37 protein-coding genes (1 of these 37 cut by a window edge) are annotated in these 47,777 nt (G+C 65.3%); 22 read left to right on the forward strand and 15 right to left on the reverse strand.

Annotation, left to right across the window (positions count from 1 at the left end; translation table 11 throughout):
* Positions 1-198, reverse strand: partial view of an SDR family NAD(P)-dependent oxidoreductase gene (locus tag ABS361_22385; protein XBY44705.1) — the start only. The gene continues 576 nt to the left of window position 1, outside the view; the window shows 198 of its 774 coding nt (coding positions 1-198); the start codon lies at positions 196-198; the stop codon falls past the left edge of the window.
* A 189-nt stretch (positions 199-387) separates the two neighbouring features.
* Between ABS361_22385 and ABS361_22390 the strand changes: the two genes are divergently transcribed.
* The gene (locus ABS361_22390; GenBank protein XBY44706.1) at positions 388-1,734 is read left to right on the forward strand and encodes a capsular biosynthesis protein; all 1,347 of its coding nucleotides are present in this window, start codon (positions 388-390) and stop codon (positions 1,732-1,734) included.
* Here the strand turns inward: ABS361_22390 and ABS361_22395 are convergent.
* The 3 genes from ABS361_22395 to ABS361_22405 form a co-directional block, all read right to left on the reverse strand.
* A complete protein-coding gene (locus ABS361_22395) occupies positions 1,695-2,987 on the reverse strand; it encodes a glycosyltransferase family 1 protein (protein ID XBY44707.1) in 1,293 nt (430 codons plus the stop codon). The genes ABS361_22390 and ABS361_22395 overlap by 40 nt on opposite strands.
* Before the next feature lie 147 nt (positions 2,988-3,134).
* Positions 3,135-4,490: an aminotransferase class I/II-fold pyridoxal phosphate-dependent enzyme gene (locus tag ABS361_22400; protein ID XBY44708.1), complete on the reverse strand. Its 1,356-nt coding sequence runs from the start codon at positions 4,488-4,490 to the stop codon at positions 3,135-3,137.
* 14 nt (positions 4,491-4,504) lie between these two features.
* Positions 4,505-11,974, reverse strand: coding sequence for an SDR family NAD(P)-dependent oxidoreductase (locus ABS361_22405; protein XBY44709.1), 7,470 nt, complete (start codon positions 11,972-11,974; stop codon positions 4,505-4,507).
* 456 nt (positions 11,975-12,430) lie between these two features.
* Between ABS361_22405 and ABS361_22410 the strand changes: the two genes are divergently transcribed.
* The 9 genes from ABS361_22410 (at position 12,431) to ABS361_22450 (ending at position 24,216) form a co-directional block, all read left to right on the forward strand.
* Positions 12,431-13,585, forward strand: a complete 1,155-nt coding sequence (locus ABS361_22410; protein ID XBY44710.1) for a polysaccharide biosynthesis/export family protein — start codon at positions 12,431-12,433, stop codon at positions 13,583-13,585.
* Positions 13,586-13,962: 377 nt separating this feature from the next.
* The gene (locus ABS361_22415; GenBank protein ID XBY44711.1) at positions 13,963-15,309 is read left to right on the forward strand and encodes an HAD-IIIA family hydrolase; all 1,347 of its coding nucleotides are present in this window, start codon (positions 13,963-13,965) and stop codon (positions 15,307-15,309) included.
* 11 nt (positions 15,310-15,320) lie between these two features.
* Positions 15,321-16,319, forward strand: coding sequence for a hypothetical protein (locus ABS361_22420; protein ID XBY44712.1), 999 nt, complete (start codon positions 15,321-15,323; stop codon positions 16,317-16,319).
* A gap of 203 nt (positions 16,320-16,522) precedes the next feature.
* Positions 16,523-17,626, forward strand: coding sequence for an AGE family epimerase/isomerase (locus tag ABS361_22425; GenBank protein XBY44713.1), 1,104 nt, complete (start codon positions 16,523-16,525; stop codon positions 17,624-17,626).
* 166 nt (positions 17,627-17,792) lie between these two features.
* Positions 17,793-19,196: a DegT/DnrJ/EryC1/StrS family aminotransferase gene (locus ABS361_22430; GenBank protein ID XBY44714.1), complete on the forward strand. Its 1,404-nt coding sequence runs from the start codon at positions 17,793-17,795 to the stop codon at positions 19,194-19,196.
* Positions 19,197-19,239: 43 nt separating this feature from the next.
* Positions 19,240-20,178 (forward strand): NAD(P)-dependent oxidoreductase, encoded by a 939-nt coding sequence (locus ABS361_22435; protein ID XBY44715.1) that lies wholly within the window; start codon positions 19,240-19,242, stop codon positions 20,176-20,178.
* Between the two features lie 275 nt (positions 20,179-20,453).
* Positions 20,454-21,659, forward strand: coding sequence for a hypothetical protein (locus ABS361_22440; GenBank protein ID XBY44716.1), 1,206 nt, complete (start codon positions 20,454-20,456; stop codon positions 21,657-21,659).
* Positions 21,652-23,127 carry a hypothetical protein gene (locus tag ABS361_22445; GenBank protein XBY44717.1) on the forward strand — a complete coding sequence of 492 codons (1,476 nt, stop codon included), beginning with the start codon at positions 21,652-21,654 and terminating at the stop codon, positions 23,125-23,127. The genes ABS361_22440 and ABS361_22445 overlap by 8 nt, the downstream gene beginning before the upstream one ends.
* 129 nt (positions 23,128-23,256) lie before the next feature.
* On the forward strand, positions 23,257-24,216 hold the full coding sequence (locus ABS361_22450; protein XBY44718.1) for a hypothetical protein: 960 nt from the start codon (positions 23,257-23,259) through the stop codon (positions 24,214-24,216).
* A 350-nt stretch (positions 24,217-24,566) separates the two neighbouring features.
* Here ABS361_22450 and ABS361_22455 read toward each other — a convergent pair whose 3' ends face one another.
* Entirely contained in the window at positions 24,567-24,836 is a 270-nt protein-coding gene (locus ABS361_22455) for a transposase (GenBank protein XBY44719.1), read from the reverse strand.
* A 314-nt stretch (positions 24,837-25,150) separates the two neighbouring features.
* On the opposite strand from ABS361_22455, the gene ABS361_22460 reads away from it, so the two are divergent.
* Complete coding sequence (locus tag ABS361_22460; GenBank protein XBY44720.1) at positions 25,151-26,383, forward strand: FkbM family methyltransferase; 1,233 nt, start codon at positions 25,151-25,153, stop codon at positions 26,381-26,383.
* 122 nt (positions 26,384-26,505) lie between these two features.
* Here the strand turns inward: ABS361_22460 and ABS361_22465 are convergent, their stop codons facing one another.
* The 5 genes from ABS361_22465 to ABS361_22485 form a co-directional block, all read right to left on the reverse strand.
* Positions 26,506-27,072, reverse strand: a complete 567-nt coding sequence (locus ABS361_22465; GenBank protein ID XBY44721.1) for a hypothetical protein — start codon at positions 27,070-27,072, stop codon at positions 26,506-26,508.
* A gap of 133 nt (positions 27,073-27,205) precedes the next feature.
* Complete coding sequence (locus ABS361_22470) at positions 27,206-27,970, reverse strand: ABC transporter ATP-binding protein (GenBank protein ID XBY44722.1); 765 nt, start codon at positions 27,968-27,970, stop codon at positions 27,206-27,208.
* Complete coding sequence (locus ABS361_22475) at positions 27,967-29,163, reverse strand: hypothetical protein (protein ID XBY44723.1); 1,197 nt, start codon at positions 29,161-29,163, stop codon at positions 27,967-27,969. Before ABS361_22475 ends, ABS361_22470 begins: the two co-directional genes overlap by 4 nt.
* A 16-nt stretch (positions 29,164-29,179) precedes the next feature.
* Entirely contained in the window at positions 29,180-29,908 is a 729-nt protein-coding gene (locus ABS361_22480) for a sugar ABC transporter permease (protein XBY44724.1), read from the reverse strand.
* Between the two features lie 100 nt (positions 29,909-30,008).
* Entirely contained in the window at positions 30,009-31,187 is a 1,179-nt protein-coding gene (locus ABS361_22485) for a hypothetical protein (protein XBY44725.1), read from the reverse strand.
* A 350-nt stretch (positions 31,188-31,537) separates the two neighbouring features.
* Between ABS361_22485 and ABS361_22490 the strand changes: the two genes are divergently transcribed.
* From ABS361_22490 to ABS361_22505, 4 genes are all read left to right on the forward strand, one after another.
* Positions 31,538-32,827 carry a glycosyltransferase gene (locus tag ABS361_22490; protein XBY44726.1) on the forward strand — a complete coding sequence of 430 codons (1,290 nt, stop codon included), beginning with the start codon at positions 31,538-31,540 and terminating at the stop codon, positions 32,825-32,827.
* Between the two features lie 258 nt (positions 32,828-33,085).
* Positions 33,086-34,609 carry a glycosyltransferase family 1 protein gene (locus ABS361_22495; protein ID XBY44727.1) on the forward strand — a complete coding sequence of 508 codons (1,524 nt, stop codon included), beginning with the start codon at positions 33,086-33,088 and terminating at the stop codon, positions 34,607-34,609.
* Between the two features lie 79 nt (positions 34,610-34,688).
* The gene (locus ABS361_22500; GenBank protein ID XBY44728.1) at positions 34,689-35,726 is read left to right on the forward strand and encodes a hypothetical protein; all 1,038 of its coding nucleotides are present in this window, start codon (positions 34,689-34,691) and stop codon (positions 35,724-35,726) included.
* Positions 35,727-36,069: 343 nt separating this feature from the next.
* Positions 36,070-37,482, forward strand: coding sequence for a mannose-1-phosphate guanylyltransferase/mannose-6-phosphate isomerase (locus tag ABS361_22505; GenBank protein XBY46991.1), 1,413 nt, complete (start codon positions 36,070-36,072; stop codon positions 37,480-37,482).
* 148 nt (positions 37,483-37,630) lie between these two features.
* On the opposite strand, the gene ABS361_22510 is transcribed toward ABS361_22505, so the two are convergent.
* Entirely contained in the window at positions 37,631-38,242 is a 612-nt protein-coding gene (locus tag ABS361_22510; protein XBY44729.1) for a hypothetical protein, read from the reverse strand.
* A 186-nt stretch (positions 38,243-38,428) separates the two neighbouring features.
* Here ABS361_22510 and ykgO point away from each other — a divergent pair, with 186 nt between their 5' ends.
* From ykgO to ABS361_22530, 4 genes are all read left to right on the forward strand, one after another.
* On the forward strand, positions 38,429-38,554 hold the full coding sequence (gene ykgO / locus ABS361_22515; protein ID XBY44730.1) for a type B 50S ribosomal protein L36: 126 nt from the start codon (positions 38,429-38,431) through the stop codon (positions 38,552-38,554).
* A gap of 249 nt (positions 38,555-38,803) precedes the next feature.
* Positions 38,804-39,382 (forward strand): tetratricopeptide repeat protein, encoded by a 579-nt coding sequence (locus tag ABS361_22520; protein XBY44731.1) that lies wholly within the window; start codon positions 38,804-38,806, stop codon positions 39,380-39,382.
* A gap of 127 nt (positions 39,383-39,509) precedes the next feature.
* Positions 39,510-40,037 carry an alpha/beta fold hydrolase gene (locus tag ABS361_22525; GenBank protein XBY44732.1) on the forward strand — a complete coding sequence of 176 codons (528 nt, stop codon included), beginning with the start codon at positions 39,510-39,512 and terminating at the stop codon, positions 40,035-40,037.
* Positions 40,034-40,588: a hypothetical protein gene (locus ABS361_22530; GenBank protein XBY44733.1), complete on the forward strand. Its 555-nt coding sequence runs from the start codon at positions 40,034-40,036 to the stop codon at positions 40,586-40,588. The genes ABS361_22525 and ABS361_22530 overlap by 4 nt, the downstream gene beginning before the upstream one ends.
* A 7-nt stretch (positions 40,589-40,595) precedes the next feature.
* Here ABS361_22530 and pyk read toward each other — a convergent pair whose 3' ends face one another.
* The 3 genes from pyk to ABS361_22545 all read right to left on the reverse strand — a co-directional run bounded on the left by pyk (position 40,596) and on the right by ABS361_22545 (position 43,863).
* Positions 40,596-42,035, reverse strand: coding sequence for a pyruvate kinase (gene pyk, locus ABS361_22535; GenBank protein XBY44734.1), 1,440 nt, complete (start codon positions 42,033-42,035; stop codon positions 40,596-40,598).
* Positions 42,036-42,205: 170 nt separating this feature from the next.
* Positions 42,206-42,610, reverse strand: coding sequence for a DUF1036 domain-containing protein (locus tag ABS361_22540; protein ID XBY46992.1), 405 nt, complete (start codon positions 42,608-42,610; stop codon positions 42,206-42,208).
* A 317-nt stretch (positions 42,611-42,927) separates the two neighbouring features.
* A complete protein-coding gene (locus ABS361_22545) occupies positions 42,928-43,863 on the reverse strand; it encodes a DMT family transporter (GenBank protein XBY44735.1) in 936 nt (311 codons plus the stop codon).
* Between the two features lie 207 nt (positions 43,864-44,070).
* Between ABS361_22545 and ABS361_22550 the strand changes: the two genes are divergently transcribed.
* From ABS361_22550 to ABS361_22560, 3 genes are all read left to right on the forward strand, one after another.
* Complete coding sequence (locus ABS361_22550; GenBank protein ID XBY44736.1) at positions 44,071-44,889, forward strand: N-formylglutamate amidohydrolase; 819 nt, start codon at positions 44,071-44,073, stop codon at positions 44,887-44,889.
* Between the two features lie 91 nt (positions 44,890-44,980).
* Positions 44,981-45,289: a DUF1244 domain-containing protein gene (locus ABS361_22555; GenBank protein XBY44737.1), complete on the forward strand. Its 309-nt coding sequence runs from the start codon at positions 44,981-44,983 to the stop codon at positions 45,287-45,289.
* Positions 45,290-45,545: 256 nt separating this feature from the next.
* Positions 45,546-45,812 carry a DUF2312 domain-containing protein gene (locus ABS361_22560; protein ID XBY44738.1) on the forward strand — a complete coding sequence of 89 codons (267 nt, stop codon included), beginning with the start codon at positions 45,546-45,548 and terminating at the stop codon, positions 45,810-45,812.
* A gap of 150 nt (positions 45,813-45,962) precedes the next feature.
* Here ABS361_22560 and ABS361_22565 read toward each other — a convergent pair whose 3' ends face one another.
* Complete coding sequence (locus tag ABS361_22565; protein XBY44739.1) at positions 45,963-47,528, reverse strand: TniQ family protein; 1,566 nt, start codon at positions 47,526-47,528, stop codon at positions 45,963-45,965.
* Positions 47,529-47,777 lie beyond the last annotated feature (249 nt).

The following is a 47,777-nucleotide window of genomic DNA, read 5'->3' on the forward strand; positions in this document are numbered from 1 at the left end:
GGCCAGCGCCGCGCGGTCGCGGATGTCGAAGGCGCGCGTGATCGCGGTCGCGCCCTTGGCACGGACCGCCTCGGCCGTCGCCTCCAGCCGCTCGGCGTTGCGGCCGGCGAGCGCGAAGGTGACGCCGGGCGCCGCCCATGCGGCAGCGAGTGCAGCGCCGATGCCGCTGGAAGCTCCGGTCAGGACAATGTTAGTCATCGCGTTCCTCGGCACGGCACGGCTTCAGATGATGCAAGTCGGTCGCACGGGTGAAAAATTCGTGGATGCATATCTCGCCCTACCGCCCATGCGTGGTATAGGAGCGTCAGGCTTGTTGGGGCTCTCCATCGATACCCGTAAGCTCTTACCGGCAACACACCGGTCGGGCAATCCCGGACGAGGGCTGGAATGAAAATCAAGCGCAAAGTATTGTTTCTTCAGGGGCCGACGTCGACGTTCTGGCGCGAGTTGGGTCAAGCTCTGAAGGCCAATGGCCACGATGTGCACAAGATCAACTTCCACGTCGGTGACTGGCTGTACTGGCGCAGCTTCAATGCGTCTGCGTATTTTGGTTCGATCGATGAATGGGAAGAGTATCTCGACAACTACGTCGAGATGCATGGCATCACCGATATCCTCTACTACGCCGATCGCGTGCCGTATCACGTGGTGGCGGCCCGAGTCGGCAAGGTGCGCGGCATCCGTACCGTGGCGATCGAGAACGGCTATCTGCGACCCGACTGGCTGACGCTCGAACTGGGCGGCATGGCTGCTCATTCGCACTTTCCGAACGATCCGGAGGCGATCCGCCGGATCGCGGCGACGCTGCCCGAGCCCGACTTCGATGTTCGTCACAGCCACAAGTTCTCGGTCGAGGCCGTCCACGAGGTCACCTACAATCTGTCCTCGTACTTCGTGCGCTGGGCGTTCCCGCGCTATCACTCGGACAAATACTATAACCCGCTGGTCGATTACGTCAGTTTCCTGTTCCGGCTGATCCGCTCGGGCAAGGAGGAGCGGCGCGCGTCCTCGATCGTCGACGGCCTGCTCGCCGGGGATGCGCCGTTCTACGTGTTCCCGCTGCAGCTGCAGTCGGACTACCAGATCCGCGCCAACTCGACCTTCGTGCACATGAGCCAGATGATCGAGCAGGTCGTCGGCTCGTTCGTCGCCAAGGCGCCGCAGGACAGCAAGCTGATCTTCAAGCTGCATCCGCACGACAACGGCTATGAGAACTGGCCGAAGGTGGTTCGCCGGGTCGCGCGGCGGTTCGGCGTCGATGATCGCGTGACGTTGATCGACGGCGGCGACCTCAATGCCATGCTCGGCAAGGCCAAGGGCTGCATCCTGGTCAATTCGACCGCCGGCCTGCACGCGCTGCGGAAGCACTGCCCGACCAAGGTGCTCGGCATCGCGGTGTTCGACATCCCCGGCCTGACGCATCAGGGCGATCTCGACTCGTTCTGGAACGCGCCGGAGCCGGTCGACCAGGACCTGCTCGACAGTTTCCTGCGTGCCATGGCCGCGTCGATCCAGGTCAAGGGGTCGTTCTACGAGCCGGAGGGCCGCAAGGCCGCGATCGCGGAAATCATCGACCGGATGGAGCGCAATCGCATCAACATGCCGGGCTGCTATGTCGATCCGCCGCCGCGCCTTGCGCGCGCCCGCGCGATGGGCGTGCCCTGCGCCAAGCCGGAGCCGGCGCGGCCGGCGGTTCAGACGCCGGCGAGTGTCGTGCCGATCTCGCGCATGTAAGACGGCCAGTCGTGGGCGCGGAAGCTCGCAACGCGGGCTTTCGCGGCCGCGAAGCCGGTATCATCGACCAGCCCCGACAGCGCTTCGAGCCAACCCGGTCCGTCGGTCGGGTCGATGAACACGCCGTGTGCGCCTGCCGCATCGCGATGCGCGCCGATATCCGACAGCACCGCCGGCGTGCCGAGCACCATGCCCTCGACCGGCGGCAGGCCGAACCCTTCGGTGAACGACGGCATCACCACCGCCCGCGCATTGGCCATCAGCGCGGCGAGCGCCGGGCTCGACATGCCCGTGGCGAAATGGACGTGCCGGCGCAGCACGTCCGATTTCTCGATCATGTAGAAGACCTGGTCCGACATGAAGCCGCGCGAGCCGGCGATGACCAGCTTCGGCTCGCGGCCGGGATGGCGGCGGACCAGATCCGGCCAGATGTTGAGCAGGAGCAGGTGGTTCTTGCGCGATTCCACCGCGCCGCAGATCACGAAATAGGGGTGCGCGGACAGGACCGGGTCGGGCGCGACCGGGCGGCGGAAGATGTCGTCGATCGGCAGCGGCACGGCGGCGATCGGGATGTCGCGCGCGCCGCGGCGGGCGAGCTCGGCGCGCAGGGTCTCGCCGGCGGCGGGCGTCGGCACGATCAACTGGTCGGCATGGCGGGCGGTCGCCTCCATGAGCCGGTGATGTGCCTGTGTGGTGCTCGGCTGGCAGAGATCCGGCCGGTCGAGCGGGATCGTGTCGTGGATCATGAACACCGACTTCACGTCGGGGCGGCGATCGAGCCAGCGCAGGAAGATCGGATAGCCGAGGCCGAAGTGGCCGATGTTCAGATAGATCGCACCCTGCGGCATGGTCGAGAGCGGACGCCCGAACGACCACTTGTCGCCGATCAGCATGCGCGCGGTCTGGCCGTATGCCGAGAGCAGGTCGCGCCGGCGGGTCTTGCGCTTGGCCGGCGGCACCAGGACGGGCTCGGTGCCCGGGATCTCGCGGCGGAGCCGGGCGAGCACCGGATCGCCCTCGGCCGATCCGGTCTCGCGCCAGATTCGCTTGAAGAAGGCGACGCCCTCGACGATCCGCTCGCGCGGATACCAGCGCATGCCCCAGGGGGTCGGGATGAGGCCGAAGACATCGGCCGGCCAGTCGGCAAGCAGGCTCTCGAAGTAACCGAGCTCGATCCTGTCGATGCCGCGCGGGGTCGTCTGCATGGACGACATGATGCTGCGGACGAGATCGAGGGCGACGGGGCGATGCATGGCGCGGACTGGTCCCGATTTCGGCGGTCGTGGACGAAGGCGCCTCGTCCGCGCGGGATCAGGCCGGTCGTCCCCCCAAAAGGAAAGCGCCTCGGGGATACCCGAGGCGCGGTGTCATCGCAACAGAGTGCAGGTCCGGACCTGCGATCAGCCGTTCATCAGCTTGGCGGCGGTGGCGATCGAGACGCCGTCGCGGTTGAGCTTGTCGAGCTCCTCGGCCGTCGCGTCGACGGCCTCGGCGATCTGCTCCGGCGTGTGCGCGGCGGAGATGAAGAAGCGCAGGCGCGCCGACTTCTCCGGCACGCCCGGCGGGATGATCGGGAAGGCGTTGATGCCGCGCTCGAGCAGCTTCTCGGCCAGCACGACCGTCTTCAGGCTGTCACCGACGACGACGGGCGTCACCGCGAAGCCCCAGCTCGAGCCGACGTCGAGGTCCTTCGCCCGGGCGCGCTCGATGAAGGCGCGGCCGTTCGCCTGCAGGCGCGCGACGCGCTCCGGCTCGCGGGCCATCAGTTCCAGCGCCTTGGTCGAGGCGACGGCGTTGGCGGCCGGCATGCCGACCGAATAGACCATGCCCGGCGCCATGAACTTCAGATATTCGACCAGCGCCTTGGAGCCGGCGATGTAGCCGCCGCAGGAGACCAGCGACTTCGACAGCGTGCCGAGCCAGATGTCGACCCGCTTCGGATCGACGCCGGCTTCCTCGAAGATGCCGCGACCGGTCTTGCCGAGCACGCCGATCGAGTGGGCCTCGTCGACCATCAGCCAGGCGCCCCAGCGCTCCTTGATGTCGACGATGCGGGCGAGATCCGGCCCGTCGCCGTCCATCGAATAGAGGCCCTCGACGACGATCAGCACGCGCTCGTAGGACGCGCGTGTCGAGGCGAGGATCGCCTCGAGCTGGTCGAGATCGTTGTGCTGGAAGATGCGCCGCGCCGCGCCGGAGAGCTGGGCGCCGACGACCACGCAATTGTGCATGAGCACGTCGTGGACGATCAGATCCTTCGGGCCGACCAGCGCCGCAATCGTGGAGACGGCCGTCGCGTGGCCGCTGACGAAGGCGATCGCGTCCTCGGTCTCGTAGCAGGCGGCGAGCGCGCCTTCGAGCTCGCGATGGAAATGCCGCTCGCCGGCGGTGATGCGGCTCGCCGAGACGCTGGTGCCCCATTCGGCCGCGGCCCTGGCGACGGCTTCGGTGATCTCGGGATGACCGTTGAGGCCGAGATAGTCGTAGGACGCGAAGTTCACGACCGGGCGGTTGCCGATGACGCTGGTCGCGCCGGCCCGGGCCGCGTGCTCGCGGTAGAACGGGTTCGACAGGCCGAGCACGTCGGCGGCGGCGCGCTGGGTCTTCAGCTGGGCATAGCCCGGCAGCGTGTCGAAGCCGGTGTTCCAGCGCTTCGCCTGGGCCACCGGGGCCGCCGGGGCGGTCTCGGCCTTGGGCGTGCCCTTGCGCATCTTGTCGAGCAGGGCGCCACGCTCCGCGCTCGACAGACGGTTCATTCCCGCATCGCGACTCATAGCAGTCCTTTGGTCACCTGCCGGCGTGCCTCGATGGCCTCGGCCACCGGCGCCAGATGCTGCAGCTCGACGCTGTCGTCCTCGGTGTGGGTGGCGAGCAGGCCCTTCTGCGTCGCCTCGACCGAAGCGCCGTCACCCTCGGCCTTGTCGTCGGCCTTGATGTTGGCGATCAGCTTGGCGGCGAGGTCGGAGAGATTGCGCACCGAGGTGATGGCGACGAGCGGCAGTTCGACGCCGAACTTCTTCTCGACGTTCATCCGAAGCTCGAGCGCCATCAGCGAGTCCATGCCGAGCTCGCCGAGCGGCCGGAACAGGTCGATCTCCTCGGCGGCCAGACGCAGGATGCGCGCGACCTCCGCGGCGATCAGCTCGCCGACGATGCGGCGGGCATCCGCCTCGTTGTTCTCGTGCACGATCGCCGCGAGATCGATGCCGCCGCCGGCCTCGGCCGCATCGCCACCCTGGAACAGGTCGCGGAACGTCGGGGTCTGCAGGAGCTTGAGGTCGCGGGTCGCGGCGCCGGCGCGGATGTCGGCGCAGTAGACGGTCGGGGCGTGTGGCCCGGCCAGGATCTGGCCGAGGTGACGCAGCGCGTCCTTGACCGGCAGGCCGACCACGCCGGTGACGCGTTCGAGCTTCTTGGCGGTCTCGACGTCGCGGGCGAGCACGCCGGCGTCGGCGATGGCGCCCCAGGCGACCGCGAGGCCGGGAAGCCCCTCGGCGCGGCGGGCGCGCATGACGCCCTGGATGTAGGCGTTGGCCGCCACATAGGCCGCCTGACCCGGGTTACCGATCAGCGTCGTCGCCGACGAGAAGCCGACGAAATACTGCAGGTCGTGGCCGCGGGTCGCGCGGTCGAGGTGGCCGATGCCGTCGATCTTCGGCGCCAGCACGGCGGTGAGCCGGTCGGCGTCGAGATTGGCGATGAAACCGTCGTCGAGCACCATGGCGGTGTGCATGACGCCGGCGAGCGGGCCATGCTGGGCGGTCACGCGGGCGATCAGCGCTTCCACATCGGCGGCGTTGGTCGCGTCGACCTTCTCGACCGCGAGCGTCACGCCCTTGCGGCCGAGCGCGGTGACGCGCTTTTCGAGCGCGGCATCGGCGAGTTCGCCGCGGCGCGACGCCACGACGATGGTCTTTGCGCCCTGATCGGCGAGCCAGGCGGCGGTTTCGAAGCCGAAGCCGCCGGTGCCGCCGACCACGAGGTGTACGCCCTCGGCCTTGGCGCGGAAGCGGCGGTCGGGATCGACCGCCGGGACCGGCTCGGCCGGCGGACGCACCACGATCTTGCCGACATGGGCGGCCGACTGCATGGTCCGGAACGCCGCGCCGATCTCGCTCGCGTCGAAGGCGCGATAGGGGAGCGGCGCGAGGTCGCCGCGCGCGAAGGCACGGCCGAGGTCGCGCATCGTGCGGTTGGCGATCGACTTCGAGCCGGCCAGGAGCTGGTCGACGTCGACGCCGTAGTAGGTGATGTTGCGCCGGAAGGGCCGCAGGCCCATCGCGGTGTTGGCGACGTAGTCGCGCTTGCCGAGCTCGATGAAGCGGCCGAACGGATTGACGAGCTTGATGCTCGCCAGCATCGCGTCGCCGAACAGCGAGTTCAGCACCACATCGACGCCGCCGATGTCGGCACGGATCTCGTCCGCGAAGGAGAGATTGCGCGAGTTGTAGATCTTCTCGGCGCCGAGCAGCTTCACCAAGGCCCGCTTATCGGCCGAGCCGACGGTCGCGGCGACGCGGGCACCGCGCATGCGGGCGATCTGGATCGCCGCGAGGCCGACGCCGCCGGCCGCGCCGTGGATCAGCACCCACTCGCCCTTCTTGAGCTTGGCGAGCTCGATCAGCGCGTACCAGGCGGTCAGGAACGCCACCGGGATCGTCGCCGCGGCGACCGTGTCGACGCCCTCCGGCACCGGCACGAACACCGTCTGGTCGGCGGTCACATGGGTCGCGAAAGCTTCGGCCGCGAAGCCCATCACCCGGTCGCCCGGCTTGAAGGCCTTGACGCGGTTGCCGACCGAGACCACCCGGCCGGCGCATTCGAAGCCGAACACGGCGCCGGCGAGGCCCTCGTCGAGCACGTCGTCGTCGAGCAGGCCCATCGCCAGCATCACGTCACGGAAATTGAGGCCGGTCGCGTCGACCTCGACCTCGATCTCGTTGCCCTTCGGCGCGCGGCGGGTGGTGCCGGACCAGACGAACTGCGAGAGAGCGCCCTTCTGCGGCAGCTCGAGCCGCGCGGCCGGCGCGGTCTCGACGGTGCCTTCGGTCGAGAGGCCGCGACCGGCGCGCAGCGCCGACAGGCCACGGGCGTCGAGGAGCACTTCGCTCTCGGCGCCGGGGGCGTCCATCAGCGCGGTCAGGCGCGAGGCCGCCTCGGCGGACGACAGCTCGGCCGCGAGGTCGACCAACCTCAGATCGACGGCCGGGTACTCGTTGAGCGCGACACGGGCGAAGCACCAGACCGCCTCGGCGACCGGATCGATCGAGGCGCCGGGACGCGAGACCGCGCCGGAGGTGATCACCCAGAGCCGCGGCGAGACGCCGGCGGCAGCCGCGGCCTCGAGGATCGCGGCGACGGTGCCGACGGCCCGTTCGACGCGGGCGCGCTCCGAGCCGGTGGTATCGAGCGCGGAGAAGTCGACGATGTCGAGCGTGGCGCCGGCCGGGACGGCGGCGAGGGCCGTGGCCCAGGCCGCCTTGTCGGCACCGGCGCGGCTCGCGTCGGCCGGGACCGAGCGGGCGGCGCGGAGCGTGAGGTCGATCGCCTCGGCCACATCGCCATGAGCCGCGCCGATCAGCGCAGTGCCGGTCGCAGGTGCGGAACCGGCGACTTCGGCCGGCGCGGAGGCCAGCGTCACGGTGCCGGTGCCGTCGCCGATCGGGTGATGGGCGATGGCGCCGAAGCCGGCATGCAGCAGGCGCTGCTCGCTCTCGCCCGGCAGCGGCACGCGGTCGACCGGCAGTTCCGGATCGATCGTGCGCGCGAACCAGCCGGGCGTGGCGCCGAACAGCACGTTGAGGATGTCGTTCGCCGGCGGATGCAGCACGGCGAGACGGGCGCCGGGCTCCAGACGCGCCGCGATGGCGCGGCCGAGCGCCTCGTCCTCGCCGAACAGCGGATCAACCGCGAAGGCGAGACCGATATCGAAGCGGCGATCGTCCGGCTTTCCGTCCGCGCCGACCTCGAGATAGTCGATGCCGGCGAGCGCGCCGACGCGGGCCTCGACGTGGTCGAGCCCCTTGCGGGTGGTGCCGGCGACGGTCAGCGCGATGCGACCGGCGCGGACCTCGGCGAGCAGCGCGAAGACGAGGCCGATGCAGTTCGGCTCGGCGATCAGCACACGGACCGGTTCGCCGGCGGTCTCGGCGAGCGAGACCGCGAGCTTGCGGCCAGCCTCGAAGGCCGGGGCGAACAGGAGCGAGTCGATCTCGAACTGCTCGATCAGCGGCGCGCGCGGCTGGATCGGCTCGCCGCGGGCGAGCGCCGTCTCCAGCGTGGCGAGCGCCTGCGAGGCGAGCACGATCTCGGCGCTGGCGCTCGGGGTCTCGACCGTGAAGGTCGACAGGATCGTCTCCGGATCCGGCAGGCCCGAATCCCGCTCGATCGTCCAGATGCCGTCGTTCTCGTGCGCGAGCCCGGCGTCGGCGAGCACCTTCAGGAGCGCCGCCGCGAGCGGCAGCATGGCGGCCGAGACGCGGTCCTTGGTGGCGAGTTCGGAGAAGGCGAAGGGGCCGACACCCATCAGATCGAGTACGATGCGATGGGCGAGCGAACGGGCGAAGGCGCCGAGCAGCAGCCAGCTGTCGGGGCGGTCCTGGCCGGTCGCAGCCGCGACCGAGGCATCGACGGCGGCCGCGAGCGCGGCGCCGCCCTCGGCGCGACGCACCAGCGTCGGCTCGAGGTTGAAGTAGAAGTCGTCGCCGTTGGCGCGCGACAGCACCACCTCGCGGAACAGGCCGCCGTTGAGCACCGCGACGATGCGATCGGCTTCGTCCATCAGCCAGATCGACACGGTCATCGAATGACCGGTCTCGCGCTCGAGCAGCAGCTTGGCGTGGTGGATCTCGGCGCCGTCGCGGAACACGGTCAGGCGGGCGAAGCGCACCGGCAGGTACGAGCGCTTGACGCCCTCGATCACCGTCATGGTGTGGAACAGCGGATGGAAGGCCGCATCGAGCGAGGCCGGATGCAGCACATGCGTCCGCTCGTAGAGACCGGTGCCGCCGGAGGCCGGGGCGAGCGCGATGTCCATCTCGGTCGCGTTGCGCTTCATGCCGCGCGCGAGCCGGAAATGCGGGCCGTAATCGAGACCGGCCTGCAGGGCGAGGTCGTAGATCTCGGCCTCGTTCGCCTTCATGCGCATCGGCTTCGACGAGAACTCCGGACCGCGCGGGCCGCTCGGCGTCACGCCGATGCGGCCGCGGGCGTGCAGCGTCCACTCGTCGCCGGCGAAGCGCGGGCGGCTCCAGACCTCGACGACGTCGGTATCGTCGTTGTGGCGGACGGAGACCTCGCGCATCGAGTCGGTCTGCAGGACCATCGCCTGCATGATGTCGAAGTCTTCGAGCGTCAGCGCGCCGTCGGGGAAGATTTCGCGCGCGGCGGCCAGCACCATCTCGGCGAGGCCGGCACCCGGCATCAGGATCTCGCCGTCGACCTTGTGGTCGGCGAGGTAGGGCACGGTCGCCGGGTCGACGAGGTTGCGCCACTCCGGCGTACCCTGGACGAGGCGGGCGCCGAGCAGCGGATGGCGCGGCGAGGCGCCGTAGATGTCGAGCGCCTCCGACGTCGTATGCATGACGAAGGATTTGCGCTGCCACTGGTAGGTCGGCAGCGACACGCGCCGGGTCGGGCGCGGGCCGAACAGGCGATCGTCGTCGAGCCGGGCGCCGCGGACGAGCGCGCGGGCGATGGTCGCGCGCACCGGATCGATCGCGTCCTGCTCTTCCTTCTCGACGAAGCTCGGCACGCAATCGGCGTTCGAGCCGATGGTGCGCAGCGTGTCGCGGATGTTGCCGAGCAGGATCGGCCGGGCGCCGACCTCGACGAACAGGCCGATGCCGCGTTCGGCCGCGGCCTCGATGCCGGCCTTGAAGCGGACCTGTTCGCGGATGTTGCGCCACCAGTAGCGGCCGTCGAGCTCGTGGCCGTCGAGGACCTTGCCCTCGACGGTCGACACGAAGGCGATGTCCGAATCGTGCGGCGCCAGCGTCTCCAGCGCCTTGTGCATCGAGCCTTCGATGCCGGCGAGGATCGAGGAGTGGAACGGATAGTCGAGATCGAGCACGCGCACGGCGATGCGCTTCGACTTCGAGGCCTTCGAGAAGGCCTCGATGCCGGCGACCGTGCCGGAAAGCGTGACCGCGTTCGGGCTGTTGACCGCGGCGACCTCGACATCCGGGATGCCGAATTCGGCGATGGCGGCGAGCGCGTCGGCCTCGCCGACATTGGCGACCGCCATCTTGCCGAGGCCGCGCACGGCCTCCTGCTGTTCCGAACGGCGATAGATCAGGCGCACGGCTTCAGCCAGCGACAGCGCGCCGGCGCATTCGGCCGCGGCGACCTCGCCGACCGAGTGGCCGAGCGTGACGGAGGGCTTCAGGCCGTAGTCGGCGAAGGCCGCGGCGGCGGCCGACTGCACGACGAACAGCATCGGCTGGGCGACGGCGGTCAGCTTCAGGCGCGCGGCCAGATTCGGATCGTGCATCGCCTCGATCAGCGACCAGCCGGCGAGCGGCTTGAACAGCGCGTCGATCTGCTGGCAGCGCTCGCGGAACACGGGGTTGCGGGCGTAGGCGGCGCGGCCCATGCCCGGCCACTGGCAGCCGTTGCCGGTGAAGACGAAGCCGATCTCCGGCGGGGTCGACGGCGCGGTGCCGTAGGTGATGCCGGGGCCGTCGCCGTTCTCGGCGAAGCCGCGCAGGCGCTCGATCGTGCGTTCGGACGAGGCGACCGGGATCGCGAGGCGATGCGAGAGGCGATCGCGCGTATGAGCGGCGGCCGAGGCGATCTCGGCGACGCCGAGCTTGTCCTCGGCGACGAGATCGGCGTAGCGGCGCGCGGTCTCGGCGAGCGCATCGCGGGTCTGCGCCGACAGGATCAGGAACTCGCCCGGCTTGCCGGCGAGCTTGGCGCCGTGACCGCGCTCCTCCTGCGTCGGCTCGCGCATCACCACGTGGGCGTTGGTGCCGCCGAAGCCGAAGGAGGAGATGCCGCAGTGCAGCAATTCGGCGCCGAGCGTGACCGGCTCGGTGGCGAGCTGCAGGTTCAGCTTGTCGAAGTCGATCAGCGGGTTCGGCTTCTCGACGTGGAGCGAGCGCGGCAGTTCGCGATGCTCCATCGCGAGCAGCGACTTCAGCATGCCGGCGAGGCCGGAGGCCGGCTCCAGGTGACCGATGTTCGACTTCACCGAGCCGATCGGCAGCGGCTTGGAGCGGCGCTGGCCGAGCGCCTCGCCGATGGCGGTCGCCTCGGCCGGGTCGCCGACGCGGGTGCCGGTGCCGTGGGCCTCGACGAAGGAGAGCTTCTCCGGGTCGATGCCGGCGCGGCCGTAGACGGTGTCGAGCAGGCGGCGCTGGCCCTCGGCCGAAGGCAGCGAGATGCCCGAGGTGCGGCCGTCCGAATTGAGCCCGGAGGCGAGCACCATGGCTCGCGGCAGCCAGCCCCGCGACTTGGCGGAATCGGCGCGACCGATCAGCATCGCGACAGCGCCCTCGGCGCGCACGTAGCCGTCGCCCTCGGCCGAGAACGACCGGCAGAGGCCGGTCGGCGACAGCATCGAGGCGCGCGAGAAGCCGATGAACGACGCCGGCGACAGGAGCAGGTTCACGCCCGCGACGACGGCGAAGTCGACGCGGCCGCTCTCGACCGCGGCCATGGCCTCGGCAAAGGCGACCAGCGACGACGAGCAGGCGGTGTCGACCGTGAAGCTCGGACCGTGCCAGTCGTAGACGTAGGAGATGCGGTTGGAGACGATCGACAGCGTGTTCCCGGTCATGAAGTGTGACTCGAGAGACGCCGGATCGGTGGCGTGGAGATTGCCGTAGTCGAGGCTCGATGCGCCGACATAGACGCCGACCTGTTCGCCGGCGAGGCTCGACGGCGCGATGCCGGCGTTCTCGAGCGCTTCCCAGACGACCTCGAGCAGCAGGCGCTGCTGCGGATCGATCTGCGCGGCCTCGCGTGGCGAGATGCCGAACACGCTCGGATCAAAGGAGAGGGGTTCGGCGAGATAACCGCCGCGGAACGTGTAGCTGAAGCCGGGTTCCTGCAGGCGCGGGTGCTGGAACCGCTCGGGCCGCCAGCGGCCTTCGGGCAGCGGACCGACCGCGCAACGGCCTTCGCTGAGAAGGCGCCAGAATTCATTCTGATCGGCGGCGCCCGGGAGGCGGCAGGCTGCGCCGAGGATGGCGACCGCGTGTTGATCTTTCGGGGTTCTGCTGAATGAAGAAGCCATTACGTCCGGAACTCGCAACGGGCCAAATCCCTGCCGGGACAATAGTCAAGCCGTATCCCATGGCGCGAACGCCACGGCATACCCCGGCTTGTCAGCTCAATTTCGGGAACGCATCAATCCTAGCCCCCAGGGGCGGCAATCTAGAGGAACCGGACTCGTTCGTCCAGCAGCGACGCCGCAGTGCACAGCGGCGCGGATGCGAAGCCTGCCGGATTTGATTCAAACTTTCCAATTATCGTACACAGGAGAAGGTGCCCGGGTGATGCGACTCGGTTCGCCGGTCCACCTGTGGGTAACCTCGGGCGGGTCTGTGGTCCGGTGGTCACACCGAGGTACTAATGCCCGTGTGGCGGACGCCAGTCCGGTCGGAGCCTTGGTCTCGGACCAATGGTGCGGTATGCGGGATGCGAAATTCGGAGATCGGGGTCCCCTATGTCGAATTTGAAGACGACGAGTGTGTTGGCTGTTCTCGTCGGTGCTCTTTGGCTGAATGGGTGTTCCTCCCTGCCGTCCCAGGGCCCCTCGGCCGCCAAGGTCGAAAGCGATGCGACCTCCCAGGCCGGTGAACGCAAGTACCTGATCACCGATCTCGACGACCGGACCGTGGCGGTCCTGGAACGTCGTGCTCCGCCGAGCTTCCGCAGCCGCTTCGGCGACTACCGCCCGGCGCCCAATCAGGTCATCGGCGTCGGCGACGCCGTCAACGTGACGATCTGGGAAGCCGCTTCCGGCGGGCTGTTCTCCTCGCAGGCGATCAACGGCATCACGACCGGCTCGCACTCGGCGGTGATCCCCGATCAGATCGTCGCCCGCGACGGTTCGATCACGGTGCCCTACGCCGGACGCATCCGGGTGTCCGGCCTGACGCCGCCGCAGGTCGAAGAAGCGATCGTCAAGAACCTGTCCGGTAAGGCGATCGAGCCGCAGGCGCTCGTGACCGTGTCGCGCAACATCTCGAACACCGTCACCGTCTCGGGCGAAGTGACCAACGGCGCGCGCATCTCGTTGACGCCGCGCGGCGATCGCCTGCTCGACGTCGTCGCGACCGCCGGCGGCATCAAGGCGCCGGTGCACGAGACCTTCATCTCGCTGACCCGCGACAACCAGACTGCGACCGTGCCGTATCAGGCGCTGCTCGCCCGGCCGCAGGAGAACATCTTTGCGCGACCCGGTGACATGCTGACGCTCGTGCGCGAGCCGCAGACCTTCTCGGCGTTCGGTTCGACCGGTCGAAACTCGGTCGTGCCGTTCGACGCGATCGGCATTTCGCTCGAGGAGGCCGTCGCCAAGGTCGGCGGTCTGATCGACAGCCAGGCCGATGCCCAGGGCGTGTTCGTGCTGCGCGCCGAGCCGGCCTCGATCGCGCGCGATCTCGATCCGAGCTACCCGATCGAGCCGGGACAGCAGATCGTCAACGTAGTCTATCGCGCCAACATGAAGGACACGAAGACCTACTTCCTCGCCCGCCGCTTCGCGCTGCGCAACAAGGACATCGTCTACGTCGCGGCCTCGCCGATCAACGAACTGCAGAAGGCGCTGTCGGTCGTCGGAGCGGCCTTCCAGCCGGCAGCCACGGTCGCGGGCTTCTGCTCCAACGTGAAGGGTTGCTGAGCGAGGCGCATGTCTAGCGCCGGATCGTTCGAATCGAGTGATCCGGCGTGACAGTCTTCGCCGCCGCGTTGGCGGGGACGGCCGCCCGGGTTTCGATATCCTAGAGATGTGCGTCGGACGGGTTCGGAACAGAGCGTCTTCGTCATTTGGTGGTCTGGCTACTCCACAGGACAGATGAATCGGACTTGCGGCCGCTCCGCCGGCCTCGGAAAGTCGCCGGAGCGGTGAGGGACGCCGGGCAACGGATTGCGCCAGATTGCTGTTGTCAATCCGTTGCCTTTTTGCCTATTTGTTCGCCGCGAACGCGGGCGTGAGGTCACAGTCCAGGCGTGGTCCTTGGGTTCCAGTGCTCGTGTGCAGTGTGGCTTGCGGAAAATTTGGTCACTTCCGGCGTTTGCTGGGCGTGGTTGTTTGATGGGTTTCTCGGGGCGGAGCTCTCGCCGGCAGCGGCGTTCGGCTCGCCGGTGCCGTTTGCCATTTTCCGTTCCGGGCTTCTGGGGATGTCCATGATCAGACAGGCGGTCATTTTGGTGGGCGGCTTCGGCACGAGGCTGCGCGCGCTCGGGCTCGATTGCCCGAAGCCGCTGGCCGAAATCGCTGGCCGTCCGTTTGTCGAACATGTCATTCGTCATCTCGCACGGTTCGGCGTCAGCGAGATCGTGCTGGTCGCCGGTTACAAGGGCGATATGGTTCGAGACCGCTATGACGGTCGCACACTGTTCGGAGCAAAGCTGCGGGTCGCGATCGAAGCCGTGCCGATGGGCACGGGTGGCGCGCTGACGGTGGTCGATGGCCTGGACGACGTCTTTCTCGTCTCGAACGGCGACTCGCTGTTCGATGCGGACTTGGTCGGGTTTCTGACCAAGCCTCTCGCCGACTGTTCGGCCGGTAGGGTTCTTTTGCGGGAGATCGAGGACGGCTCGCGATACGGCGCTGTGAGCGTCGGTCCGGACGGTCTCGTGGTTGCCTTCGACGAGAAGCGGGAAGGCAGCGGTCGGCAACTAATAAACGCCGGTGTCTATGTTCTGCGGCGAGACGCGGTCGCGGCGACCATCCGGAACGAGCCGACATCGATCGAACGGGACGTGTTTCCGACATGGGTCGCGGACCGGCGCTTGGAGGCCGTGCAGGCGCAAGGCTATTTCATCGATATCGGCCTGCCGGAGACCTTCGAGCAGGCCGGGCGCGAGTTGCTCTCGGTGGTGACAGCGCCGGCCGCGTTCCTGGACCGTGATGGCGTCATCAACGTCGATGCCGATGGCTATTCGCACCGCCCGGAACGCCTCGCGTTCACGCCGACCGCGGTCGAGGGAATCCGGCAGCTCAACAAGGCCGGCTTCTATGTGATCGTCGTCACCAATCAGGCCGGCATCGCCAAAGGGCATTATACCGAAGCCGACATGCACGATTTCCATGCCGAGATCCAGCGGCGGTTGATGTCACAAGACGCTCACATCGATGCGTTCTATCACTGCCCCTATCATCCCGAAGGCACGGTCGAGGTGTTCCGGGAGGATCACGCCGACCGCAAACCGCGTCCGGGCATGATTCTGCGAGCCCTGGCGGATTGGCCCATCCGGACTGAGGGTAGCTTCCTGATCGGCGACAGATCGAGCGATCTGGAAGCAGCGGCGGGGGCTGGCCTGCCGGGTGTACTGGTGACGTCTGATATCTGCGATCTGAAGGCTGTGGCCGAAAGTCAGATCTTGCTGCAACGTGGTTGAGGTTATTCTTAATGTTGACGGTATCGAAATCTCCGCTTCGCGTCAGTTTTTTTGGCGGTGGCACGGATTATCCCGATTATTTCAAACAATTTCCGGGTGCTGTTCTCGGAACGGCGATCGATAAATTCATCTATACGATCATGCTGCCGATGTCGGGGGCGTCGCAGACGAATTACCGGATCACCTACCGCAAGGTCGAGGAGGTGGATCGGATTTCCGATATTCAACATAACGTCATTCGATCGGTCCTGACCGAGTATAAGTACAATGATCCGATGAACATCGCGATCATTTCGGATCTTCCTGGCAATTCCGGCCTCGGGTCGTCTTCGTCGTTCACAGTCGGATTCATCAAGCTGATCTCGCATCTGCAAGGGCGCTCCATCACCAAGCTCGATCTGATGCGCGCCGCCGTTCATATCGAAGCCGACGTCCTGCAGGAGAACGTCGGCATTCAGGATCAGACCCATTCGGCGTTCGGCGGTCTCAATCTCTACCGATTCCAGGGCAACGATTTTTCGATTCAGCCGATCCGCATGACGACTGATAGCCGCGATGCCCTGAACGCGTCGCTATGCCTCGTCTACACGGGGATCGAGCGTTCGGCCTCGGCGACTGTCGAGGAGCAGGTCAAGAAGACCCGCGAGAAGAAGGTCCACAAAGAGCTGACGCATCTCTACGACCTCTGCGAACACGGCGTTCAAGTGCTCGAAGGCAATGATCCCGATCGTATGCTGACCGAACTCGGGCGCCTGCTCGACGACGGCTGGCAGACCAAGCGCAGCCTGTCGTCGGCGATCTCGACGCCGCGCATCGACGAGATCTACGACACGGCCAAGTCGCTCGGAGCCTTCGGCGGTAAATTGTGCGGGGCCGGAGGCGGCGGCTTCATGCTGTTCCTCGCTCCGAAGCATGCGCAGCAGAAGATGCTCGAGACATTCGGTCAGAAGCACTTCGTCAAGATCGCGACCGAGGACAGTGGCGCGGCGATCGTGCGCGATTTCGCCTGACCTGATATTCCGATGCCCGGACGCCCCGCGCAGGGGGCGGCCGGGAACTTGCGGCGGCTGCGCGGCGCGTCGGTAGCACCTGCGTCGACCACCGTGTCCGGAGCCGGCGACTTCGCCCAGAGCGGGCGCGATCAAGGAGAGACGACGTGACTTCGCCTTACTCGGTCGAACTCGAGGCCCACGCGGACCGCGCGCGCCGGTGGATGTTCGAGACCGCGGCGCCGCGGTGGTCGGCGCCGGTGCTCCAGGGGGCGGCGATGTTTCCGGAGCGCTACACGCGCGACGGCATTGCGGATCGGTGCGATCACCGCCTGTTCGTTCAGGCTCGCCACATCTACTCGTTCTGCGCGTTCGGAGAACTCGGTTGGGACGGCCCGTGGCGCGAGCGCTGCAATGCGGCGGTCGACCATCTGATTGCCGTCGGGCGACGTCCGGATGGCTTTTATATCCATAAGTTCTCGTGCGAAGGCGCGGTCGCCGATGCGCGCGCCGACTTTTATGATCAGGCTTTCACTCTGTTCATGTTCGCCCATGCGGGGCGAACATTGGAGCGCCCCGAGCTGTTCGACCATGCGCGTGCGCTGTTCGCGGCCATGGAGCGCGATTGGCGCGATCCGCGCGGCGGCTTTCGCGAAGGCGAGATCGCCGAGTGCCCGCCGCGCCGACAGAACCCTCACATGCATCTGTTCGAGGCGGCGCAGGCTCTTTACGACGCCACGAGAGACGATCGCTGGAACGGTCTCGCGACCGAAATGGCCGATCTTTGCGCGCGGCGCTTCATTGATCCGGAAACCGGGGCTCTGCTCGAATATTTCACCGAGACCCTCGACCGGTTGGACAGTCGTGAAGGCATGATCGTCGAGCCGGGGCATTGCTTCGAATGGGCTTGGCTGTTCGAGCGGCTCGAGGCTCGCGGCCTCGGCGGTGCGGCGACGTCGGACGGGCTGGTCGCCTTCGCACGGGCGAAGGGTATCGATTCCGCGCGCGGCGTCGCGATCAACGAGGTCTATACCGACGGCAACATCCGCTGGGCGAGCGCGCGGCTCTGGCCGCAGACGGAGCGGCTGAAGGCGGCGGTCGCCCGCTACCGGCGCACCGGCGAGGAGGTCGAACTCCGCGAGGCTTGCGCGGCGTTCAGTGGGTTGGCGCGCTATTTCGATCCGAGCGATCGCGGCATCTGGTTCGACAAGCTGCGGCCGGACGGTGGGTTCGAACCTGAGAACGCGCCGGGTAGCTCGCTCTATCATATCACCTGCTCCTATGTGGAGCTGCTGTCGCTGTTTCCGGGGCTCGGACGGGCGCGCTGAGCTAGCCGCAGGCATGGTGCGGGCAAAGGCGTTCGGCCGGGCTCGGACGCCGCCGAATCCGGCCGATTGGCCTGGGGTTCGGCCCCGAATTCGCCGTTCCGGTTATGGTTGCGCGCCCCAATTCGATCGGATAAGTGGGACGCCGTTAGATTTTGAGGTTTTGAACATGGTCATGGGTCTGTCGAGCCAGCCGGCTGCCGTTCCGCTTTCGTCCTACCTCGTTGCGACGGATGCGCCGTTTTCGGCGGTGCTCGAAACGGCGCTGGGCAACGGCCTGGGCGAGGTTCTGATCGTCGACCTCGCGGGGAAGCTTGTCGGCCGTGCCAATGTCGAGAACCTCCGCGCGTCGGTCAGAGACGGCCGCTATACCACGGCGACCGCTGCCGATGTCGCGTCGTCGACGCTGGTCGGCCGTTTGGAGGCCGAGGTCGACGGATCCGGGACGGTCACCGGCGTCCGTGTCGCTCCGACCGGTGCCTTCGTGCCGGTTGCCGAGCCTTGGCTCGGAACGGCCGAATATCGCAATGTGCTCGACGCGTTCCTGTCCGGCTGGATTTCCAGCCAGGGCGAGTACATCCGCACCTTCGAACGCCGGTTCGCCGACTACTGCCAGACCGGCCACGGGGTGGCGGTTTCGAACGGCACGGTCGCGATCCATCTGGCGCTGATGGCGCTCGGCATCGGGCCGGGCGACGAGGTGATCGTGCCGGATCTCACCTTCGCGGCGACGATCAACACGGTGATCATGACCGGCGCCAAGCCGGTGATCGTCGATGTGGATCCCGACACCGGCTGCATGTCGGCCGAGACGATCCGTCCGGCTATTACCGCCGCGACCCGCGCCGTGATCCCGGTTCACGTGTTCGGGCGCCCGGCGCCGATGACTGAGATCTGCGAGCTCGCGCGCGAGCATCGCCTCTATGTGATCGAGGACTGCGCCGAAGCGCACGGTGCGCGCTACGACGGCCGTCCGGTCGGCTCGTTCGGCGACATCTCGACGTTTTCCTTCTTTGCCAACAAGGTGATCACGAGCGGCGAGGGTGGCATTTGCGTGACCAACTCGCCGTTCCTGGCGGACCGCATGCGCGTGCTGCGCGATCACGGCATGCGTCCGGAGCGTCGCTACTGGCACGAGGAAGTCGGCTACAACTACCGCATGACCAACCTGCAGGCCGCAGTGGTCTGCGCGCAGCTCGATCGGATCGACCAGATTCTCGCGACGCGTCAGCGGGTGCAGGATCTCTATGTCGCGGCGATGAGCGATATTCCCGGCGTGCGGTTCCTGACCAAGCTGCCGAACCGTTACATGCCGGTGACCTGGTTCGCCTGCGCGGCGGTACCGGCCGACAAGCGGGCCAAGCTGATCGACGCCTGCCGGAAGGCGAACGTCGATCTGCGCCCCTATTTTCACGGCCTTTCGATGATGCCGGCCTATGCCCGTTGGGCGCGCCCGTGTCCTGTGAGCGAGCGTCTGTCGCTCGAGGGCGTCAACCTGCCCACTTCGCATCTGATCGATGAAATGACCGTGGCGCGTATCGCCGGCGTCTTCCGCGAGACGCTTGCTGCCTGACGACGTCGGTGCGCATGCGCCGGAATAACGGAGACTGGAACTGATGACTTATCGTGTTTTGATTACCGGTGGTGCGGGTTATCTCGGCGGCATGCTGGTGCCGCGCCTGCTCGATGCGGGCCATCAGGTCGACGTAGTCGACACGTTCCCCAACGGCGACACGGTGCTCGCGACCCATTGCGCGAACCCGAACTTCACGCCGTACAAGGGTGACGCGCGTAACGAGGAGTTCATGGCGCCTCTGGTTGCCAAGGCCGACGTGATCATCCCCCTTGCCGCGCTGGTCGGCGCGCCGCTGTGCAAGCAGGATCCGATCGGTGCCACCAGCACCAATCTCGACGCGATCCGGATGCTGGTCAAACTCGTCTCGGGTGACCAGAAGCTGCTCTATCCGACGACCAACTCGGGCTATGGCATCGGCGAGAAGGGTGTCGAGTGCACGGAAGACACTCCGCTGCGGCCGATCTCGCTCTACGGTACGACCAAGACCGATGCCGAGAAGGCCGTGCTCGATTCGGGCAAGGGTTTGACCTTCCGTCTCGCTACGGTGTTCGGCATGGCGCCGCGCATGCGCATCGACCTGCTGGTCAACGACTTCACCTGGCGCGCTGTGACCGATCGCGCCGTGGTCATCTTCGAAGGCCACTTCAAGCGCAACTACATCCATGTGCGCGACATCGCCAAGGTCTTCCATCACGGCATCGATAATTTCGAGGCGATGAAGGGGCGGCCCTACAATGTCGGCCTTTCCGACGCCAACCTGTCGAAGCTCGAGCTCTGCGCCGAGATCAAGAAGCAGGTTCCGAACTTTGTCTATCTCGAGGCGCCGATCGGTGAGGATCCGGACAAGCGCGACTACATCGTCTCGAACGCGCGTATCGAGTCAACCGGCTTCAAGCCCGAGTTCTCGCTCGAGCGTGGCATCGCCGAGCTGATCAAGGGGTACAAGATGCTCAGGAATTCGCGTTACGCGAACGTCTGACGTCGTTCACTGAGGCACTTCGACCCCGTTTCGTATTCGGGGTCGAAGTATAATTACGTTGTAATGTGTTTGATCGTCGGCAATTATGCCTAATTGGCGGATTTCTTGTGTTGACCGTCGATCAAAATTCGTGCAATTTTGTTTCCATCGTTGGTGCGGTTAGCGGTCTTCTTCCGCTCAGTTGACTGGTGGTCTTAATTTTGTCCGCAGCTCTCAAAATAGCGATCATCCCGCCGCGTCGGATGACGATATCGATTGGGTGGCGCATCGAAGCCTTGGCCAAGGCGCTCTTGCGCGATGCCCTTGCTTCGGGACGTGAGGCTTCGATCGTGATCGCGGCTGCCCGCGATGAAGCGGGCGAGGTCGGTGCCAGCCGGACCTTGTCGAGCGTGGCGCTCGCAGAGTCGTTCGAACGGGACGGCCTTCCGGTCCCGCAACTGCGCCCCTTCCGCTGGGTCCGGCTCGATGCACGTGAAGCCAAGCGGATGTTTCCGTACACGCGGTTCGACTTCGGCCCTTATCAGTCCATCAACGTCGCGGCCGACTGGGGCTGGAACTTCGAGGACTGCGATGCCTGGATCGTTTGTAACGATCCGACCGTCGGGCCGATCGCGCAGTTCAAACCGAGTTTCGTCTATTTCGCCGAGAGTTCGCAGCGCCACAAACCGTCGTTGCTGACGTTGCGGGGCGTGTCGAACGATCCCGCGTCCGATCTCGCCTACGCCGTCAACGTGCGGCGCGCCGCCGGTGTGATCGCCAGTGAGACGATCCTCTCGGATGACATCTGCAGCTTGCTCGGAATTTGGCACCACAAGACGGTGCTGATCGATCCGCTGTTGCCGGAGGCTGGGGTGGGCGTCGCTTCGCTGCCGCAGCGTGCCCTCGATGCCGAGGCGAGGGCGCGGGTGTCGGTGCTCCTGCATACGCTGGACCGCCAGGATCTTGCCGTGCTTGCCGAAGCGATCGGCGCGCTTTCCGAACGCGGCGTGCCGATTGATTGGCGTTTTGCCGTCGACAGATCGGTGATTGCCGCGTCGGCGCCGCATCTGGCGACCTTTGTCGACTGGATGCGGCCGCTCGGTATCGTACCCCCTTCCGATGATCTGATCGTCGGCCTTCATTCCGTCTCGGATCTGCGCCGCTTTGTGGCCGAGAGCGAGGCGATCGTGTCGTTCGATGCGACGCCCGGCGAAGACGAGGCGCTCTTGCTTGCCGCGGCAGTCGGGCGGGTTTCGGTCGTGCCGGATCTGCCGCATCGACACGCGGTGGCGACAGGTTTCGGTGCGCGGGTGTCAACCTATCAGTACGGACACTGCAGCAGCTTGGTGTCGGCCATTGCCGACGCGCTCGCGCACGGCCGATCGCACGGCAGCGCTGCCGCGCGGGCCGTTTACCGCTCCGAAGAGCGGCGCGGCGGCATGCAAGCGTTGTTGGGTCGAATCGTTGAATTCGAAAACCTGGACCGGGACATCCATGTCTGAGCGAACGAAGGACTCCGACGGCAGGCGGTTTTCGATCGGCCTCTGGTCGGAAATCCCGGCAGGCGGCCGGTGGGCCAACGAAGGCATCAGCCGGATGCTCGGCTTCCTGATCGAGGGCGCAGCCAAGACGCACAAGTATAAGTTTTGCGTGTGTGTGTCCAACGGGCTTGGACGCGTCGTCCGCGACGACTTTAGTGCGCTCGCGGCTGTCGAATACATCGATTGGGAGGTGTTCGAGACGCCGGATCGTGTGGCGCTGCAAACGACTACCGAGCAGCGAGACCTGATTTCCAAGTTCGGGCTCGTCGATGGCCTGGTGCAGCAGGCTCTCTACGCGAACCAGTCGGTGCCGGTGGACGCCTGGATCATTCCACATCCGCATTTCACCACGGCCGTACTGCTGGATAAGCCCCGGGCGACGCTCGTCGCCGACGCCATCCCGTTCGATTTCTCGGTCGCTTGGCGGGGCACGCACTACTTTGGCGACAATGGGCATTGGACCCGCTGGCAGCGCAACGTCAGCGCGGCGCTCGCAACCTCCGACGTCGTCGTCACCCATTCGATGCACAATGCGCTGAAGGCGCTGATCGAGCTTCTGAACTGCCCGCCAGAGCGTCTGATCATTCTTCCGAATGCGGCGGTCGATATCATCGAGAGCCTGCCGTGGCTCAAGGAGCGTAGGCGCACGACGGAGACTCGGCTACGGGCCCATGCCATCGTGCGGGAGTATTTCCATCAGCATGGTCCGGCCTATTTGGCCGATTTCCCGTTCGAGGAACACGACTATTTGGTCATTTCCACCCGCGATCGACCGCAGAAGAACATCGTCAAGATCGTCGAGGCAGTGGCCACGCTCAATCGGAAGAAGAACCGGAACCTCAAGATCATCACGACGGCTCATATCGAGCATGGTGAATGGACGCGGCTGCCGGACTTCATTTCGGGCGAGCGTTATCATCTCGATTTCATTTCGACGCCCGATCTTCCTCGAGACGTTCATGCCGCGCTCTATCATGGGTCGGTGATGTCGATCCATTCGTCCTTCTTCGAGGGCGGCACGGGCGGCTTTCCCTTCTTCGAGTCGAACAGCGTCGGCGTGCCCGGGGCGCAGGCGTTCGGGCCGCATGTCGACGAATTGCTCGACTACATGCCGACCATTCGTCCGTACTGCTTCGACCCCTATGACACCAACGATGTCATCCGCGCGATCGAGCTGGTGTTGGATCATCGCGAAGAGGCGCTGCAGATCCAGAGTGAGGCCTATCAGCGACACAGTTCGGTTTACGACTGGACGCATGTCGTGAATGCCTGGGGGCGGGCGTTGTTCGGCGAGACCGCGGCGGGGCCGTTCTTCGCCGGCCCGACCGCGGGTATTTTCGGCGCCTATTCGTTCGCTGAGGAGATGGCACGGCAGAAGGCTGACGGTGCTGCGCTCGAGCCGGACAGGTTCAACGGGAATGCCGCCTGATCGAGGTCATCGGCCCGGCCTGCGGTGCTCGGCCGACGTGCATGCCGGCGAGATTGGAACTCGGGAGCGTCGGCGTTCGGCTGCGTCGATGCTGACACTGGACTTTGGCCCACCGGGAGACGGTAGGATATGATCGAGACGCTTGCTACCCCGGCCTTCGCAAAGGTTGACGACCAGTCGGCGCGGATTCGCTCCATGGCGCTGGAGATCGAAGCGCTGAAGCGTCAGGTGGCGCTGCTCCGTCAGCGCGACGAAGAGGAAGGCGCGCATGCGCAGTCGATTGAGGCGCTGGACCTCGCCGAAGCGCTGGTCGTGAACGGCGGGACCCAACGGGTTCCTGCCCATTTCGAAGTGCCGGCCCAAGCCAATGACGCCGTGTTTTACGGACCCTATGCGACCCTCAAAGAAGGGCTCTACCGTCTTTCACTCGATGTAGAGCCGGTGGAGACGGTCGCGGTCGACAATCATCTGGGGCTCGGCGTCGAGGTCTGCTACGGCGATGTCGTGTTCGCCCGCAAGCTTTTCCGCATGAAGCGCGATCCGCAGCAGGATCTCTACTTCGTCATCACCAAGGAGCAGGCCGACCTCGCCCCCGGTCAAGGGTTCGAGTTCCGCATGTTCTCTTCGGGTCTGCTCAGCTTCCGCGTCAGCCGGCTGTCGTGCCGCCGGATTGGTAACGTCCGCGAGGAGGCTTCGGGCCCGCTGGAGTTCTTCGACATCATGTGGTCGCAAGGCAAGCGCGGCGTGCACAATGGGCGGGACCTGTTGGCCCGGTCGGACAGCTCCGGACACGTGATCTACGGTCCTTACACCAAGGTGCCGGCCGGCCGTTACAATGCGGTCATTCGCGGCCGTGCGACGTCGTCCTCGGGCACCGATGCGGTGGTCGTCGACGTCCATTGCACGGCAGGCGAACTGGCCAACCAGTCGTTCGCGATCGAAGCGGGCGCATTCGCGCTGGAACTGCCGTTTACGATTGCTCCGGCAGCCTCGCTCGAGGCGTTGCCGTCACGGATCGAAATCAGGCTGGAAAAGCGCGAAGGTCTCGAGCTGCAGATTGCAGCTGTCGACTTGGTTCGTGCGGGCTGATCGGCGTCGAGGCCGCGTTGCATGGCCTCGACCGCCTACCCGGTCGGTACCAGAGTCCCTCGATCCGATCCGTCGCGTGTCTCGGTGCACCCCGGGGCGGCGAACGGACGTTGTCGGGCGTTATGGGCGGATGCGACGACGAGCGCGTTGTCGCCGCCGTCAGCCGTAGCATTCGAATTCGTCGCAAATGGCGAACATGGCCTCGATGACGGCGGTGTCGTCCGTCCCCGCCGGCGCGGCGTCGCAATAGGTCGCCCGTGCGATCCCCATCAGTCGGCACCCTTCAGCGATGGAGATGCCGCGAGGCCGGTGATGACGGATGTCGTCGCGCTTCTCGGCCGGGGTGCGTTTTACAGAGCCCCCTTTTGAAATTCCAGCTCCAGAGCCTGTTTGCCGACCAGGCGCTCCAGAGCAGCGATCCGAGCTTCATATTGCTGCAGAAGACCGGCTGCGGCGACGTCTTCATCAAATTCGCCGGCTTCGAATTTCCTGACCCAGACGCGGATCAGGTTCCAGCAGATGTCGTGCCTCTGGGAGAGGCCGTAGAGCGTCTCGCCGCCCAGAAACTCCTGGGCGACCTGCCGTTTGAACTCAATGCTGTGCGTGCGGTGCTTGGCCATGGGCTTTCATCCTTCGAAAGCCCGGCGAGGTGTCAATTCCGAAAGCCTGCCTGTCCGGGCCCAGGGGGCCACTCCACTGTCGGGCGCACTTTCGTCACGCCACACGTCAGTCGAGGTGGATTGCGGGCGGTCACGTGCCCATGATACGACTTTGATAGACATCATAAATTCGAAAGTGACCCATGTTCCGTCAACTCGCGTCGGGTCTGTCATTCTTGAGGGACGTTTCCGCGAGGCTCGGACTGGCTGCGAAGATCGACGGGGCCAGGCGTGCCGATCGGGCTGTAAAACGCCGCCGCGGATGGCCCGGCGCCGTGGACGAGGCTCTCCTTCGACTGGACGCGACCGCCGAGGTGACGGCGGAGCGGGTTGCTCGCCAATCGACTGCACTTGATCAGCACACGGCGGTGCTTCTCGCCGCACATGATGCGCGAGCAGCGGAGTTCGACCTTCTCCATGCGCACCTCAATGCGGTGAAGCACCGGGTCGATGGTCTGGTGCACCAGGTTGAGGAGCAATTCCGGACGCTTCGGGGAGCGATCGACTCTCGGGCATCTGAACTGAACGCGACGGTTGGTCAGCAGGTCGCCTCCGTCCGCGGTGCGGTCGATGAGACCGGAGCCGCTTTGCTCGCCGGCGAAGTCGAGGCCGCGAAGATGAGGTTCGACCTCCGCGCCCGCATCGATGGTGTCGGCGCCAGCATAGCGCGGCCGAAGGCCGTGGAGGTGATCCTGTCGAACGATCGGGAAGTACTTATACGAAATGGCGACTGTTTCTTCCTCTTCCCGTCGACGCAATTGAACCACGCAGTGTCCTATCTCCATCCTGAGTTCGATCTCGGGATGCGCCGCTTTGTCGAGATGAATGTCTCGCCTGGAGCCTGTTTCATCGACATCGGCGCGAATGTCGGAACCATGAGCGCCGTCGCTGCGCGCCGGATCGGGGCCACCGGGCGGATCGTGACCGTCGAGCCGATTCCCGAGTTCGAGCAGAATATCCGACGCAACATTCTCTTGAACGGCGGCATGGTGCGGGTCGAGCATCACACGTGCTGCATCGGCGGCGAGTCGGCGGACGGCACGGTGGAATTCGAGGTCTTCGAGTACGACAGTCGCATCTCGACCATGCACGGCTACGGCACCGCCGAGGGCGTCGACAACGCCCGGAGGATCCGTGTGCCGGTGCGCCCCGTCTCGGCCGTTATTCCCGTCGGCGAGGAGGATCTGGTCATCAAGATCGACGCCGAGGGCGAGGAACTCGAGATCCTTCAAGCTCTGCTCGCCACGCAAGGGTCGCTGGCCGGGCGGAAGGTCGTCGTGGCTTTCGAATATGCCTATGAGCATTGCCTGCGCGCCGCGATCGCGCCTGAGGCGTTCTTCGAGCTTCTGGAGCACAACGGCATCGACGCCTACTATCTCGACGACAGGACAGGTGCACCAACCCAGCCGTTTGTTCGCGAGAATATGCGTAAGGCTGGCAATGTGACATTCACTTGGGATGGTCACGGGACAGCTCTGCCAGCCACGATGCCCGCGCCCGTGGTTTGAGTCGGTGGCTTCGAAGGGGTGAGACATGCGCCGGGGGCGCTTGACCCCCTGCACGGGCGAACGACCAAGGGTGCCCGGACGTTGCACGGCCTGCACGATTTTGCGGCTGCGGACGGTGGCTGTCAGGACGCGCAGGCGCGTTCGACCAAAGCGCAGATCGCCTGGGCGTCGCGCGTACCGACCACCGTCGCTACGCCGTTTCGGGAGGCGACAACCTGGCCCTGTTCGATCTTGCCGTGAACGACGAGATTGGCGCCGACGCTGGCACCGTCGCCGATCGAGGCGCCGGGCAACAGGCAAGTATGAGCGCCGATCACGATGCCGCGTCCGAGGACGACGTCTCCATAAATGTTGTGCTGCAACTCGAGCGCGACAAGCGGCGATGCCAATGCATCAGCTCTGTAGTCAGCCGAGCAGGTGAAGATCGAGATATGCGTCGACAGCGTCGCACAATCTTCGAACACGACCCGATGACTTGCCGAGCCACCGACATTGGCGAATGCCGCTACATGAACATTGCGGCCGATTTCGACTCGTCCTTTGACTATGCAGAAGTCGTCGATCCGCGAACCGTCGCCGATTGATCCGCTGACGCCGTAGAACGAAGCCTTGCGACTGACCCGGGTGTTGCGCCCGACGGTGTGAAATCCGAGGTTGCGCAGTTCGGCATCCGAATAGAACGGGTTCAACGTCGTCACTCCAATATCGATGATGAGGCGTGACCGGGACAGCAGCCTTTGGTCTGCGGCGTCACACGGGAAGGCGCCTCGTGGGAACCGGTCCCATACCGCAGAAATCGTGCAGACAAGCGGTGACTCAAGTTCAGAGCGAGCTATAAATATCGATCGCGAGTTCGAGGTCTTCGAAAACGCGGCCGCGACCGGCCTTCAGCACCAGCGCCTTGTTGCAGTATTCGCGAATGATACCGATGTCATGGCTGATCAGAATCATCGCGCAGTGCCGCCGCTGAACAAACAGCGCCTCGTGGCATTTGCGATGGAAGCGCTGGTCACCGACGGACATGACCTCGTCGATCAGGAAGCAGTCAAAGTCGATCACCAGCGACAACGCGAAGGCCAAGCGGGCCCGCATGCCGGATGAATAGGTTCGCACCGGCAAGTAGAGCTGACGCCCTAGTTCGGCGAAGTCATCGACAAACTCGATCGTCTCCTTGAGAGGCACGTCATAAACGCGGGCAATGAAGCGGATATTGTCCATGCCGGACATCGACGATTCGAACGCGCCCGCAAAGCCGATCGGCCAGGACATGTTCATATCGCGCGCGATGTAGCCGGTGGTCGGTGGCTCGACGCCGCCGATGATCTTGACCAGGGTCGATTTGCCAGCGCCGTTGCGGCCGAGCACGGCGATCTTCTCGCCCGGGTTGATGTCGAAGCTGATGCCGTCCAGCACCCGACGCAAGCCGACGTGCGTATGGTATTCCTTTACGATATTGTGGACCCGTATGGACTCCCGCGTCGGAGTGCCGACGATCGCGGAACGTTCGGCGACCGCGACTTCGTTCCCCTGCTCGAGCACTGGCGCAGTGCGAGGCTTGAAGATGCGCTGCAGGGCACCGGCGATCATCGTTTGTGCTCCGCGATCACGATCGAGGACTTGCGCGCGATCCAGTAGAACAACAGCGAAGCGCCGATGACGAGCATGAATTCCAGGATGCGCCGCGGATACCGGGCCTGATCCGGCAGGACCGGGCGAACGATCGTCTCGAGATAGAACTGCTGCCGACGTGCTTCCTGGCGAGCGCGCTCCAAAGAGCCGATCGCCGAGGCGAGCTTACGAGACGCGAGTTCCCGCCGCAGCGTGACCTGCTCGAACTCTGAGAGCTTCGAGACCAGTGAATTCTCCCCGCCGACGATCAGTCCGCGCTGCTCATCGATCTGAGCCCGCAGAGCCTTGATGCGGGCCTTCAGCGCCGGGATCTGCGGGTTCTTCGGCGACAGCGCCACGGTTTGTGCCAATGCCGCCTCTTCCTGCGAGACGCGGTTCATCAGCTGCGAAATAATCTCGAAGACGGCGCTCGACTGCGCCTTCGGATCCACAATGAGCTCGCGGTTCCGGAATTCCACCAGCGCCGCCTGGGCCTTTTGGAACGCCGTCTCGCTCTCTTCGACGTCGCGCTTGGCCTGCCGGATCGTATCGGCGATGGCTCGCTCATTCATCTGGTTCACGATGGACTCGCCGAGCTTCAACAGCTGCTCGGCAAGCTCCGTCGCCGACCGCGGGTCGTAGGCACGCACCTCGAGGGTGGTTATCCCGGTGCCGTCCATGCTCACGTTGATCAGATCACGATAACGCGAGAACAAGGCCTCGGAGCTGTTCGAGCCGAACAGGCTCGGAAACCGATGAAACACGTCGACGCCGGTCCCGCCTAGGATCTTGCGAACCAAAGGTTCGACCTTCTCCAGCGCGGCGCGGGACTGCAGGTAGTTGTTGACGGCGTGGGTATCATCCTCCGACCGGGCGACCGACTGTCCACCGCTGAACAGTGCGATCGGCGACTCGCCGCCGCTCTGGATCGAGCGCACGACGTAGGTCGTCTCGGCCGCATACAGGCTCGAGGCAATGAAGCCGTAATAGACGGCCCCGGCCATGATCGGCAGAACCACCATGACGATAAACATCAGGTGACGGCTGAGAAAGCTCGGCCGATGCTCGTTTGCATAGTCGTCGTCGATGCTGGGAAGCACGAGGGGGCCCATGCTTTCGACAGGCTTCAACTCGATGATCGGGACATCCGGTTTGCGACGTGTGTTGATCATTTCGAACTATCGCCTATCAGTCATACCGGATTGCCAGCTTGGCGTAGTCGACCATGAAAAGGCCGATCGCCATCATGATCGCCGACCACCAGAAAACATACCAAGGATCGCCATAGAGGTGAACCTCCGGCGGGAAAAACGCGGAGCGAAACAGTTCATTGACATGAACTTGCGGGTTCAAGAGCAGGATTTTGCGGAAATCATAGGGGATCCAGTCGGAAATATAGAATGTACCCGAGATCGGGATGCCGAAATACATCAGCGGCGGAATGAGGTGTTCCACCCACTCCACGAGTTCGGTCAGGCTCGCGATGATCAGCGCCGACGCGAACAAGTACCAGACCCACAGCAGCCAGGAACCGAACAGCGCAATAGGATCGCGAATAGCCGGTACCAGGTCGAACAGGTAGAGGCCGGCATAGGCGACGAGGAATGCGCCGAGGACGCTGATCGACTCGAGGAGGGTCGTCGAGATCAGTCCGTCGAGCAGATGGATCTTGCGGTGATAGAGCAGGGCCGTGCTGTTACGCAGCTTATGGGTGGCGCGGTTGATGATGTGGCGCTGCAACGTCAGTGTCGCGTAGCCGGATAGCATCAACGGCACCATCCCGACCTCGGCGTGCCCATGCCCACCGATCGCGGTCCAGATGATCAAAACGCCGCAACTCAGGATCAAAGGTTCGCCGATCAGCCAGAAGAAGCCGAGGTTGTCTCGGCCGTACCGCGCCATGGCCTCGCGCAGCATCAGGGCGCCTACGACACGGCACTGAAGCTGCACGGCACCCAGGAACCCTGGCAGTACGTTGGTGTCGGGTCGAAACGCGCCAGGGACGCGACTAGCTCGGCTATCCATTCGCGTGCTCCTTGATGCCGGCGAACAAGGCCCATGCCATCGCAAACAAAACGAGCGAAAAGAAGCCCGTGGTCAGCACGTTGCGGAATCGACGCGGATCGGTCGATTCGTCGGCGACGTTCGGCTGCACGAGCAGCTCCAGGTAAACCTGCTGCCGGCGGGCATCCTGACGTGAAGCTTCGAGCGAATTGATCGCCGAGGTCAGTCGGCGCTCGCTGAATTCGCGTTGCATGATCAGGTTTTCATATTCCGAAATCTTTGTCGCCAGGCCCTGGTCCGATCCTGCTAGCTTCTGCCGCTCGCTCGCGATCTGCTCCTGAATGGCGGTCGAACGGGCTTTCATCGCCGCGAGCGCCGGATTGGACGGCGAATTGATGTTGGCCTCGGAAATCTCGGCGAGATTTCGCGCCAGCTCTGCCGAGAGTTCGCCGATGAGCCGCACCACGTTCTGGGACGACTGGTTCGGATCCAGCAGGAGCGTCGTGTTGCGGTAGGCCGTGATCTTGGACTGCGCGGTCAGCATCTCGGTCTGCGCCCGCTCGACGTCGGCTTCTGCGCGCTGGACGGCGTCTCGTTGGGCTCGCTCGTTCATGGAGTTGGCGAGCTGCTCGCTGAGCGTCAGAACAGCCTTGGACAGGGTTACCGAGTCTTCGGGGCGGAAGGTGATCACCTTCAGTGTCGTGATGCCGGTATTGCTGTCTCGAACGGCGGATACCCGGCTCGTGAAATAATTGTAGAGGGACTCGAAGCTGTCGCTCGACCAAGGAGCAGGAAACCGTGCGACGAAATCCGCTCCCGGTCTGGAATAGATCTGTCGCAGGTTGACCCTCTCATCGAGGCGCTTCACGATATCGCGCGAGCTTACGTAGTTTGCGATCGCGTAGGCGTCGTCCTGCGCAGTGGCCAGGCCGAATGTCTTCAGGATCGCGTCAAGCCCGGTGATGTGCTTGGCGGAGAGACTGCGGACGATGAATTGTGACTCAGACACATACCGATTGGACGCGATAAAACCGAAGTAAATCGCGCTGACCGTCGTGGGAATAACGACGCAGAATACAAACAGAATCGATCCCAGCGACAGATTGATCGATTTGATCGCCGCCAATTGCCTGCTTGGGGGCGCCAGCATCCCGCGCGCTGGTATTTCGATGAGCTTGGTATTCTTCGTCAAGAGTCGGCTCTCCAGAGGCGTGGCGATCCATACCATATCGTCGGGAAAATGTTGGAAATTTGACGTTCGATTGTAGGTTCAAATGTTTCGGCGTATCGCGTTATAGTGGTAAAGGCGCGCGCCCGCGCGGCTGGATCAGCGGATCGCGGCGCCGTTCGAGCGCGGCGGACAGGCTGCAAAGGCCGCTCGGCCGGGTTCCACGGCAGCGATCAACCGACGCGTGGGCGCCCGCGCTTGAAACCCGCGAGACGGACGGGGTAGGGATTGCACCCGGTTTCTGAGGCGCCCAGTCCACCATGCAACGGCATACCGACCAGAGTCACCCGACCCTTGTGATAGACGGAACGCGCTTGTTCTGGGGGCCGTTCTCGCGATCGCCGCGCGGCATCGACAAGGTCGATCTCGGTTTCCATCGCGGCCTAGTGCGCCGCTGGCCAGGTCCGATCTGGTCGCTGTCGTCGACGCCGTGGGGGTTGCGTTTGTTCACCCGCGAGGAAACGGCGCGCCATCTCGATGTGCTCGATACGGTCTGGCGCGAGACTGCCGAGATCGCCGAGGATCCGGTGTTCTGGGCCTGCCAGGATTGGCTTGTTGACCGCAGACCGCGGCCCGGCCTGATCCGGCGCGGTCGCGATCTGGGTATGATCGGTCGATTGGCCATGGTTCTGAAGCGGGAGCCGTTCCAGTATGGTCGGCCGGCGGGGGAGATTGCCGGCAAGGCGCTCTATCTCAATGTCGGTCAGTCGACGCTGGCGCGCCCCGACCTCGCCGCGTGGCTGGATCGGCAGCCGGACATGCGGGTCGTCGCACTCATCCACGATGTGATACCGCTGGACAATCCCGAACTGGTGCCGCCCCAGAACGTCGCGCCGTTCTGGAATATCCTGCACATGCTCGTGCGCTATGCGGACCTGGTTCTGACCCCGAGCGAGACAGCGGCGACCTCGGTCCGTTCGCGACTTGCCGGGATCGGCGGCGAACAGATCCCGGTGTTCTCGGAACACTTGCCGATGGATGACACTTTCCTGTCGGCCGTCCCGGTACCGAAGTCGCGGTTCGACGGGCCGTTCTTCGTCTGCTGCGGCACGGTCGAGCCCCGCAAAAACCAGCTCTTTCTCCTCGACGTCTGGCGTTCGCTGGTCCCGAGGCTCGGCGGCACCACACCGCCGCTGGTGCTCGCCGGCCATTGCGGGGCTGGCGGTGAGCCGGTCGTGGCCGAGATCGTCGCGGACCACGAACTCCGACCCGTGGTGCTCCCCGCCGAGGGGCTCTCCTCGACCGGGATGCGCGGCCTGGTGCAGCAAGCGACCGCTCTGCTAATGCCGTCGTTGGCCGAAGGATTCGGCCTGCCGCCGGTCGAGGCGCTCAGCGTCGGTACCGTGCCTGTCTGCTCCGACATTCCGGTGCTGCGTGAGACCTCTCAAGGGCTCGGAATCTATCTGCCGGCGGGCGATGTCGTCGCTTGGCGCGAGGCCGTCATCGAGTTGACGAACAAGTCGGCGAAATCCAGCGTAAGCGGTTTCGTGCCCAGCGCCTGGCCGGACTACGTCGATCGGGTCGTGCACCGGCTGATGAATGTGTTGGCCTCGCCGGTCTACAGGGGGGCGTCCTCAAACAGCGACCGACTTCCGATGTCCTGATCCGCGTGCCGGCGCTCTCTTTCGAACGCGTGCCGTGGGCGCTGTTGGTGAGCCGGTGCGGCGGGGCGTGCTTCGAAGGGAGAGCCGCAAGGGCTGCAGGCCAGGCCGGATGCCCGTGTACCGGATCCGACGGTGCGTTGGAATTGTTGGGAGAACCCGCTATAAGCGCGCCAAATCCGGGCAGAGTGACTATCGACACGCCGTCGGTTCCCGGCCGTCCGCAAACGAGATTCTTGCTTTTCTTTCTAGGAGCACGCGATGACCGAAGTACCTCGCATTTTGTATATCAGCGACAGCCTCGGTACTCCGATTCACCCCCGCGGCATTTTCAATTATAGCGTTTCATTGATCGAAGTTCTGCAGCGCGCCGGTGCCGACGTCACCCTGCTGGTCGAAGGCGCGCCGGGCTACGGCTTTCCGACGACGCGGGCCCGCAAGATCGCGAAGGAATCAAAGACCGTCGTCGACGTGGTGCGTCTCGCCGAACTGATGCGCTATTTCCATGACGGCCGGTTCGTCCGTTGGCTCAATCTCGATCAGAAGTTCGGATCGGCGCCGCTGTTCGGCTCGACCCTTGCCGGGCTGTTGCGTCGCGTGCTCGGGCTGCGGCAGTTCCTCGGCCAGAAGCTCGCTCCGAAGAAGCCGGTCAAATTTCGCAACCACCGCGAATTGATCGACTTCGTGCCGAGCAAGGTCGCCCATCTCGCCCTGCCCGACGCCTTCGCGGTGGGGCAGCGCTTCTATTCCTCGACCATGTATGCCGGCGCCAACAGCTTCATGCCGGTCGAGGTCGATGCCACCGGATACGACGCGGTCGTCATCGACACACCGCACTATGTGAAGATCAAGGGTGTTCCCTCATCTTCGATCGTCACGGTCATCCATGATCTGATCCCCTTGCAGGACCCGACCATGTCGGCGGACTGGCGCTTGCTGTTCGTCAAGAAACTCGAGGCGACGCTCGCCAACAATGCCATCGCGGTATTCGTTTCGGAGACGACCCGTGAGGCGTTCTACACTTACTTTGCGCATCGCCGGTCGATGCCGAACTTCGTCGTCTATCCGCTGATCCGCAGCAACCTCATGGAGGCTGCCGCCCGCACGGCGGGGGCGCCGAAAGTGCGGCTCGATGAACTGCTCTCCGCGACCCTGACCAAGACGATCGACCGAATCAAGGCCACTTCGATCGCGGCCGAGACGACCGGTGCGAGCACGGAGAAGTCGGATCTCGGCCCGAAAGCCTTTGATTGGACGTTGCCGTTCTTCGTCACCCCGACCTCTGACGAACCGCGTAAGAACATCGGCAACTTGGTCAAGGCCTTCGCTCAGCTCAGGGGCCGGGCCAATCTCGTCGTCGTTGGTGAAGTGGATGGCAATCGCTATCTCAGCAGCATCAAAGGTGCTGATCAGAACATCATCTTCACGGGCTATGTCTCCGATATCGAAAAGAATACCCTGATCCGACATGCCCACGGCTTGGTGTTCCCGAGCTTCGCCGAAGGGTTCGGCATTCCGATCGCCGAGGGCGGCGTTTTCGAAAAGCCGGTGCTCTGTTCCAATATCCCGGTGTTCCGTGAGATCACGGCGGGCCACGCGTTCCTGTTCGACCCTGCGGATTCGTTCGAAATCGTCCAGGCCGTTCTGGATGTTCTCGCGGATGACGAAGCCGCGCAGGGCAAGGCGCGCTTGCTCCATGAACATGTGCTGGAGACGTTCTCTCAGACCCAGATGCTTGAGCGCGTGAAGGCCATTCTCAAGACCGCGGGCGCTCCCGTCGCTTGATCGGATGTCTTGACCGTCGTGGCGCGGCCCTGGGACACGGGGCCGCTGCCTGGAACATAGAGTGCGAAAAGAGGCGCAGATGTTGATCAGCATTCTCGGGTCGCGAACAGCCCTGACGAATTGGATCTGCCTCGTCGCCCGTGAGTTACTGTCGGAGTGCTACGGCTCCTACCACACCATAGAGGCCTCTTCTCTCGAGGATTTCCAGCGCCTGTGGTCCGAACGCGACGGCCGCGCGGTGATCGTCATCTTGGACACGCCTTCGACATCGATCGTGAATGTCCTGAAAAAGCTTTCCTTGCCGGCGCTGCTCTGTGTCGAAGACTTCGGTGACAGCGTGGGCTACCAGGTCGACGCTCACCAGTCGGACATCTATGGCGCAGTGCGCCATGCCGTGCGCGGGTTGTGCCATTTGCACGACTTCTTCATTGACCCCACCATCCCGATCTGGTCTCGGGATCGGATCGACGTACCGCTCGCGGAGGTGATTTCGGCGCTGGCGGGTACCTTTGGTATCGCGGTCGAGGCCTCGCAGATCGATCGGATCGCGTCTCGCATCGCTGGGCAGGTTGCACTCGACAAGAACTGTACCGGCGAAGCGGGGTTGCGCGCATTCGACGCTCACGCCCGCGAGCCTGGGGCCTTCTATCGATCGCGTTCCGAGGTCGAGCGGGCCGTGCTCGACGGTGTCTTTTCCGGGTACAAGGTGCTGATGGATCGGCGGCCCATCACCACATTGCGCTGGCCGCGACAGGTCTTTTCGAGTCATGACGTTCCGTTCGGTACGCCGGATTGGCGCCTGGACCTGACCGGACGGGCGCGCCATCTGGTGTTCGGGCCCTACCTGCATCTGCCGCGTGGACAGTGGAAGGCGAATATCCGGTTTGCGATCGACAACGCTCTGTCCGGCTGCAAGCTATTCGTTGATGTGCTCACTGCTGGCGCGGTGGCGTCGTTCGGCGAGATCGAGAATCTGCCTGCGCGCGGGGTATTCACGTTCGATCTGGAATTCGAGGTGACCGATCCCGCGACACCGATTGAGATCCGGATCGAGATGAAGTACGGCTCGATCGAGGGTCTGTTCATTTTCGACGACGTTGAGCTTTATCGCGCCTGAGGCGCGGTGGAACATCCGCGGACGGACGGAAGCGGGAACAGGCTCGTCCGATCCGACCTCGCGGTTTCGGATGCGGTGGCCGGCCGAGAGCAATCGGCTCCCCTTGCTAGAGCGAATGGTGGCGTGAATATCCGTCATTTCGTGCGAGAAATCTGTTTAGGCGATTTGGTTCTCTACGCTGCTGCCGAAAGCTGATTTTTCGCTGTCGATTGTCGGTCGACGCGTGCTCTTCGGCAAAGCTGCGTCCCAAGGGAGCGCTTTACGCCGTAAGGGTGGCTGCGATATAGGTCGCGCCATCGGAGCCAATTGGTTACCCTTCTCACACTTGGGTATGAAAGCGACAATGACTGTTGTTCCCGTGATCCTCTGCGGTGGTTCCGGTTCGCGCCTCTGGCCGGCGTCTCGTGAAAGCTATCCCAAGCAGTTCCTTTCGTTCTCTGGCGAGAAGACCCTGTTTCAGGAGACGGTGGAACGCGTTGTCGGTCCGGATTTCGACGCTCGTCCGATCGTCGTAACGGGGTCGGATTATCGCTTCCTGGTCGCCGAGCAGTTGCGCGCGCTCGGCATCGAGGCAGATATCGTCCTCGAGCCCGGCCGGCGCGACAGTGCCGCGGCGATCGCCGCCGCTGCCGCGATCGCCTTGCGTCGCGATCCCAAGGCCCTGGTGATCGTGCTCGCCGCCGATCATGCCATGCCGGATCGCGACGGTTTCATCGCCCATGTTCGACGTGGTCGCGCTGCGGCCGAGGCCGGGCGTATCGTCACCTTCGGCATCCGCCCGTCGCAACCGGCGACCGGCTATGGGTATATCAAGCCTGGTGCCGAGCTTACCGCCACGCCGGGTGCCAATGCCATCGAGGCCTTCGTCGAGAAGCCCGACGCGGCAACGGCCGAGCGGTACGTCACCGAGGGCTATCTCTGGAACTCGGGCAACTTCCTGTTCGCCGCCAGCGTGTTCCTGGATGAGCTGGCCCGGCTCGAGCCGACCATTGCCGCCCCGGTCGTGGAGGCCGTCGAAAAGGCCGCGCATGATCTCGACTTCCTGCGTCTCGACCCTGAAACCTTCATGATGGCGAAGTCGATGTCGGTCGACTATGCCGTGATGGAGAAGACCAAGCTCGCCGCGGTCGTGCCGTCGGATTTCGCCTGGTCGGATGTCGGCGCCTGGTCGGCGGTATGGGATCTGGCCGACAAGGACGAGGCCGGCAACGCTGCCGATGGCGATGCCGTGTTCATGAAGTCGTCCGGCTGCTACGTGCAATCGCACGGGCTCCTAACGGCCGTGGTGGGGCTCGACGACGTCGTCGTGGTCACCAGCCGCGACGCCGTGCTGGTCGCGGCGCGCGACAAGGCCGAGGACGTCAAGAAGCTCGTTGTCGAACTGACCGCGCGCAAGCGGCCCGAGGCGACGGAGCATCTGCGCGTCTATCGGCCGTGGGGTGCCTACGAGCGCATCGCGATCGGCACGCGCTATCAGGTCAAGCGTATCACCGTGAACCCGGGCTCGAAGCTGTCGCTGCAGAGCCATTTCCACCGCGCCGAGCACTGGGTGGTGGTGTCGGGCACGGCCCGCGTCACCGTCGACGACATGGTCAAGACTCTGACCGAGAATCAGTCGGTCTACATCCCGCTCGGTGCGGTGCACCGGATGGAGAACCCCGGTCGAATCCCGCTCGAGCTGATCGAGGTTCAGTCCGGTTCCTACACCGGCGAGGACGACATCGTCCGCTACGAGGACATCTACAACCGCAGCTGAACATGGGCTCGGTGGTTGTGATCGGTCGAAAAGGGCGCCCACGGGCGCCCTTTGCATTTTGGGCGGCTTCGGCGTCGCTTCGTGGGGCCTGAATCCCGATCGATGTCTCGATCCGACGGCCTCTGGCTCCGGTGCTGCCGCGCCAGCCTCACGGCGCAGCTGCCGACCAGAGGCCCAGGCGGGCTGCCCTCGCGCGCGTCGCGGCATCGATCCAGTCCTGCGGGGCGGTGACGGTCGGCGTGAGCCATCCCTGCCGGATCAGGTCGAGCGCCAGCGGCCGACCGGCGATGGTGCAGGCTGCGGGACGTGGCGTGTCCGTCCGCTCGCTCAATATACAACGGAGCTGCCGCCCCTGAATGGCCAGCACGAGGGCGCCGCGGGCGCGCAGGGCGCAGGCCCAGCGGCGTCCGGCGTCGTCGGTGCAGAGGCGCGAGAGGTCGATCGGCTCGATGCCGTCGAGACGCAGGATCGTGGTGCCGGAGCGGAGGTCGCCATTGGCGAGCACCGTCACCGGCGGTTCCAGGACCTCCCCTTGCGGACCTTCGACCGCGGGTTCTGCGCGCTGCAGGGGCTGATTGTCGCGGTCGATCTTGCGCGGCACAGGCACCCAGATCGGCGCACGGCCGTTCGCATCGGGGCGCGAGGCCGACGGCGCCGGCGGTGCCTGCGAAACCCTTGGGGCGTCGTCGATGGCGAGGGCCGGAAAGCTCGTGAAGCCTAGCAGAACGGCGACGATCAGGGTGGTTGAAACCTTGCGCAAATGGATATCCGGCGCATTGACAGAGGGAACTGCGAACCCTATGGTCCGGCCCGAATTGAAGACAGCGAGCGCGGTCCTCCGCGCTCGTTTTCTTATCGTAATGTCTGGTCCGAGGATCGGACGCGGCGCCCTTCAGGCCGCCGGCGTCCTCCGAAGGACGATGAGGTCAACGTCGGGTAGCCGGTCATGAAAATCAAGAACTCGCTCAAGTCCCTGCGCGGTCGCCATCGCGACAACCGTCTCGTCCGTCGCAAGGGCCGCGTCTACATCATCAACAAGACCAACCCGCGCTTCAAGGCCCGCCAGGGCTGATCGTTCGCGCCGATCGCGCCCTTCGAGGCCGGTCGGCACGATCGCGTGATCGGATTTGGCTTTGACGAGCCGCATGACCTCCTCATAAAGTGGGTCATGCGGTTTTTGTCGTTTGCCTCCCGATCCTGTGTGATCGCCATCGCTGCCGTGCTCTGGTGCGGAGCGATCCAGCCGGTTCGAGCGGCCCAGCCTGAGACTGGCGGGGCTGAGACGGGGCCGGCGCCGCGCAGTCCTGAGACGCCCCGTGTGTTGCCGGAACCGCGCGTGCTGCCCGAGCCGCCGGGCCCCGGCGCCAAGCCGCGCCTGCCGGGCGGGCATCCGCCGATCCCGTTCGGACGCGGGCGCGAGACGGCGAGCCTCGACGAGCTGTTCGCCCGGCTGAAGCGGGCGCCGAGCGACGATGTCGCGAGCTTCAATCGGCAGAAGATCGAACTCAAATGGCTCGAATCCGGCAGCGACACCGTCGATCTCCTGATGTCGCGCGCGCTGATGGCGCTGCAGGCCGACAACAAGAGCCTCGCGCTCGACCTGCTCGACGCGATCCTGATCCTGAAGCCGGATTTCGCCGAGGCGCATAACCGGCGCGCCACCGTCTACTTCATGAACAAGGACTTCGGCCGCTCGATCGCCGAAGTCGAGACCGTGCTGCGGCTCGAGCCGAGGCACTTCGGTGCGCTGGTCGGGCTCGCCGGCATGCTCAAGGAGCTCGACCGCAAGAAGGAAGCGCTCGCGGTCTATCGGCGCGCGCTGGACCTCGACCCGCGCCTTCCCAACGCTGCCAAGGAGGCTGCGGAACTGGCGACCGAGGTCGAGGGCCGCGAGCTCTGATCGCACCGGATTGTCGCGCGGTCGGCCTTGATGGGGGCCGCCGATGCCGCGCTCGTGATCGTCGGCACGAAACCGCGGTGCGCCCGCCCTCGTAGCAGAGAGGGTCACGGGGGCCGGGCCGCTTCTCATGCTCTCATTCAGGTTTGCGATGGTCTTTCTCGGCGTCTGTGCCGCCTTGCTCGTCTCGCTCGCGCTCTACAGCCGTTTCGAGGCGGCGCGGATCGAGTCGCGGTTTCCGCCGGTCGGCCGGTTCGAAAGCGTCGACGGCGTGCGGCTGCATTTCGTCGATGTGCCGGCCGGACCGGGGGCGCAGGCGCGCGACGGGCTACCCATCCTGTTCATTCATGGCGCGAGCGGCAATCTGAACGACCCGATGGCGGCGTTCCGTGCCGCCCTCGAGGGCAAGCGCCGGATGATCTTCGTCGATCGACCGGGACACGGCTACAGCGAGCGGGGGCGGGGCGATGCGGCGGCGCCGGCCCGGCAGGCGGCGCTGCTCGCCGGCCTGCTCGACCGGCTCGGCATCGCGCGGGCGATCGTGGTCGGTCATTCCTGGGGCGGGTCGGTCGCCGCGGCGATGGCGGTCGAACGCGCCGACAAGGTCGCGGGCCTCGTGTTCGTCGCACCGGCGACGCACCCTGGCCGGGCGGCGTGACCTGGTACTATTCGGTCGCGACGACGCCGGTTCTGGGGGCGGTCTTCGCGCGGACCCTGGCGCTGCCGATCGGCAAGCAACTGGTCGCCGGCGCATTGGAGGAGGTGTTCGCGCCCAATGCCGAACCCGATGGCTATCTGGAGCGCGCCGCGATCCCGCTCGCGCTCCGGCCGGACGAGTTCATCGCCAACGCCGAGGATGTCGCGGGCCTCAAGCCGCATGTCGCGGCCATGGCGCCGCGCTATCGCGACATCCGGGCGCCGACGGTCGTGGTGACCGGCGACAGCGACAGCGTCGTGCTGGCGAGCATCCATGCGGCCGGGCTGGTGCGCGACATTCCGGGCTCGCGGCTCGTCACGCTGCCGGGCGTCGGCCATATGCCGCACCATGCCGCAACGGGGACCGTCGTGGCAGCCATTGAGGCCGTGGCCCGGAGTGCGGACACCGGAAAGCCGCTGCCGTCGCGCGAGGCGATCGCCGCTGGAGCCGGCGCACCGGCGCAAGTCTCCGAAGCGGGTGAAAGCGGCGCGCTCGGCGCCGCGTTCCATTGAGCGATCGTCAGACCGCGCCGGAGCCGTTGGCGCCGACGAAGGCGATGCGCAGCATGTTGGTCGAGCCGGGCGTGCCGAAGGGCACGCCACCGACCACGATGATGCGCTGGCCGGGCTTGGCGAAGCCTTCGGCGAAGGAGGTGCGGCAGGCGCGGTCGACCATGTCGTCGACGTCGTGGGCGTCTTCCGAGACCACGCAGTGCATGCCCCAGACCAGCGCCAGCCGGCGCGCCATGTTGGCGTGCGGCGTCAGCGCGATGATCGGCGACAGCGGCCGTTCGCGCGAGGCGCGGATGCCGGTCGAGCCGGACGCGGTCAGGCAGACGATGGCGGCGAGGTTCAGTGTCTCGGCGATCTGGCGCGCGGCGGCGCAGATCGCATCGGCGCCGGTCGCCTCCGGCTCGGAGCGTTGTGCCGCGATGATCATGCGATAGGTCGGGTCGAGTTCGGTGCGTTCGGCGATGGCGTTCATCATCGCGACCGCCTCGGACGGGAACTTGCCGGCGGCGGACTCGGCCGAGAGCATCACCGCGTCGGCGCCCTCGTAGACGGCGGTCGCGACGTCGGAGACCTCGGCGCGGGTCGGCACCGGCGAGGTGATCATGCTCTCCAGCATCTGGGTCGCGACGATCACCGGCTTGCCGGCGCGGCGGCAGAGACGCGTCATCTGCTTCTGCAGCGACGGCACCACCTCGAGCGGCATCTCGACGCCGAGATCGCCGCGGGCGACCATGATCGCGTCGGAGAGTTCGACGATCTCGCCGAGGCGCTCGATCGCTTGCGGCTTCTCGATCTTGGCCATGATGCCGGAACGGCCGCGCGCGATCTTGCGCACCTCGGCGAGATCGTCCGGGCGCTGCACGAAGGAGAGCGCGATCCAGTCGGCGCCCTGCGCCAGCGCGGCATCGAGATCGGCGCGGTCCTTCTCGGTCAGCGCGCCGATCGGCAGTTCGGTGTCGGGCAGGCTGACGCCCTTGCGGTCGGAAATCTTGCCGCCGACCTCGACGGTCGCGACGATCTTGTCCGCGCCCTCCTTGGCCGTGCAGCGCAGACGGATCTTGCCGTCGTCGACCAGCAGGCGATGGCCGGGCTGGACCGCGCTCAGGATCTCCGGATGCGGCAGGTAGGCGCGCGTGGCGTCGCCGGGGGTCGGATCGCTGTCGAGGACGAAGGTCGCGCCGTTTTCGAGTTCGGTCGGGCCGCCGGCGAAGGTGCCGACGCGCAGCTTCGGGCCCTGCAGGTCGGCGAGGATGCCGATCGGCCGGCCGACCCTGGTCTCGACGTCGCGGATCATGGCGACCAGTTCGGCGAGACGGTCGTGGCTCGTGTGGCTCATGTTGATGCGGAACACATCCGCACCTGCGCGCCAGAGCTTCTCGATCATGGCCGGATTGCCCGAGGCGGGCCCGAGCGTGGCCAGGATCTTCACGCGACGGTTCCGTCTCATGAAACGTGTCTCCCTTATCGTTCGCCCCTGTTTAGACGCAGGCGTGGCCGGCGCACAGTGGCATTCTTTGCAGCGACGAAAAATATCTCACTTCGGGCGTGCTTGCACGAAAAAGGCGGCGTGCCGTCCCGGCCTGCCGCCTCGTGTTAGATGCCCGATCGGATCGCCCGTTACTGGGGGGTGGCGGAGGCCGAGCCGAGGCTCGCGCGGCCGGGCTCTGTCAGCTGCACGGTCCAGGCGCGCTGTTCGCCGGTGTCGATCTCGAAGAAGCCGGTGCGCTCCTTACCGCGGCGGATGCAATCCTCGACGCCGTTGATCGTAAAAGTCTTCTCTTCGGTGCACATGTACGACCGGCCGCTCCATTCGCCGCCGCGGTCATAATCGATCGCATAGACGTAGTAGTAGCGGGAGGACAATGGGCCGGCGAGCAGCGTCTCGCAGCTCGAGGCCGGCAGGTTCCACCAGCCCTCGGTCTTCCAGGCCTTGTCGTCCTTGTAGCCGATGGCGATGCCGACGCGGCTCGAAGTCTTGTTGCAGACGCGCAGTTCGGCGCTGGCCTGACTGGGGAAGATCATCGCGAGCGCGGCGACGGCGAGGCCGGCGTAGGCCGCTCGGCGAAGCGTCCCGTGGCTCGAGGGGGTCGGCAGGGCGTCGGAAGAGGTCTTCGATCTCATCTGATCCGGATCGCTTGCAGCCGTCGGGTCTGGCCCGAACGGCGCGGATGTTGGCAACTCGGGTCGGGCCTGTCAACGCCGGGCGGTTCCGGACGTCGGGGAAGGGGTATGAGCGGCACGCCGCTTGTCCCGTTGGCCGACCCACGGCGCTTCGGTCCCTGAAACGCCTGTCGAATGCGGCGTAATCTTGACCAGGGGTCTTGGCGCAGAATTCCAGCTCACCCGGCGCGTGGCCGCGCGACCCAGATCCCGACCAGGATCGCCGCCGCGCCGCCGAGCTGCAGTGGCGTCAGTGCCTCGTGGAACAGGAGCCAGCCGAACAGTGCGGCGAACAGCGCCTCCAGGAAGATCACCAGCGAGGAGAAGGCCGCCGACAGGTGGCCGAGCGCGAAGGCGAGCAGGCCCTGGCCGCCGGCGTGGCTGATCCAGGACATGGCGATGCAGGCCGCGACGCCGGAGAGGCCGAGCGGCAGCCAGCGGTTCTCCAGCAGGCCCGCGACCAGCGCCAGCACCACGGCCGTGACCACGCTCGAGCGGAAGAGGATCACGCCGGGGGCCGCGGTGCGCCGGGCCGTGCGGACGGCAAGGAAATAGAGCCCGAAGAAGAACGAAGTCGCGATGCCGGCGAGGTCGCCGGCGAGCCGTTCCGGCGCGAAGCCGAGACTGGTGCCGACCAGGAGCGCGCCGCCGGCGACGCAGAGGCCGAGACCGGCGACCATCGTGCGCGTGACACGCTCGCCGATGAAGAGCCCTGAAAACAGCGCGACCCAGACCGGGGCCATGGTCGCGAGCAGCGTCGCGTTGGCCATCGTGGTCCAGAGCACCGCGAGGTGCCAGAAGAACAGGTCGCCCGCGAACAGGAGCCCGGCGATGAGGATCGGCCGGGTCCAGCCCGGATCGGCCGTCGCGCCTTCGCGACCGGCTTCCGCGCGTGCCCAGGCCCACAGGATCGGCAGCGCCAGAAACACGCGGTAGAAGGCGCTGGTGAACGGGCCGACCTCGGCCAGCCGCACGAAGGCCGGGCTGATGCCCATGGCGAAGGCGGCCGCGACCAGAGCCGTGAAGGCGATGGCCGGGGCGACGCGGACCGCGCCGACGCCGCCGGCGTCGGCATGGCCCGGGGACATGGGGCTAGGGGAGGCGGGTTGAACCATGCGCGTCCTTTACGGGCGCGCCCGGCATTCGTCCAGCGCGGCCGGCGCCGGGCCGATCCCCGGAAATGACGCGCCCACCCGGCGCTCCGACGGCCGTCGTGCGGATCGGCTTGCCGGCCGGGCATGAAAATCGCGATCGTCCCTGGATTTGCCCTGAAGCCGGTCGATATGGTGGCGCCTGCACGCCCACGCTTTCGAACCGGACCCATGCTCGACCTGCCGCCTGCCGACCCCTCGCATGATGCCTATGAGATCATTCCCGGCGACCCCGGTCTCGGTGTGGTCATCGTCGCCGACCACGCCTCGAACCGGATCCCGCCCGAGTATGCGGATCTCGGCCTGCCGCGCCGCGAGCTGGAACGGCATATCGGCTACGACATCGGCGTCGCGATGGTCGTGCGCGAGCTGGCACGGCGCATGGGCGTGCCGGCGGTGCTCTCGACCTTCTCGCGGCTGCTGATCGATCCCAATCGCGGGGCGGACGATCCGACCCTGGTGATGCGGCTCTCCGACGGCGCGATCGTGCCGGGCAATGCCCGGATCGGCGCGGAGGAGAAGAACCGGCGCATCGCGCGGTTCTGGCGACCCTATCACACGGCGGTCGCCGGCACGATCGAGGCGGCGCTCGCGAGCGGCCGGCCGCCGGTCGTGCTGTCGGTCCACTCGTTCACGCCGGTCTGGCGCGGCTGGCCGCGGCCCTGGCACGTCGGCGTCCTGTGGGACAACGATCCGCGCCTGCCGGACCGGCTGCTCTCGGCCTTCCGGGCCGATCCGGATCTGGTGGTCGGCGACAACGAGCCCTATTCGGGCGTGCTGCGCGGCGATTCGATGTTCCAGCACGGCACCGAGCTCGGCCTCGCCCATGCGATCGTCGAGATCCGGCAGGATCTGATCGCCGACGCGCCCGGCGCGCTGCGCTGGGCGGAGCGTCTCGCGGCCGTGATGGAGCGGCTCGTCGGGGCCGAGGATCTGCATGTGCAGCGGTTCTTCGGCTCGCGCTCGGGCCCGGTCACGCCGCGATTTTGAGCCGCCCGTCGCAGCGGGCGACAGGGCATCCTATATCGATCGAACCCGTGAACGCGGCTTCGCGGCCGCGCCCGAGACCAGGATCAGAGCCATGGCCGAACTCGACGACAAGACCCGGACCGAACTCGAAGCCGCCGCGTTCCGCCGGCTGCTCAGGCATCTCGTCGACGAGCGACCGGAGGTGCAGAACATCGACCTGATGAACCTCGCCGGTTTCTGCCGCAACTGCCTGTCGAACTGGTATCGCGAGGCCGCCGAGGCGCAAGGGATTGCGATGACCAAGGACGAGAGCCGGGTCGCGATCTACGGCATGCCCTACGACGACTGGAAGGCCAAGCACCAGACGGAAGCCGACGCCGGCAAGCTTGCCGCCTTCGAGCAGAACCGCCCGAAGCACTGACGACGGCCGGACCCGCCTGTGTGCCGGACGGCTTGTGGAAAGATCGGTGGATGGTCGCGGGAAAACCGCGGGGTTCCTTGACCCCGGCGGTTGCTTGGGGCTCTATCCCGGCCCGACTTGTGCCGCCTCGGGATCGATCCTGGACCGTGCCCGGCCGCCACTCGCGGCCGCGGTTCCGGGCCTGAAGGCGCACCGCCGCATTGTGCCGGGACCGGCGGTCCCGATCGTCCAATCCGATTACTGAGGAGTTCAGCCCATGGCCGGTCCCGGAGGCGTCGCCGCCGATCAGCTCAGGTCCTTCGTCGAGCGCATCGAGCGTCTCGAGGAAGAGAAGAAGACGATCGCCGACGACATCAAGGACGTCTACGCCGAAGCCAAGGGCACAGGCTACGACACCAAGATCCTCAAGCAGGTCATCAAGATCCGCAAGCAGGACAAGTCGGAGCGCGAGGAGCAGGAAGCGATCCTCGATCTCTACCTCTCCGCGCTCGGCATGGTGTTCACCGGTGCCGGCGGCGATTGATCGTTTCGCATAGTCTGTCAGCTCGCGTCAAAACGCGGGTTTTTTGTCATCGGTGAGCAGATAGTTTGTCAGCGAGAGTTGAGAGACGTCTGGATCACGGAAACAAAAAAGAGGCCGCCAAAATGGCGGCCTCTTTTGATCTCTATCGGTTTAGCGACCTAGTCTGTACCCGGACTTGCGCCACGAGACACTTCGAGAAGGTCGTGAGCTCTTTACGAATCCGGGGCCTTCGATCGCGGCCAAAGCAGCTTCGACGCTTATCCGCAGGTTGGGAAACGTGACCGGGGTTTCTATGCGTTCCGCCGGCAATCGTCGTTCCACAATCGCCGCGATCAGATCAGAGACTCGCGCGCGTGTACGTTTTACGATCGTTAGAATTGGCAGGTCGTCGCTTGATCGGTTGACGGGAGCAGCGGCGGCGAGCTCGCTCAAGAGCTCCGCGACTTCATCTCGATTGATGAGCGCGTCGACCCCGGGGACTCCGGTCCCCGGCAAGTGGCTCAGTACGCCGACATCGACGAGTGCACGGACAGTTTGCGGTTTGGTTTCGAGCGACTTCGCGACCTCGGCTTCCGAGGTCGCGTTCCGAATCGCCTGGATCATTTCGTCGCCGACCGCAGCCTCGATGAGGTACTCGCTCAATGGACGTGATTGCGGCCCGTCGTTGATCGCACCGCTTCCACGTGCCACCCGCCAAATCGTCGGCGGAGCGACCTTGAGCGCGCTTCCGATAGAAATCGGTGAATGCCACACGCGGCGGGCGACGGGCTGACCCATCACCAGGTCCTCCGGTCCGACGGCGCTTGTTTCGGCGATCAATCTCGCCAGATGGGGCACGAACTGCGTGTGTAGGTTCGAAGCCTGTGCGACCTTCATCAGCCACACCGGAAATCCCCCGAACCTGTTCGGGAGGACGAACGAGTTTTCTCCTGGCCAACGCGCCAGCATCGATTTTCTGAAGTGATCGTAGTCTCGACTGATGAAGCCAAAACCAACGTCGCGGTAGCGCATCCGATCCGCCTCTTCGATCGGACGCGGTGCCTTGCCGAAGAATACACGCCCGATGGCTTCAGCTATATCGGCTAACCCTGGCAGGGAGAGATCGTGTATGAGCTCGCGCCTTTCGGCATCACCTCGGATGCGTCTCGCGATGTACTTTTCGAAGTCGGTCGCCTCCTGATATTGCGGAGCCTGTATAGCGGCCAACACCGCTTCCTTGTTGTGAAAGGCGATAGCGGCCCGCTCAACAGGATAATTGGTGTAGAGCTTGGCCTCGTCAGGGATGAGAATCTCAACGTAACGAGCGTTGTGTTCTACGCATGTTTCGATCCATGGCGCCCACTGATCGATATGATCTGGCAGCGAGCATTCAAAATTGAATTTCGATTCCGCCAGACTACGCTGGGCACAGAGGGGGCAAAAGCGAGCGTAACCGCGCCTCAGTTTCATGTCCGGCACGAGCTCGGCTCCAATCCATTTGCCCTTGCCGTCCTGACGTACAAGCGAACGGTCGAATGCACGAAACGAGAGACCGCCAAGCGAACAGATTGCTGCGATGCCTTCGTCGCGGCCCATCATGACGGCATCTAAGTCGATCCCCAGATCTTTACAAAATGGGTAAAGCGTCGGTCGCATGTTAATCGCGGCCAATCTCGACGCAAATGACTGCAGCGTCTCGCCCCCTGACAACGTCGGTTTCAAACGCAGCTCGTTCATCGGGAGCGCTTCTTCTTTTCAAAGTTGGCCAGTTCCTCGTTGAATCGGCCTCGTCCTCCGACGCGTATCGGGTCTATATTGTGCCAATCTTGAGTCACGTATGGATTATCGTCTTTTGTGCACGACGTCCGGGCGTGGTGAAGCTGGGCGAAGTGCTCGATCCCGAGACTACCGTCGCCGCGTCGAACGGCGATCTCTATCGCTTCTATGATCGTCTCGCACATTGAACCGAACGCGCCGCGGTCTGCG

Source organism: Ancalomicrobiaceae bacterium S20, from assembly GCA_040269895.1.
GTDB lineage: Bacteria > Pseudomonadota > Alphaproteobacteria > Rhizobiales > Ancalomicrobiaceae > Methyloraptor > Methyloraptor flagellatus.

Excerpts from the sequence above, each read along its gene's own strand:
- ABS361_22480 (XBY44724.1), bottom strand. The coding sequence starts at position 29,908 with ATGCTGCGCGAGGCCATGGCGCGGTACGGCCGAGACAACCTCGGCTTC.
- ABS361_22545 (XBY44735.1), bottom strand. The coding sequence starts at position 43,863 with ATGGTTCAACCCGCCTCCCCTAGCCCCATGTCCCCGGGCCATGCCGAC.
- ABS361_22395 (XBY44707.1), bottom strand. The coding sequence starts at position 2,987 with ATGCATCGCCCCGTCGCCCTCGATCTCGTCCGCAGCATCATGTCGTCC.
- ABS361_22430 (XBY44714.1), top strand. The coding sequence starts at position 17,793 with ATGGTCATGGGTCTGTCGAGCCAGCCGGCTGCCGTTCCGCTTTCGTCC.
- ABS361_22550 (XBY44736.1), top strand. The coding sequence starts at position 44,071 with ATGCTCGACCTGCCGCCTGCCGACCCCTCGCATGATGCCTATGAGATC.
- pyk (XBY44734.1), bottom strand. The coding sequence starts at position 42,035 with ATGAGACGGAACCGTCGCGTGAAGATCCTGGCCACGCTCGGGCCCGCC.
- ABS361_22495 (XBY44727.1), top strand. The coding sequence starts at position 33,086 with ATGACCGAAGTACCTCGCATTTTGTATATCAGCGACAGCCTCGGTACT.
- ABS361_22475 (XBY44723.1), bottom strand. The coding sequence starts at position 29,163 with ATGATCAACACACGTCGCAAACCGGATGTCCCGATCATCGAGTTGAAG.
- ABS361_22425 (XBY44713.1), top strand. The coding sequence starts at position 16,523 with ATGTTCGAGACCGCGGCGCCGCGGTGGTCGGCGCCGGTGCTCCAGGGG.
- ABS361_22505 (XBY46991.1), top strand. The coding sequence starts at position 36,070 with ATGACTGTTGTTCCCGTGATCCTCTGCGGTGGTTCCGGTTCGCGCCTC.
- ABS361_22470 (XBY44722.1), bottom strand. The coding sequence starts at position 27,970 with ATGATCGCCGGTGCCCTGCAGCGCATCTTCAAGCCTCGCACTGCGCCA.
- ABS361_22400 (XBY44708.1), bottom strand. The coding sequence starts at position 4,490 with ATGAACCGTCTGTCGAGCGCGGAGCGTGGCGCCCTGCTCGACAAGATG.
- ABS361_22450 (XBY44718.1), top strand. The coding sequence starts at position 23,257 with ATGATCGAGACGCTTGCTACCCCGGCCTTCGCAAAGGTTGACGACCAG.
- ABS361_22435 (XBY44715.1), top strand. The coding sequence starts at position 19,240 with ATGACTTATCGTGTTTTGATTACCGGTGGTGCGGGTTATCTCGGCGGC.
- ABS361_22390 (XBY44706.1), top strand. The coding sequence starts at position 388 with ATGAAAATCAAGCGCAAAGTATTGTTTCTTCAGGGGCCGACGTCGACG.
- ABS361_22500 (XBY44728.1), top strand. The coding sequence starts at position 34,689 with ATGTTGATCAGCATTCTCGGGTCGCGAACAGCCCTGACGAATTGGATC.
- ABS361_22420 (XBY44712.1), top strand. The coding sequence starts at position 15,321 with ATGTTGACGGTATCGAAATCTCCGCTTCGCGTCAGTTTTTTTGGCGGT.
- ABS361_22525 (XBY44732.1), top strand. The coding sequence starts at position 39,510 with ATGCTCTCATTCAGGTTTGCGATGGTCTTTCTCGGCGTCTGTGCCGCC.
- ABS361_22540 (XBY46992.1), bottom strand. The coding sequence starts at position 42,610 with ATGATCTTCCCCAGTCAGGCCAGCGCCGAACTGCGCGTCTGCAACAAG.
- ABS361_22555 (XBY44737.1), top strand. The coding sequence starts at position 44,981 with ATGGCCGAACTCGACGACAAGACCCGGACCGAACTCGAAGCCGCCGCG.
- ABS361_22445 (XBY44717.1), top strand. The coding sequence starts at position 21,652 with ATGTCTGAGCGAACGAAGGACTCCGACGGCAGGCGGTTTTCGATCGGC.
- ABS361_22560 (XBY44738.1), top strand. The coding sequence starts at position 45,546 with ATGGCCGGTCCCGGAGGCGTCGCCGCCGATCAGCTCAGGTCCTTCGTC.
- ykgO (XBY44730.1), top strand. The coding sequence starts at position 38,429 with ATGAAAATCAAGAACTCGCTCAAGTCCCTGCGCGGTCGCCATCGCGAC.
- ABS361_22405 (XBY44709.1), bottom strand. The coding sequence starts at position 11,974 with ATGGCTTCTTCATTCAGCAGAACCCCGAAAGATCAACACGCGGTCGCC.
- ABS361_22455 (XBY44719.1), bottom strand. The coding sequence starts at position 24,836 with ATGGCCAAGCACCGCACGCACAGCATTGAGTTCAAACGGCAGGTCGCC.
- ABS361_22565 (XBY44739.1), bottom strand. The coding sequence starts at position 47,528 with ATGAACGAGCTGCGTTTGAAACCGACGTTGTCAGGGGGCGAGACGCTG.